This is a genomic window from Streptomyces sp. TP-A0356, assembly GCF_001417775.1.
Classification (GTDB): domain Bacteria; phylum Actinomycetota; class Actinomycetes; order Streptomycetales; family Streptomycetaceae; genus Streptomyces.
In genome coordinates this window covers 224,589-280,509 of sequence record NZ_BBZJ01000017.1, presented here as the reverse complement: position 1 = coordinate 280,509, position 55,921 = coordinate 224,589, and the positions used below count along the sequence as shown (strand labels likewise).

The 55,921-nt window shown below is 71.1% G+C and carries 57 protein-coding genes, 1 tRNA gene and 2 pseudogenes (2 of these 60 only partly in view); 31 read left to right on the top strand and 29 right to left on the bottom strand.

Annotated elements, in window-relative coordinates:
* Positions 1–212, top strand: the end of a protein-coding gene (gene pyk, locus ASC56_RS14405) for a pyruvate kinase (protein WP_055491766.1). It extends 1,225 nt beyond the left edge of the window; the window shows 212 of its 1,437 coding nt (coding positions 1,226–1,437); the start codon falls outside the window, past its left edge; the stop codon is at positions 210–212.
* Positions 213–295: 83 nt separating this feature from the next.
* Here the strand turns inward: pyk and ASC56_RS14400 are convergent.
* Positions 296–378: transfer RNA gene (locus tag ASC56_RS14400), tRNA-Leu, on the bottom strand.
* Between the two features lie 99 nt (positions 379–477).
* On the opposite strand from ASC56_RS14400, the gene ASC56_RS14395 reads away from it, so the two are divergent.
* Positions 478–1,128: an ANTAR domain-containing response regulator gene (locus ASC56_RS14395; protein WP_055491765.1), complete on the top strand. Its 651-nt coding sequence runs from the start codon at positions 478–480 to the stop codon at positions 1,126–1,128.
* A 104-nt stretch (positions 1,129–1,232) separates the two neighbouring features.
* Here the strand turns inward: ASC56_RS14395 and ASC56_RS14390 are convergent, their stop codons facing one another.
* From ASC56_RS14390 to ASC56_RS14350, 9 genes are all read right to left on the bottom strand, one after another.
* Entirely contained in the window at positions 1,233–1,949 is a 717-nt protein-coding gene (locus ASC56_RS14390) for an ABC transporter ATP-binding protein (protein WP_055491764.1), read from the bottom strand.
* Positions 1,946–2,857 carry an ABC transporter ATP-binding protein gene (locus tag ASC56_RS14385; protein ID WP_055491763.1) on the bottom strand — a complete coding sequence of 304 codons (912 nt, stop codon included), beginning with the start codon at positions 2,855–2,857 and terminating at the stop codon, positions 1,946–1,948. The genes ASC56_RS14390 and ASC56_RS14385 overlap by 4 nt, the downstream gene beginning before the upstream one ends.
* 5 nt (positions 2,858–2,862) lie before the next feature.
* Entirely contained in the window at positions 2,863–4,689 is a 1,827-nt protein-coding gene (locus tag ASC56_RS14380; RefSeq protein ID WP_055491762.1) for a branched-chain amino acid ABC transporter permease, read from the bottom strand.
* A 5-nt stretch (positions 4,690–4,694) separates the two neighbouring features.
* The gene (locus ASC56_RS14375) at positions 4,695–5,627 is read right to left on the bottom strand and encodes a branched-chain amino acid ABC transporter permease (protein ID WP_055491761.1); all 933 of its coding nucleotides are present in this window, start codon (positions 5,625–5,627) and stop codon (positions 4,695–4,697) included.
* A 113-nt stretch (positions 5,628–5,740) separates the two neighbouring features.
* A complete protein-coding gene (locus tag ASC56_RS14370; RefSeq protein WP_055491760.1) occupies positions 5,741–6,970 on the bottom strand; it encodes a branched-chain amino acid ABC transporter substrate-binding protein in 1,230 nt (409 codons plus the stop codon).
* 287 nt (positions 6,971–7,257) lie between these two features.
* A complete protein-coding gene (locus tag ASC56_RS14365) occupies positions 7,258–7,875 on the bottom strand; it encodes a hypothetical protein (RefSeq protein ID WP_055491759.1) in 618 nt (205 codons plus the stop codon).
* The gene (locus ASC56_RS14360) at positions 7,872–8,294 is read right to left on the bottom strand and encodes a hypothetical protein (RefSeq protein WP_055491758.1); all 423 of its coding nucleotides are present in this window, start codon (positions 8,292–8,294) and stop codon (positions 7,872–7,874) included. The genes ASC56_RS14365 and ASC56_RS14360 overlap by 4 nt, the downstream gene beginning before the upstream one ends.
* Before the next feature lie 62 nt (positions 8,295–8,356).
* Complete coding sequence (locus ASC56_RS14355; RefSeq protein WP_055491757.1) at positions 8,357–8,845, bottom strand: hotdog fold thioesterase; 489 nt, start codon at positions 8,843–8,845, stop codon at positions 8,357–8,359.
* A 50-nt stretch (positions 8,846–8,895) separates the two neighbouring features.
* Complete coding sequence (locus ASC56_RS14350) at positions 8,896–11,175, bottom strand: FdhF/YdeP family oxidoreductase (RefSeq protein ID WP_055491932.1); 2,280 nt, start codon at positions 11,173–11,175, stop codon at positions 8,896–8,898.
* A 145-nt stretch (positions 11,176–11,320) separates the two neighbouring features.
* Here ASC56_RS14350 and polA point away from each other — a divergent pair, with 145 nt between their 5' ends.
* A complete protein-coding gene (gene polA / locus ASC56_RS14345) occupies positions 11,321–14,047 on the top strand; it encodes a DNA polymerase I (protein ID WP_055491756.1) in 2,727 nt (908 codons plus the stop codon).
* Here the strand turns inward: polA and ASC56_RS41885 are convergent.
* Complete coding sequence (locus ASC56_RS41885; RefSeq protein ID WP_055491755.1) at positions 14,044–14,406, bottom strand: hypothetical protein; 363 nt, start codon at positions 14,404–14,406, stop codon at positions 14,044–14,046. The genes polA and ASC56_RS41885 overlap by 4 nt on opposite strands.
* A gap of 244 nt (positions 14,407–14,650) precedes the next feature.
* Here ASC56_RS41885 and ASC56_RS14335 point away from each other — a divergent pair, with 244 nt between their 5' ends.
* Complete coding sequence (locus ASC56_RS14335) at positions 14,651–15,124, top strand: hypothetical protein (protein WP_055491754.1); 474 nt, start codon at positions 14,651–14,653, stop codon at positions 15,122–15,124.
* Here ASC56_RS14335 and ASC56_RS14330 read toward each other — a convergent pair.
* Complete coding sequence (locus ASC56_RS14330) at positions 15,051–15,905, bottom strand: DUF4184 family protein (protein WP_055491753.1); 855 nt, start codon at positions 15,903–15,905, stop codon at positions 15,051–15,053. The two genes, ASC56_RS14335 and ASC56_RS14330, sit on opposite strands and share 74 nt — an antisense overlap.
* Before the next feature lie 272 nt (positions 15,906–16,177).
* On the opposite strand from ASC56_RS14330, the gene ASC56_RS14325 reads away from it, so the two are divergent.
* From ASC56_RS14325 to ASC56_RS14320, 3 genes are all read left to right on the top strand, one after another.
* Entirely contained in the window at positions 16,178–17,902 is a 1,725-nt protein-coding gene (locus ASC56_RS14325; protein ID WP_055491752.1) for a lytic transglycosylase domain-containing protein, read from the top strand.
* Between the two features lie 145 nt (positions 17,903–18,047).
* Positions 18,048–18,182: an SPW_0924 family protein gene (locus ASC56_RS39665; RefSeq protein ID WP_107309251.1), complete on the top strand. Its 135-nt coding sequence runs from the start codon at positions 18,048–18,050 to the stop codon at positions 18,180–18,182.
* Between the two features lie 34 nt (positions 18,183–18,216).
* Positions 18,217–19,209 (top strand): DUF3068 domain-containing protein, encoded by a 993-nt coding sequence (locus tag ASC56_RS14320; RefSeq protein WP_055491751.1) that lies wholly within the window; start codon positions 18,217–18,219, stop codon positions 19,207–19,209.
* On the opposite strand, the gene hrpB is transcribed toward ASC56_RS14320, so the two are convergent.
* The 3 genes from hrpB to ASC56_RS14305 form a co-directional block, all read right to left on the bottom strand.
* A complete protein-coding gene (hrpB, locus tag ASC56_RS14315) occupies positions 19,199–21,718 on the bottom strand; it encodes an ATP-dependent helicase HrpB (RefSeq protein ID WP_055491750.1) in 2,520 nt (839 codons plus the stop codon). The genes ASC56_RS14320 and hrpB overlap by 11 nt on opposite strands.
* A 25-nt stretch (positions 21,719–21,743) precedes the next feature.
* Positions 21,744–22,070 carry a hypothetical protein gene (locus ASC56_RS14310; RefSeq protein WP_055491749.1) on the bottom strand — a complete coding sequence of 109 codons (327 nt, stop codon included), beginning with the start codon at positions 22,068–22,070 and terminating at the stop codon, positions 21,744–21,746.
* Between the two features lie 517 nt (positions 22,071–22,587).
* Positions 22,588–23,400 carry a class I SAM-dependent methyltransferase gene (locus ASC56_RS14305; RefSeq protein WP_079102494.1) on the bottom strand — a complete coding sequence of 271 codons (813 nt, stop codon included), beginning with the start codon at positions 23,398–23,400 and terminating at the stop codon, positions 22,588–22,590.
* Between the two features lie 401 nt (positions 23,401–23,801).
* Here ASC56_RS14305 and rpsA point away from each other — a divergent pair, with 401 nt between their 5' ends.
* From rpsA to ASC56_RS14285, 4 genes are all read left to right on the top strand, one after another.
* Entirely contained in the window at positions 23,802–25,292 is a 1,491-nt protein-coding gene (rpsA, locus tag ASC56_RS14300; protein WP_055491747.1) for a 30S ribosomal protein S1, read from the top strand.
* 295 nt (positions 25,293–25,587) lie between these two features.
* Positions 25,588–26,526: a PAC2 family protein gene (locus tag ASC56_RS14295; RefSeq protein WP_055491746.1), complete on the top strand. Its 939-nt coding sequence runs from the start codon at positions 25,588–25,590 to the stop codon at positions 26,524–26,526.
* Between the two features lie 51 nt (positions 26,527–26,577).
* Positions 26,578–27,186 (top strand): dephospho-CoA kinase, encoded by a 609-nt coding sequence (coaE, locus tag ASC56_RS14290; RefSeq protein WP_055491745.1) that lies wholly within the window; start codon positions 26,578–26,580, stop codon positions 27,184–27,186.
* Between the two features lie 50 nt (positions 27,187–27,236).
* Complete coding sequence (locus ASC56_RS14285) at positions 27,237–27,617, top strand: tetratricopeptide repeat protein (protein WP_055491744.1); 381 nt, start codon at positions 27,237–27,239, stop codon at positions 27,615–27,617.
* A 102-nt stretch (positions 27,618–27,719) separates the two neighbouring features.
* Here ASC56_RS14285 and ASC56_RS14280 read toward each other — a convergent pair whose 3' ends face one another.
* Entirely contained in the window at positions 27,720–27,986 is a 267-nt protein-coding gene (locus tag ASC56_RS14280; protein WP_055491743.1) for a DUF6343 family protein, read from the bottom strand.
* A 113-nt stretch (positions 27,987–28,099) separates the two neighbouring features.
* Between ASC56_RS14280 and ASC56_RS14275 the strand changes: the two genes are divergently transcribed.
* From ASC56_RS14275 to ASC56_RS14265, 3 genes are all read left to right on the top strand, one after another.
* Entirely contained in the window at positions 28,100–29,089 is a 990-nt protein-coding gene (locus tag ASC56_RS14275) for an acyltransferase domain-containing protein (RefSeq protein WP_055491742.1), read from the top strand.
* Positions 29,090–29,201: 112 nt separating this feature from the next.
* Positions 29,202–29,882: a bifunctional 2-polyprenyl-6-hydroxyphenol methylase/3-demethylubiquinol 3-O-methyltransferase UbiG gene (locus ASC56_RS14270; RefSeq protein WP_055491931.1), complete on the top strand. Its 681-nt coding sequence runs from the start codon at positions 29,202–29,204 to the stop codon at positions 29,880–29,882.
* 154 nt (positions 29,883–30,036) lie between these two features.
* Positions 30,037–30,525 (top strand): DoxX family protein, encoded by a 489-nt coding sequence (locus tag ASC56_RS14265; protein WP_055491741.1) that lies wholly within the window; start codon positions 30,037–30,039, stop codon positions 30,523–30,525.
* 140 nt (positions 30,526–30,665) lie between these two features.
* On the opposite strand, the gene ASC56_RS14260 is transcribed toward ASC56_RS14265, so the two are convergent.
* Entirely contained in the window at positions 30,666–31,394 is a 729-nt protein-coding gene (locus tag ASC56_RS14260) for an RNA-binding S4 domain-containing protein (RefSeq protein ID WP_055491740.1), read from the bottom strand.
* A 79-nt stretch (positions 31,395–31,473) separates the two neighbouring features.
* On the opposite strand from ASC56_RS14260, the gene ASC56_RS14255 reads away from it, so the two are divergent.
* Positions 31,474–32,175: a uracil-DNA glycosylase gene (locus tag ASC56_RS14255; protein WP_055491739.1), complete on the top strand. Its 702-nt coding sequence runs from the start codon at positions 31,474–31,476 to the stop codon at positions 32,173–32,175.
* A gap of 15 nt (positions 32,176–32,190) precedes the next feature.
* Here ASC56_RS14255 and ASC56_RS14250 read toward each other — a convergent pair whose 3' ends face one another.
* Entirely contained in the window at positions 32,191–32,847 is a 657-nt protein-coding gene (locus ASC56_RS14250) for a GntR family transcriptional regulator (RefSeq protein WP_055491738.1), read from the bottom strand.
* Positions 32,848–33,081: 234 nt separating this feature from the next.
* Between ASC56_RS14250 and ASC56_RS14245 the strand changes: the two genes are divergently transcribed.
* The 6 genes from ASC56_RS14245 (at position 33,082) to ASC56_RS14225 (ending at position 37,740) form a co-directional block, all read left to right on the top strand.
* Complete coding sequence (locus ASC56_RS14245; protein ID WP_055491737.1) at positions 33,082–34,557, top strand: NCS1 family nucleobase:cation symporter-1; 1,476 nt, start codon at positions 33,082–33,084, stop codon at positions 34,555–34,557.
* A gap of 2 nt (positions 34,558–34,559) precedes the next feature.
* Positions 34,560–35,324, top strand: coding sequence for an aspartate/glutamate racemase family protein (locus ASC56_RS14240; RefSeq protein ID WP_055491736.1), 765 nt, complete (start codon positions 34,560–34,562; stop codon positions 35,322–35,324).
* Positions 35,321–35,488, top strand: coding sequence for a hypothetical protein (locus ASC56_RS43095; protein WP_199835987.1), 168 nt, complete (start codon positions 35,321–35,323; stop codon positions 35,486–35,488). Before ASC56_RS14240 ends, ASC56_RS43095 begins: the two co-directional genes overlap by 4 nt.
* 226 nt (positions 35,489–35,714) lie before the next feature.
* Positions 35,715–36,143, top strand: a complete 429-nt coding sequence (locus ASC56_RS14235; RefSeq protein WP_234376957.1) for a hypothetical protein — start codon at positions 35,715–35,717, stop codon at positions 36,141–36,143.
* On the top strand, positions 36,140–36,967 hold the full coding sequence (locus tag ASC56_RS14230) for a nucleotidyltransferase domain-containing protein (protein ID WP_055491735.1): 828 nt from the start codon (positions 36,140–36,142) through the stop codon (positions 36,965–36,967). Before ASC56_RS14235 ends, ASC56_RS14230 begins: the two co-directional genes overlap by 4 nt.
* Positions 36,968–37,008: 41 nt before the next feature.
* Positions 37,009–37,740, top strand: a complete 732-nt coding sequence (locus tag ASC56_RS14225) for a hypothetical protein (protein ID WP_055491734.1) — start codon at positions 37,009–37,011, stop codon at positions 37,738–37,740.
* Positions 37,741–38,516: 776 nt separating this feature from the next.
* Here ASC56_RS14225 and ASC56_RS14215 read toward each other — a convergent pair.
* Both ASC56_RS14215 and ASC56_RS14210 read right to left on the bottom strand, forming a co-directional pair.
* Positions 38,517–39,377 carry an ABC transporter permease gene (locus ASC56_RS14215; RefSeq protein WP_055491733.1) on the bottom strand — a complete coding sequence of 287 codons (861 nt, stop codon included), beginning with the start codon at positions 39,375–39,377 and terminating at the stop codon, positions 38,517–38,519.
* Entirely contained in the window at positions 39,374–40,300 is a 927-nt protein-coding gene (locus ASC56_RS14210; RefSeq protein WP_055491732.1) for an ABC transporter ATP-binding protein, read from the bottom strand. The genes ASC56_RS14215 and ASC56_RS14210 overlap by 4 nt, the downstream gene beginning before the upstream one ends.
* Positions 40,301–40,434: 134 nt before the next feature.
* On the opposite strand from ASC56_RS14210, the gene ASC56_RS14205 reads away from it, so the two are divergent.
* The 4 genes and pseudogenes from ASC56_RS14205 (at position 40,435) to ASC56_RS41185 (ending at position 43,512) form a co-directional block, all read left to right on the top strand.
* Positions 40,435–41,604, top strand: coding sequence for a sensor histidine kinase (locus ASC56_RS14205; protein ID WP_055491731.1), 1,170 nt, complete (start codon positions 40,435–40,437; stop codon positions 41,602–41,604).
* Complete coding sequence (locus ASC56_RS14200) at positions 41,604–42,260, top strand: response regulator transcription factor (protein ID WP_055491730.1); 657 nt, start codon at positions 41,604–41,606, stop codon at positions 42,258–42,260. Before ASC56_RS14205 ends, ASC56_RS14200 begins: the two co-directional genes overlap by 1 nt.
* A 255-nt stretch (positions 42,261–42,515) precedes the next feature.
* Positions 42,516–43,007: pseudogene (locus tag ASC56_RS14195) on the top strand (FUSC family protein); the annotation flags it as partial.
* Between the two features lie 331 nt (positions 43,008–43,338).
* Complete coding sequence (locus ASC56_RS41185) at positions 43,339–43,512, top strand: hypothetical protein (RefSeq protein ID WP_199835986.1); 174 nt, start codon at positions 43,339–43,341, stop codon at positions 43,510–43,512.
* Between the two features lie 19 nt (positions 43,513–43,531).
* Here the strand turns inward: ASC56_RS41185 and ASC56_RS14190 are convergent.
* The 3 genes and pseudogenes from ASC56_RS14190 to ASC56_RS14180 all read right to left on the bottom strand — a co-directional run.
* Positions 43,532–44,017 (bottom strand): annotated as a pseudogene (locus ASC56_RS14190) (ATP-binding cassette domain-containing protein); the annotation flags it as partial.
* Positions 44,018–44,070: 53 nt separating this feature from the next.
* Entirely contained in the window at positions 44,071–44,529 is a 459-nt protein-coding gene (locus ASC56_RS14185) for a hypothetical protein (RefSeq protein WP_055491727.1), read from the bottom strand.
* On the bottom strand, positions 44,520–45,248 hold the full coding sequence (locus tag ASC56_RS14180; protein ID WP_055491726.1) for an ATP-binding protein: 729 nt from the start codon (positions 45,246–45,248) through the stop codon (positions 44,520–44,522). Before ASC56_RS14180 ends, ASC56_RS14185 begins: the two co-directional genes overlap by 10 nt.
* Positions 45,249–45,520: 272 nt before the next feature.
* On the opposite strand from ASC56_RS14180, the gene ASC56_RS14175 reads away from it, so the two are divergent.
* From ASC56_RS14175 to ASC56_RS14165, 3 genes are all read left to right on the top strand, one after another.
* A complete protein-coding gene (locus ASC56_RS14175) occupies positions 45,521–46,381 on the top strand; it encodes a helix-turn-helix transcriptional regulator (protein WP_055491725.1) in 861 nt (286 codons plus the stop codon).
* On the top strand, positions 46,382–46,636 hold the full coding sequence (locus ASC56_RS14170) for a DUF397 domain-containing protein (protein ID WP_055491724.1): 255 nt from the start codon (positions 46,382–46,384) through the stop codon (positions 46,634–46,636). It begins immediately after the preceding gene.
* 91 nt (positions 46,637–46,727) lie between these two features.
* On the top strand, positions 46,728–47,543 hold the full coding sequence (locus ASC56_RS14165; protein ID WP_055491723.1) for an SAM-dependent methyltransferase: 816 nt from the start codon (positions 46,728–46,730) through the stop codon (positions 47,541–47,543).
* Positions 47,544–47,698: 155 nt separating this feature from the next.
* Here the strand turns inward: ASC56_RS14165 and ASC56_RS14160 are convergent, their stop codons facing one another.
* The 3 genes from ASC56_RS14160 to ASC56_RS14150 form a co-directional block, all read right to left on the bottom strand.
* Positions 47,699–49,189 carry a glutamate synthase subunit beta gene (locus ASC56_RS14160; RefSeq protein WP_055491722.1) on the bottom strand — a complete coding sequence of 497 codons (1,491 nt, stop codon included), beginning with the start codon at positions 49,187–49,189 and terminating at the stop codon, positions 47,699–47,701.
* Between the two features lie 105 nt (positions 49,190–49,294).
* The gene (locus ASC56_RS14155; protein WP_055491721.1) at positions 49,295–49,774 is read right to left on the bottom strand and encodes a DUF1772 domain-containing protein; all 480 of its coding nucleotides are present in this window, start codon (positions 49,772–49,774) and stop codon (positions 49,295–49,297) included.
* A 191-nt stretch (positions 49,775–49,965) separates the two neighbouring features.
* Entirely contained in the window at positions 49,966–50,655 is a 690-nt protein-coding gene (locus tag ASC56_RS14150; RefSeq protein WP_055491720.1) for a DUF2293 domain-containing protein, read from the bottom strand.
* Between the two features lie 180 nt (positions 50,656–50,835).
* Between ASC56_RS14150 and ASC56_RS14145 the strand changes: the two genes are divergently transcribed.
* Together ASC56_RS14145 and ASC56_RS14140 are read left to right on the top strand one after the other, a co-directional pair.
* Positions 50,836–51,477 (top strand): hypothetical protein, encoded by a 642-nt coding sequence (locus ASC56_RS14145; protein ID WP_055491719.1) that lies wholly within the window; start codon positions 50,836–50,838, stop codon positions 51,475–51,477.
* Positions 51,478–51,768: 291 nt separating this feature from the next.
* The gene (locus ASC56_RS14140) at positions 51,769–52,197 is read left to right on the top strand and encodes a CBS domain-containing protein (RefSeq protein WP_055491718.1); all 429 of its coding nucleotides are present in this window, start codon (positions 51,769–51,771) and stop codon (positions 52,195–52,197) included.
* A gap of 58 nt (positions 52,198–52,255) precedes the next feature.
* Here ASC56_RS14140 and ASC56_RS14135 read toward each other — a convergent pair whose 3' ends face one another.
* Entirely contained in the window at positions 52,256–53,383 is a 1,128-nt protein-coding gene (locus ASC56_RS14135; RefSeq protein ID WP_055491717.1) for a magnesium and cobalt transport protein CorA, read from the bottom strand.
* Positions 53,384–53,629: 246 nt separating this feature from the next.
* Here ASC56_RS14135 and ASC56_RS14130 point away from each other — a divergent pair, with 246 nt between their 5' ends.
* Positions 53,630–54,424: a methyltransferase domain-containing protein gene (locus tag ASC56_RS14130; RefSeq protein ID WP_055491929.1), complete on the top strand. Its 795-nt coding sequence runs from the start codon at positions 53,630–53,632 to the stop codon at positions 54,422–54,424.
* A gap of 60 nt (positions 54,425–54,484) precedes the next feature.
* Here ASC56_RS14130 and ASC56_RS14125 read toward each other — a convergent pair whose 3' ends face one another.
* Together ASC56_RS14125 and ASC56_RS14120 are read right to left on the bottom strand one after the other, a co-directional pair.
* Positions 54,485–55,390: a carbohydrate kinase family protein gene (locus ASC56_RS14125; RefSeq protein ID WP_234376956.1), complete on the bottom strand. Its 906-nt coding sequence runs from the start codon at positions 55,388–55,390 to the stop codon at positions 54,485–54,487.
* Positions 55,387–55,921 carry the 3' portion of a pseudouridine-5'-phosphate glycosidase gene (locus ASC56_RS14120; RefSeq protein WP_055491715.1) on the bottom strand. It continues 371 nt past the right edge of the window, so the window shows 535 of its 906 coding nt (coding positions 372–906); its start codon lies off the right edge, out of view; it ends in the stop codon at positions 55,387–55,389. Before ASC56_RS14120 ends, ASC56_RS14125 begins: the two co-directional genes overlap by 4 nt.

Below are 55,921 nucleotides of genomic sequence, written 5' to 3'. Positions count from 1 at the left end.
TCAACCTCACCTGGGGCGTGGAGACGTTCCTCGGCCCGCACGTCGGCTCGACCGACGCGATGGTCGAACAGGTCGACGAACTGCTGCTGAGGTACGGCCGCTGCGAGAAGGGCGACATCGTGGTGATCACGGCCGGCTCCCCGCCCGGCGTCTCGGGCTCGACGAACCTGGTGCGGGTGCACCGCATCGGGGAGGACGACAGCTCCCGCTAGGTCTACCCTGCGTGATCGATCGTCGCCGTACGCAACGGAAGCGGGGGCTCACGAGACGTGAGCCCCCGCTTCGCGGTGAGCTGTACCGGGTGCGGGATTCGAACCCGCAAGCCCTCACGGGCAGAGGTGTTTGAGACCTCCGTGTATACCGTTCCACCAACCCGGCGCGGCACTTCCGAGAGTGTACCGGGTCATCATCGTCCGGCGCCGCTAGGTAGGCTGCAGAGGCAGCACCACCTGCCCGGCCCGTAATGAGGAGCCCCCCGTGACCGCCCCCGAGTCGCCCCAGCCCGTCGCCGACGACGACAAGTCGCATGTGCCTCCGCTGACGACCCGTGTCGTCATCGCCGAGGACGAGGCGCTCATCCGGCTCGACCTCAAAGAGATGCTCGAGGAAGAGGGCTACAGCGTCGTCGGTGAGGCCGGCGACGGCGAGCAGGCCGTCGAGCTGGCCCGTGAGCACCGGCCGGACCTGGTGATCCTGGATGTGAAGATGCCGAAGCTCGACGGCATCTCCGCGGCCGAGAGGATCGCCGAGGAGCGCATCGCCCCGGTGCTCATGCTCACCGCCTTCTCGCAGCGCGACCTCGTCGAGCGGGCCCGGGACGCGGGCGCCATGGCGTACCTGGTCAAGCCGTTCAGCAAGAGCGACGTCGTACCGGCGATCGAGATGGCCGTCTCGCGGTTCAACGAGCTGAAGACGCTGGAGCAGGAGGTCGCGGACCTCACGCAGCGGCTGGAGACCCGCAAGCTCGTCGACCGGGCGAAGTCCATCCTGCAGACCGAGTACGGGCTCACCGAGCCCGCCGCCTTCCGCTGGATCCAGAAGACCTCCATGGACCGCCGTATGTCCATGCAGCAGGTCGCCGAGGCCGTCATCCAGGACGCCGAGGAGAAGAAGGCCTCGAAGGGCTGACGCCCGCGGCCCCCGTACGAGTGAGGCCCGCGCCCCCGGAAGCAGGGGGTGCGGGCCTCTTCGTATGCCTCAGGAGGAGACGCCGGGCGCCTGGTACGGGGAGCTCAGTCCTCGCCCAGGTACGCCTTCCGCACGGACTCGTCGTGCAGCAGGTCCTGCCCGGTGCCCGAGAGGACGATGTTGCCGACCTCCATCACATGGCCGTGGTCGGCGAGCGACAGAGCCGCCTGGGCGTTCTGCTCGACGAGGAGGATCGTCGTGCCCTGCGACTTCAGCTCGGCGATGGTCGACATGATCTTCTGCATCATGATGGGGGACAGACCCATCGACGGCTCGTCGAGCATGAGCAGCTTCGGCTGGGACATCAGGGCCCGGCCCATCGCCAGCATCTGCTGTTCACCGCCCGAGAGGGTGCCGGCCGCCTGCTTCCTGCGCTCCCCGAGGATGGGGAAGAGGTCGTAGGCCCGCTGGATGTCCTGCTCGATGCCCGGCTTGTCGCTGCGCAGGAACGCTCCGAGCCGCAGGTTGTCCTCGATGGTCATGCGGGGGAAGATGTGCCGCCCCTCGGGGGAGTGGGCGAGTCCCAGCGAGACGATCTGGTGGGCGGGGTACTTCTTGAGCGACTTGCCGTTGAACCTGATCTGGCCGCCGACCGGCTTGAGGAGGCCGGAGAGGGTGCGCAGGGTGGTGGTCTTGCCGGCGCCGTTGGTACCGATGAGGGTGACGACCTCGCCGGCGTCGACCTTGAAGGAGATGCCCTTGACGGCTTCGATCTTGCCGTAGGCGACCCTGAGGTCCTCGACTTCGAGCAGTGCGGTCATCGGTCGTTCTCCTTGCCGGGCGCGGCATCCGTCTGGGTCTCGGCGTGTGCCTCGGCGGCCTCGACCTCGGCGACCTCTTCGTCGCCGGGGGCGTTCTCGAACGGCTCGCCGAGGTACGCGGCGATGACGCGCTCGTCGCCCTGGACGGTCGCGCTGTCCCCCTCGATGAGCTTCTCGCCCTGGACGAGGACGGCGACGCGGTCGCAGAGGTTGAAGATGAACCGCATGTCGTGCTCGATGACGAGGACGGCGATGCCCTTGTCCCGGATGGCGAAGACCAGTTCCTCGGTGGCCCTGGTCTCCTGCGGGTTCATACCGGCGGTGGGCTCGTCGAGGAGCAGCAGGCCCGGTTCGCTCGCCAGGGCGCGCGCGATCTCAAGCTTGCGCTGTTCGCCGTAGGGCAGGTTGCGGGCGAGGTGTTCGGCCTTGTCGGCGAGGCCGACGAACTCCAGCAGCTCCATGGCGCGTGCGCGGGAGGCGGCTTCGGCTCTGTGGAAGCCCGGGCCGCGCAGCACGGCCGACCAGAAGCCTTCCTTGGTGCGGGTGTGCCGCCCGACCAGCACGTTCTCCAGGACCGTCATGTTGGCGAAGAGCCGGATGTTCTGGAAGGTGCGGGCGATGCCTGCGGCGGTCACCTTGAAGGACTTGGGCGGCAGGACTCTGCCCTTGTAGCGGACTTCGCCCTCGGTGGGGACGTACAGGCCCGTCAGGCAGTTGAAGAAGGTCGTCTTGCCGGCGCCGTTGGGGCCGATGAGGCCGACGATCTCGCCGCTGTTGACGGTGAGGTCGACGTTGCGTACGGCGGTCAGGCCGCCGAAGCGCATGGTGACGCCGCGCGCGTCGAGTACGACCTGGCCGGGGGCCGTGGCGCCGGGCGTGGCGCCCTTGGTGGTGGTGTCGGTGGTCATCGTGGTCAGGCCCCTGTCGTGCTGAGGACTGTGGGCGCTTCCGCCTCTTCGTGGAATTCCAGCTGGCGGCGCCGGTTCGGGATGAGGCCCTCCGGACGGAAGCGCATCAGCAGGATGAGCGCGACGCCGAACGCGAAGAGCTGGTAGTTGCCGAGGAACTGGAGCTTGTTCGGGATCAGGAAGAGCAGTGCGGCGCCGATGAGCGGGCCGCTGATGGTACCCATGCCGCCGAGGACGACCGCGGCCAGCAGGAAGGCCGAGTTGGGCGGGATGGGACCGGCGAACAGGTACTGCTCGGGCGTGACCGTGTAGGTGACGTGGGCCTGGACCGTGCCGGCGAGACCGGCGAGGGAGGCGCCGACGGCGAAGGCGATGAGCTTGACCCGGAAGCCGTTGATGCCCATGGCGAGGGCGGCGGTCTCGTCCTCGCGGATGGCCACCCAGGCACGGCCGATGCGCGAGTCGCCGCTGCGCCGGAAGACGAGGACGACGACGGCCGTGATGATCAGCATCAGGAAGAAGTAGTTGGCGAACCGGCCGATGGTGAACCCGCCGATGTCGTGCTGGGCGCCGAAGTCGAAGCCCAGGATGTTCAGGTTCGGGATCGAGGAGATGCCGTTGGAGCCGTTGGTGAGGTCCGGCCCGGAGGTGCCGTCCAGGTTGTTCGCCGTGATACGGAAGATCTCACCGAAGCCGAGGGTGACGATGGCGAGGTAGTCGCCGCGCAGTCGCAGGGTGGGGGCGCCGATGAGGACGCCGAAGGTGAGCGAGGCCGCGGCGCCGATGAGGACGGCGGCCCAGAACGGGAAGTGCACGTGGAAGGGCGAGCTCGGGGAGCCGGAGACCAGGGCCGCGGCGTAGGCGCCGACACCCAGGAAGGCGACGTATCCGAGGTCGAGCAGGCCGGCGAGGCCGACGACGATGTTCAGGCCCAGGGCGACGGTGGCGAAGATCAGGATGTAGACGCCGAGGGTGGCGTACTGGTCGTCGGTCTGGGTGAAGGGGAACAGCGCCGCCGCGACGAACGCGCCGCAGATGGTGATGTTCTTGTGGCGGGCGGTCAGCTGGGACGCCTGGCCGATCAGACCGGACTTGTTGAGGGCGGCGAAACCGAAGCCGGCGGTGATCAGGAAGCCGATGAAGAGTTCGTCGTACGGGGTGCCGATGCCGTAGGTGAAGACGGTCAGACCCAGTCCGAGGACCGCGACGATGATCAGGATCTCGGCGTAGGCGGGCAGCTTGCCCACGGGGCGCGGCGTGCCGGAGGCGAAGGCCGCCCTGGCCGTCGCCCAACGATGGGAGGCCCGGTGCTTGACGTGCTCCCAGGCCGAGTCATCCGGGTCGATGGGGTCCGGCGCGGGCCGTTCGAAGGGCAGGGCGAGGGAGCCGACGAGGGCGGCGAGGCTGCTGATCGCCACGATGAAGCCGCCGGGCTCCAGGTTGACGAGGCCGCCGAGTTCCACGCTGATCGCGAGGACCGTGTACCAGGCGGTGGCGAAGGTGGCGATGGCGGCGAACTTGATGGCCGCGTCGGCGCCGGCGGGTACGAGCCGGCGCAGGCCCCTGACGCCGTAGGAGGCGAGAGCGAACAGCGTGGTGAGGGCGCCGCCCAGAAGGACGAGGACCTGCAGGCCGCCCGGGTAGCCGTTGATGGTGAGGTCACCGGGGAACGCGCTGGTCCATGTCCAGGCAAGGAAGGTCGAGACGATGGTGAGGGCGCCGCCCGCGGTGGCGAGGGCGCGGCCGATGCGCGTCGGGATGCCGATGAGGCCGGACGGAGCACCGGTGGCGGGGGTGCTGGGGGTGTCGGGAGCGGTGGTCTGTGTGGTCATCGGTGTCACGCCCTGTCCGCGACGCGCTCGCCGAGCAGGCCCTGGGGCCGGAACAGCAGCACGAGGATGAGGAGTACGAACGCCCAGACATCAGCCCAGGACTGGCTGCCGAACTTCTCCATGCCGGGAAGGTCGGCGATGTAGGCGGTGGCCAGGGTCTCGGCGATGCCGAGGACGACGCCGCCGATCATGGCTCCGTAGATGTTGCCGATGCCACCGAGGACGGCCGCGGTGAAGGCCTTCAGGCCGAGGATGAAGCCCATGCGGAACTCGATCTGACCGTACTTCAGACCGTAGGCGACGGCCCCGACCGCGGCGAAGGTGGCGCCCAGCGCGAAGGCGATCACGATGATGCGGTCGGTGTTGACACCCATGAGCTTGGCGGTGTCCGGGTCCTGGGCGGTGGCCTGCATACCGCGTCCGGTGCGAGTCTTCATGACGAAGTAGGCCAGGACGGCCATGCTGATGGGGGCCGCGGCGAGAAGGAAGATGTCACCGGTCTGGATGGTGACACTGCCGATGTGGAAGGGGCCTCCGCCGATCTGCGGGAAGGTGCGGGCGGACTTGGCGTCGGGGTACCAGGCCCAGACCGCCTGCTGCAGGGCGAGGGAGAGGCCGATGGCCGTGATGAGGGGGGCCAGGCGCGGCGCGTTGCGCAGAGGTCGGTAGGCGAACCGTTCCGCCCCCACGGCGACGATGACGGCGACCAGGATCGCGCCGATGAGCATCAGCGGCAGCGCGACCCACATGGAGGTGCCGTTGGGCAGGACGTACACATAGACCGTGAGGGCACCGAAGGCCCCGGTCATGAAGATCTCGCCGTGGGCGAAGTTGATGAGCTGGACGATGCCGTAGACCATTGTGTAGCCGATGGCGACCAGGCCGTACATGGATCCTAGTAGCAGGCCGTTGACCAGCTGCTGCGGCAGTTCGTTCACCGCATGTCCTCCGAGACTTTCGGATGTTCGACGAATGTGGCCGGATGCGAGTGCGCGCGGGGCGCCAGTGGAACAGCGCCCCGCGCGGCTCGTGGGTGGTGCGGGCTCGGGGGTCAGCCCGTGTAGGTACCGGACTGCACGGACTTCCAGGCACCGTTCTGCACGGCGTACACGGTGAGCTGCTTGTTGGTGGCGTCACCGTATTCGTCGAAGGAGACCTTGCCGGTCACACCGTCGAAGGAGACGTTCTGCATCGCGGCGGTGACCTTGGCGCGGGCGTCGGAGGGCAGCTTGCCGCCGTTGTCGTCGACGACCTTCTTCACGGCCTCGATGATCGCCCACGCGGAGTCGTAGGAGTAACCGCCGTAGGCGGCGTAGTCCTCCTTGTAGCCGGCGGCCTTGTAGTTGGCCACGAACTGCTTGGCCGAGTCGAGCTTCTCGACCGGGGCGCCGACCGAGGTGGCGAGGTCGCCGGTGCTGTCGCTGCCGGCCAGCTTGATGAATGTCGGGTCGAACATACCGTCGCCGCCGACGACCGGGATCTTGGCACCGGCGGCCTTGATCTGCTTGCTGAGCGGACCGGCCTGCGGGTACTCGCCGCCGTAGTAGACGACCTCGGCGCCGGAGTTCTTCACCTTGGTGGCGACCGCGGAGAAGTCCTTGGTGTCGGGGTTGATGTGCTCGGTGCCGGCGACCTGGCCGCCGAGCTTCTTGAACTCTTCGGTGAAGGTGGCGGCGAGGCCCGCGCCGTAGGTCTTCTTGTCGTCGATGACGAAGACCTTCTTCTTCTTGGCGGTGTTGTAGACGTACTGAGCGGCGAACGGGCCCTGGATGGCGTCCGTGGTCGCCGTGCGGTAGTACGACTTGTACGGACGGGCCTTCGTCTTCTGCCAGTTCGTGCCCTGGGTGAGGGCCGGGTTGGTGTTGGCGGGGGAGACCTCGACCAGCTTGGCGTCGTCGAAGACCTTCTGCATGGACTCGGCGACGGAGGAGTTCAGCGGGCCGACGGCGCCGAGGACGCTGTTGTCGGCCACGAGCTTGGTGGCGTTCTGCTGGCCCGAGGAGGGCTGCGCCTGGTCGTCGAGGGCCTCGATCTTGAAGGTGACGCCCTTGACGTAGTTCTGCTTGTTGGCGGTGTTGACGGCGAGGTCGACCGAGTTCTTGATGCCGAGGCCCAGCGCGGACAGGTCGCCGGTCAGCGGGGCGTCGACGCCGATGGTCACAGTGGTGCCACCGCTGCTGCCGGACGAGCCCTTGTCGCCGCTTCGCGAGCCGCAGGCGGTGAGGGTCAGTGCTCCCGCCGCCAGCGCGGCGGTGATGGCGATGAGCGAACGTTGACGCACGATCAGTCCTTTCCCTGGCACGGCCCTCCCCCCTGGAAGTGGCCGAGTCGAACGCTGGGCCGAAGTGACTTTCCGACCGCGCGGTGACTGGCCGTGACTCTAAGCGTGTGTGGGGAACGTGGAGGAGAGTCTGACCAAGGCTGTGACGCTCTTGTTATGACACGAGGTAATGCAGAGCGGTACTGGCTGGGTGGAACAGCGGAATTCAGGTCGATTCGCCCGGTCCACATAGTGAGAACCTGCAGGACGTACGCCGCCGTGTTCAGGCGTCTCGACTGTTTTGGTGATTACCTGGAACCGTTGCTGCAGGCTACTTGCAGGGCTTGAGAGAGATCCTGCGCATAGCGTGATCCGAGGATGAAACTCTGCTCCTGTATTGCGCGCGCATTACGCAGAGTTACGTCCAGGAAAGGGAGTCCGGCGCTTTCGGGCACCTTTCCGCATTCAGTCACATGCATGGTGATGGCAATCGTGCGGACGGAGCCCGCGCTCGTGCGGAAGGGAGGACGGGGGGTCGAGGTCACGGAGAGCCCGGTGTAGGGCTGGGTTATCCGGGTCACGGTGACCGGCGGGCCGGACTGCACGCGCAGCGCCACCGCGAAGCTGAAGCTCCTGGCCGGAGCGTCCTCGGGCATGGCCCCGGAGTTCAGATAGGTGATGTCGACGACCTGCGAGGGGTACGGCGGGGCCGGGGGCGGCGGCTCCTGCGGCCGGGTGGCGTAGAGGTAGCCGCCGCCCGCGAGGAGGGCGGCGACGGCCGCGGCCACGAGGACGGCACGGCGGTGCAGGTCGTACAGCCCCGCGAGGCGTCCGCGCGGAGGGGTGAGGAGGAGCGAGACGTCCCGGTCCTGGACGTCCCCCGCGTGCGTGCCCTCGCCCGGCTCGACGGGACCGACGCCGCTCACTGCCACGGGCCCTTGCTCGGACCGCCCAGGCGGTACCAGTCGGCGCAGCCCCGGCGCGCCCTGCGGTCGATCAACTCGTCGGCAGCCCGGGCGCCTTGACGCTTCGTCTCGGCCCGTGCCGCGTCCACGACCGTCCGCAGGATCTCGTACTGCCCGTTGGACAGCCCCATCGACTGGTAGTCCCCGTAGGTGCCGCTGTCCAGCACCTTGCGCGACCAGTACGCGACCGCCCGAGCGCACAGCTCCTCGGGAGGCGTGGCCCGTGGCGGCGCCGGGGCGGAGACCGTTCGCCCCGTGCTCGACGCGTCCGTGGAGCCGGAGTTGACGCAGCCGGTCGCCAACCCACCCGTCAGCAGCACCAGTCCCGACCACAACCCGAGCACCGCCGACCCCGGCCGGGGGACTCCTCCCGTTCCCATGCCATGAAGCTAGGGCGCCGGGTGCCCGGGATCAACGGCGGTGCGGAAGTCGGCTTCGGGCCTCAGCCGGCCACGGGCACATGTGCCTCGTCGCCGGGGTTCACATCGCGCAGCAGACAGGTGAGGCGGGCGGTGCACACGCGCTTGCCCTCCTCGTCGCTGATCACGATCTCGTACGTCGCGGTGGAGCGCCCCCGGTGGACGGGGGTGGCGACTCCGGTGACCAGGCCCGAGCGCACCCCACGGTGGTGGGTGCAGTTCAGGTCCACGCCGACGGCGATCTTGGAGCTGCCGCCGTGCAGCATGGAGCCCACGGACCCGAGGGTCTCGGCGAGGACGGCGGAGGCGCCGCCGTGAAGCAGTCCGTACGGCTGGGTGTTGCCCTCCACCGGCATCGTGCCGACGACGCGCTCCGCGGAGGCCTCGACGATCTGGACGCCCATGCGGGTGCCCAGGTGCCCGGCGGAGAAGAGGGCGGGCAGGTCGACGCCGAGCGCGGCGTACTCCTCGACGACTTGCTGCGGGAACTTCACGGTGTGCTGCTCGCCCATGGGATACTGCTCCGTTCGTGGGTGTCACTCGGCCGTGGCTGAGCAAACGCTCAGTCGGTCGCCGATTGTTCCAGGCGGACCACGACGGACTTGCTCGCGGGGGTGTTGCTCGTGTCGGCGGTGGCGTCCAGCGGGACCAGGACGTTGGTCTCCGGGTAGTAGGCGGCCGCGCAGCCACGGGCGGTGGGGTAGTGCACGACGCGGAAACCGGGGGCCCGCCGCTCGACGCCGTCCTTCCACTCGCTGACCAGGTCGACGTAGGAGCCGTCCGCCACGTTCAGCGCGCGGGCGTCCTCGGGGTGGACGAGGACGACACGGCGGCCGTTCCTGATGCCGCGGTAACGGTCGTCGAGGCCGTAGATCGTGGTGTTGTACTGGTCGTGCGAGCGCAGGGTCTGCAGCAGGAGCCGGCCCTCCGGCAGCTCCGGGTACTCCACCGGGGCCGCCGTGAAGTTGGCCTTGCCGGTGGCGGTGGGGAAGCGGCGTTCGTCGCGGGGGGCATGGGGGAGGGCGAAGCCTCCGGGGCGGGCCACGCGCGCGTTGAAGTCCTCGAAGCCGGGGATCACGCGGGCGATACGGTCGCGGACGGCCGCGTAGTCCTTCTCGAACTCCTCCCACGGGACCTTGCTGTCGGCGCCGAGCACCCGGCGGGCGAGGCGGCACACGATGGCGGGCTCGGACAGCAGATGCCGGCTCGCGGGCTCCAGACGGCCGCGGGAGGCGTGCACCATGCCCATGGAGTCCTCGACGGTCACGAACTGCTCGCCGCTGCCCTGCAGGTCGCGCTCGGTGCGGCCGAGGGTGGGCAGGATCAGGGCACGCGCGCCGGTGACGGTGTGCGAGCGGTTCAGCTTCGTCGACACGTGCACGGTGAGGCGGGCGCGGCGCATGGCCGCCTCGGTGACCTCGGTGTCGGGCGACGCGGAGACGAAGTTGCCGCCCATCGCGAAGAACACCTTCGCCTCGCCGTCGCGCAGGGCGCGGATGGCCCGTACGACGTCGTAGCCGTGCTCGCGCGGCGGCGCGAACCCGAACTCCTTCTCCAGGGCGTCCAGGAAGGCGGGCGCGGGGCGCTCGAAGATGCCCATCGTGCGGTCGCCCTGCACGTTCGAGTGACCGCGTACCGGGCACACGCCCGCGCCGGGACGGCCGATGTTGCCGCGCAGCAGCAGGAAGTTGACGACTTCGCGGATGGTCGGGACGGCGTGCTTGTGCTGGGTGAGGCCCATCGCCCAGCACACGATGGTGCGCTCGGAGGCAAGGACCATGCGGAGGGCCTGTTCGATCTGTTCGCGCGTGAGGCCGGTCGCCGCGAGGGTCTCGTCCCAGTCGGCGGCGCGGGCGGCCTCGGCGAACTCCTCGAAGCCATGGGTGTGTTCGCGGACGAACTCCTCGTCGACCGCGCCGTCCGTCTCCAGGACCAGCTTGTTCAGGAGGCGGAAGAGAGCCTGGTCGCCTCCGATGCGGATCTGCAGGAACAGATCGGTCAGGGCGGCACCCTTGAGCATGCCCTGGGGGGTCTGCGGGTTCTTGAAGCGCTCCAGGCCCGCTTCGGGAAGCGGGTTGACGCTGATGATCCGCGCGCCGTTCGCCTTGGCCCTCTCCAGGGCCGAGAGCATCCGCGGGTGGTTGGTGCCGGGGTTCTGCCCGGCCACGATGACCAGGTCCGCCTTGTGGAAGTCGTCCAGCAGGACACTGCCCTTGCCGATGCCGATCGTCTCGGAGAGCGCGGAGCCGGACGACTCGTGGCACATGTTGGAACAGTCGGGCAGGTTGTTGGTGCCCAGCTCACGGGCGAAGAGCTGGTAGAGGAAGGCGGCCTCGTTGCTGGTGCGGCCCGAGGTGTAGAAGACGGCCTCGTCGGGGGAGCCGAGCGCGCTGATCTCCTCGGCGATGATGTCGAAGGCGCGCTCCCAGGCGACCGGCTCGTAGTGATCTCCCCCTTCGGGGAGGTACATGGGATGCGTCAGCCGTCCCTGCTGGCCCAGCCAGTAGCCGCTGCGGGTCGCGAGGTCGGCCACCGGATGCGCGGCGAAGAACTCCGGGGTGACCCGGCGCAGGGTGGCCTCCTCGGCGACCGCCTTCGCGCCGTTCTCACAGAACTCCGCCGTGTGCCGGTGGTCGGGCTCCGGCCAGGCGCAGCCCGGGCAGTCGAAGCCGTTCTTCTGGTTGACGCGCAGCAGCGTCAGCGCCGTGCGCCGGACCCCCATCTGCTGCTGGGCGATGCGCAGGGTGTGGCCGATGGCGGGCAGCCCCGCCGCCGCGTGCTTCGGTTCGCCGACCTGTGGCGCGTCCTGGACCGGGTCGCCCGTGGGCGGCTTGCTGGCCATCTCGGCCCTCCCCTTCGCGTACACCTGTGAGGTACGTCTCCGATCCTCGCACGCGCCGCCGACAACGCCGCCGCCCGGGCCGGGACTGCTCCTGCCCGGGCCCGGAGGGCTTCCGCTGTCAGTGGGGCGTGGCAGGATCGGGGACGTGGCAGAGACAGCATCGAAGAAGACCGAGAAGACCTCCGGCGGCGGCCGTCCGCGGCTGATGCTCATGGACGGGCACTCACTGGCCTACCGCGCGTTCTTCGCGTTGCCCGCGGAGAACTTCACGACCGCGACGGGCCAGCCGACGAACGCGATCTACGGCTTCGCGTCGATGCTGGCGAACACGCTGCGCGACGAGGCGCCCACGCACTTCGCGGTGGCGTTCGACGTCTCCCGCAAGACCTGGCGCTCCGAGGAGTTCACGGAGTACAAGGCGAACCGGTCTAAGACCCCGGACGAGTTCAAGGGCCAGGTGGAGCTGATCGGCGAGCTGCTGGACGCAATGCACGCCCACCGCTTCGCGATCGAGGGGTACGAGGCGGACGACGTGATCGCCACGCTCGCCACCCAGGCCGAGGCCGAGGGCTTCGAGGTGCTGATCGTCACGGGCGACCGCGACTCCTTCCAGCTGGTCAGCGAGCACACCACGGTGCTGTACCCGACCAAGGGCGTCTCGGAGCTGACCCGGTTCACTCCGGAGAAGGTGTTCGACAAGTACGGGCTGACGCCGGCGCAGTACCCGGACTTCGCTGCGCTGCGCGGCGACCCGTCGGACAACCTGCCGGGCATCCCGGGCGTCGGGGAGAAGACGGCCGCGAAGTGGATCAACCAGTTCGGTTCGTTCGCGGAGCTGGTCGAGCGCGTCGACGAGGTCAAGGGCAAGGCCGGGCAGAACCTGCGCGACCACCTGGAGTCGGTGAAGCTGAACCGCCGGCTCACGGAGCTGGAGCGGCGCGTGGAGCTGCCCAAGGCGGTCACCGACCTGGGGCGGGCGCCCTACGACCGCAAGGCCGTCGCCCTGGTCCTGGACACCCTGGAGATCAGGAACCCCTCGCTGCGCGAGCGGCTCTTCGCCGTCGACCCCGGGGCCGAGGAGACCGAGGCGACACCGGTCGCGGCGGCCGGCGTCGAGCTGGACGGCGCGGTGCTGGGAGCGGGCGAGCTGAAGCCGTGGCTCGCCGAGCACGGTGAGCAGCTCCTGGGTGTGACCACGGTCGACTCGTGGGGACTGGGCGCGGGCGCGGTGGCCGAGGTCGCGCTCGCCGCGGCCGACGGGGCTGCGGCGTGGTTCGACCCGACGCAGCTGGACGAGGCGGACGAGCAGGCGTTCGCGCAGTGGCTCGCCGACCCCGGCAGGCCCAAGGTGCTGCACAACGCCAAGGGCGCCATGCGGGTTCTGCCCGAGCACGGCTGGTCCCTGGACGGCGTGGTCATGGACACGGCGCTCGCGGCGTATCTGGTCAAGCCGGGCCGCCGCTCCTTCGCGCTGGACGCTCTGTCGCTGGAGTACCTGGGCCGGGAGCTGGCACCCGCGGCCACGGCCGACGGGCAGCTCGCGTTCGGTGCGGACGACGGCGCCGAGGCCGAGGCGCTGATGATCCAGGCCCGCGCCATCCTCGACCTCGGCCAGGCGTTCGAGGAGAAGCTGCAGGAGGTCGGTGCTGCGGATCTGCTGCGCGGCATGGAGCTGCCCACCTCCGCGCTGCTGGCCCGCATGGAGCGGCACGGCATCGCCGCGGACCGCACGCACCTGGAAGCCATGGAGCAGATGTTCGCGGGCGCCGTCCAGCAGGCGGTGAAGGAGGCGTACGCGGCGGCGGGGCACGAGTTCAACCTGGGCTCGCCCAAGCAGCTTCAGGAGGTCCTCTTCGGTGAGCTGGGCCTGCCGAGGACGAAGAAGACGAAGACGGGCTACACGACCGACGCGGACGCGCTGGCCTGGCTGGCGACCCAGACGGACAACGAACTGCCGGTGATCATGCTGCGTCACCGTGAGCAGGCGAAGCTGCGGGTGACTGTCGAGGGCCTGATCAAGACGATCGCCGCCGACGGCCGGATCCACACCACCTTCAACCAGACGGTCGCGGCGACGGGCCGCCTGTCGTCGACGGACCCGAACCTGCAGAACATCCCGGTGCGGACGGACGAGGGCAGGGCGATCCGCCGGGGCTTCGTGGTGGGCGAGGGCTTCGAGTCGCTCATGACCGCGGACTACAGCCAGATCGAGCTGCGCGTGATGGCGCACCTGTCGGAGGACGAGGGCCTGATCGAGGCCTTCACGTCCGGAGAGGACCTGCACACCACGGTGGCCTCCCAGGTGTTCGGGGTCGGTCGCGACGCGGTGGACGCGGAGATGCGGCGCAAGATCAAGGCGATGTCGTACGGCCTGGCGTACGGTCTGTCGGCGTTCGGCCTCTCCCAGCAGCTGAACATCGAGGCGGCGGAGGCCCGTGCCCTGATGGACACGTACTTCGAGCGCTTCGGCGGAGTACGGGACTATCTGCGCCGTGTGGTGGACGAGGCGCGGGCCACCGGCTACACGGAGACGCTCTTCGGCCGCCGTCGCTATCTCCCCGACCTGAACAGCGACAACCGTCAGCGCCGGGAGATGGCGGAGCGGATGGCGCTGAACGCCCCGATCCAGGGCACCGCCGCGGACATCGTCAAGATCGCCATGCTGAACGTGGACCGTGCCCTGCGCGAGGCCGACCTCAGCTCCCGCATCCTCCTCCAGGTCCACGACGAAATCGTCCTGGAGATCGCCCCGGGCGAGCGGCAGAAGACCGAGGAACTGGTCCGCCGTGAGATGGCGGGCGCGGTGCAGCTGAGGGCGCCCCTGGACGTATCGGTGGGAGCCGGCGGCGACTGGGAGTCGGCGGCGCACTAGCCTTCGGCGGTGGGCTGGCCTTCGGGGGTGGGCTGGCCTTCGGGGGTGGGCTGGCCTTCGGGGGTGGGCTGGCCTTCGGGGGTGGGCTGGCCTTCGGGGGTGCGCTGGTCTTCGGGGGTGCGCTGGTCTTCGGGGGTGCGCTGGTCTTCGGCGGTGCGCTGGTCTTCGGCGGTGCGCTGGCCTTCCGGGGTGGGCTGGCCTTCGGGGGTGGGCTGCCCTTCCGGGGTGGGCTGGCCTTCGGGGGTGGGCTGGCCTTCGGCGGCGCACTGGCCTTCGGCGGTGGGCTGGCCTTCCGGGGTGGGCTGGCCTTCCGGGGTGCGCTGGCCTTCGGGGGTGGGCTGGTCTTCGGCGGTCGGCACGCCTGCTGGGGGACGCCACCCCGACGGCCTCGCCGCGCGGTCCAGCGGTGCCAACCCCGGCCCATGCGTGGGCCACGGTTCCCTGGCCCGGCCGGCCTGCCGAGCAGTGCGGCCCCGGTCGCCCGCAGAGCAGGCAGGCGGCGGCCGGGGCGTACCCCGGTTCGGCTCAGCCCCGGTGGGGGCCATCACTCGGGCGGCCCCCATGGAAACGCCTCTCCGGCGAGGCCGGCGTCAGGATTCCGCCATGGGTATAGGTCCGCTCACGCGCCGCACGGCAACCCGCGCGGCCGTCGTGCTCGCCGGGCTGCTTCCCCCGCTGCCGGCCCACGCGCTCGGCGCGAGCACCGCCCGTCTGGCCGCCGCGTCCCTCCCCGTGCGCACCTCCGCGCTCGCCGTCCGCGTGGCCCGGGACATCCGGAGCGTCACCACCGCGGTGGCCTCCCGCCTCCGCTCCCTCCCCCTCCCCCTGCTCCTGCCGCGCCGCTCCGGCCCGTCCTGCGCCCTCGCCGGACACCGCCAGGAGGACCCCACGGGCGCCGAGGCGACCGCACGGCTCCACGCCGCGCTCACCCTGGCCCGGGAACTGCTCAGCGGACTCGCCGCCCGCCACCGCCCCCGTTTCCTGACCCGCCCCGCGGAGCCCGTCAGCGGGACGCGGACCGGCTCGGTTCCATACAAGCGCATGCCGGATCGGCCACCGCCGGACGCCACGCCCTGACACCGGCCGCGTACAGCGTCAGCCCGAGCACGAGACCGGCACCGGCGCCGAAGCAGACCGGCGGGATCACATCCCACGGCTTCGCGATCGTCCCCCAGTAGGCCCACCAGCGCGACGCCCGCTGCACCGCCCCCGCCGCCGCGCAGCCGCCGATCATCGCCCCCGCCAGCCAACGGTCGGCCCACGACAGCACCGGCACCCGCGCCACCGCGGCGGAACCGGCCGGCATCCGCCGCAGCAGAACCGCCACGAACAGCGCGATCACCACGGCCGCCACCGCCGAACTCCCGTACTGCAGATACGTGTACAGCGGGGCACCCGGCAGCTGCCGCTTGAGCACCGGGAACACCCGCACCCCCCACCGGTCCAGATGTGTGAACGCGTCCCACACGACATGCGTCAGCGCGCCCAGCACCGCCGACACGTACCACCGGGAGACCAGCGGAAGCGAGACTTCCCGCCGTGGCGTGCCACAACGCACCAGGGCCGCCACCCGACCCTGTCCCGCCCGCGGCAGCAGCGCCACCAGCGGCTCCCGCAGCACCAGCCACACGCCGACCAGGGCCCATGCGATGAGTACGTCGACCGTGAAGACCCCGGCGAGCGAGTGGGTGACGGCACCGAAGGCCATCGCCCGGGACGCCGCGCTCGCCGCGAAATAGGTCATGTCGGGCGCGAACGACCCCGCGACGAGGACCGCGGGCACCAGCCGCCCGCGCCCCGACCCGTCCCCGCGCACGGCGGGCAGTACGGCCGCGGCATGGCTGAGGGTGAACGGCACATCGGCTCCCGCGGCAGTCGCTGTCCGGGCACAACCACCCGGCGATCGCAGACGTCCAGTATGAGGGACGCATGAAACAGGTGAGGCGAACCGCGCGGCTTCTGCGTCCAGCCGAAGCGTGTATGACCAACTGGTGAAAATCGGGCACCAACGGGTGCCGGGGCGATGGAAGTTGTCGTAGGGTCACCTGGTCGCCACGCCGGGGCGCGTGGTCCAACACAAGTGGCACCACAACAGCACATACAGGGTCGTCCACGGGAGGGACTCACTCAATGGCGGCGCATTTCGGCAGGAGGTTGCGCAAGGGAGCGGCAACCACCGCTGTGGCCGCGGCCGCGGTCGCTGCTCTGACCGCGTCCCAGCCTCCGGGGACGACCGGCGACGACCAGGGCGGACAGACCACCGGTGCCCAGGCCACGCCCGACGCCACCGCCAACGGCAACGGTGGCGACACCGCCACCGGCAACAGCGGCTACTACACCGACCTCCCGCCGCTCAACAGCCCCACCGAGTCGTCCGGCCCGAGTGCCGGCCCCACCACCGGCGCCCCCGGCACGGGGCAGGCGGGCATTCCCGCCACCGTCCTCGACGCCTACACGAAGGCCGCGGCCGAACTCCGGCAGTCCAAGCCGGGCTGCAACCTGCCCTGGCAACTCCTCGCCGCCATCGGCCAGGTCGAGTCGGGCCAGGCCGGCGGCGGCCAGGTCGACGCGCACGGCACGACGTACTCGAAGATCCTCGGCCCGGTCCTCAACGGCAACGGCTTCGCGGCGATCAAGGACACCGACCACGGTCTCTACGACGGCGACACCACCTACGACCGAGCGGTCGGCCCCATGCAGTTCATCCCGTCCACCTGGGCGTGGGCGGGCCGAGACGGCAACGGCGACGGCGTCAAGGACCCCAACAACGTCTATGACGCCGCCCTCGCCGCCGGCTACTACCTCTGCCGTTCCGACCGGGACCTGTCGGTCCAGGCCGACATGAACGCGGCGATCCTCGGCTACAACAACTCGCAGGACTATCTGAACACCGTTCTGTCCTGGTACGAGTACTACCGCAAGGGCACCCACTCGATCCCGAACGGCACGGGCACGCCGCCCTCGCACCGCAGCGACGACAACTCCGGCGCGAACCCGACTCCCACCCCGACACCGCCGACGACCCAGAAGCCCGGCACCCACAAGCCGGAGGGCGGCGGTACCACCAGCCCCGGCCCGACCCCGCCGACGCCCGGCACGACGACCCCTCCGCCCACGCCCACGCCCACGGACACGGTGGACCACCTGGCGGACGGCGGCACCGCCAACCTGTCGGCCCGGACGGGCGACACATTCGCCCAGAAGATCGTGGTGACGGCCGTGACCAAGGACGGCAAGGCCGTGCCGAAGGTCCGCGTGCGGTTCATGATCACCGGCGGTACGGACGCCACCTTCACGGGCGGCGAAACCGTGGCGACCGTCGTCACCGATGCTGCGGGCAAGGCCACGGCGCCCGCGCTGGTCGCCGGCCAGAAGACCGGGGACTTCAAGATCCGGGCCCTCGTCGTGGGCCGTACGGTCACCGGCCTGGACTACCCGGCCACTGTCACCGAACGCCAGGCCGACACCCTTGCCCGCACCAGCGACACCCCCCTGACCTGCACTCCGGGCGGCGAGTTCGCCGACCAGGTCGAGGTGAAGGCCGTGTACAAGGGCGCCGTCGCGGACGGTGTCGCGGCCACCGCGACCCTCGTCAAGTCGGCCGACGACCCGGCCGTGAACGACAAGGGCCCCTACTTCAAGGACGCGGACGGCAAGCCCGTACGCACACTCACGGGTCTCACGACCGACGCCAAGGGCCTGCTGAAGCTCCCGAAGCTGTACGCCGACGACACGACCGGCACGTTCCTGCTGCGCATCAGCACCGCGGGCGGCGCCACCCTGACGATCGAACTGAAGGTCGCGGCGGCCACCTCACCGGCGAGCCCCAGCCCCAGCCCCAGTCCCAGCGCGTAGGGCCGCGGCAGGCCCGCGTACGACCACGGCGCCCCTCCACCGCGGAGGGGCGCCGCCGTCGTACGCGCGACTGTTCTCATCTCGCGCGCCCGTTGCTACGGTGCCGGACCTGACGACACATCAGCTCCGGCTCCGGGAGGCCCGCATGCGTGCCCTCGTCGCCGCCGTGATCGGTCTCGTCGCGGCGCTCGCCCTGGTGTTCACCATGACGGCCATGGGCTCGCCGTCCGGTGGCACCTCACCGAAACCGCTGCTGACGACGGTGCCCACGCACCCGTGACCCTACGAGCCGTCCGTCCGGGAGGGAGGCCGAGATGCGCCGCAGGGCCGGCCTGATCCTGCTCGCCTTCGCCGTGTTCTTCACGGCGCTGTCCCCGCTGACGCGCTGGTACGCCTTCCCCCGCCTGGCCAAGGTCCCCGCGAACCAGTATCAGGACATGGTCCTGCAGGCGCGGAACGCCAACCTCCTCGACTACGGCACCATGAAGTCCCGCACGGTCCCCCAGGTCACCATCGTGCAGACCCTGAAGGGCAACGTGGAGGCCGCGAAGAGGATCGAGAAGACGGCCGGCCGTGATGTGGTGGTCTGGGACGGCCTCTCCTATGTGCAGGGCCCCGACGGCAAGATGGTGTCCCGCATCCCCGAGCGCTACATCTTCGACGCGCACAGCCAGGAACCCGTCCATGCCACCGGCGAGATGGTCGACGGCGACCCCGTCCGGCGCGACGGCATCGAGTTCAAGTGGCCGTTCCTGACGGAGAAGCGGGACTACGAGTACTTCGACGCGCAGGCGCGCGTCACGGCCCCCATCCACTACAGGGGCACCCAGGACTTCCGGGGGGTGAAGGTCTACTACTTCGAACAGAACATCCCCTGGACCAAGGTCCCCTTCCCCCGGACCATGCCCGTGCAGGGCATCACCCCCGAGTCGGTCGCGAAGACCGGCACCACCCGCTGGTACACCACGGTCCGCAAGTTCTGGGTGGAGCCCCTGACCGGAGCGCCCGTCTACGGCGAGGAGATCCACCAGGAGGAGCTGCGCGGCGGCACGCTCCTGGGGGGCCGCGACAAGGTCACGGCGTTCGCGGGGCACGTGAAGATGCGGGAGGACTACATCAGGTCCACGGTCGCCCTCGTCAAGCACAACCGCCTGCTGATCCAGCTGCTGACGTCCACTCTGCCGTGGGGCTTCCTCTTCCTCGGCGTCTGTCTGCTGTCGCTCTCCCTCTGTCTGGAGGTGCGGGGGCGCCGCCCGGACGATCCGGCGGCCGGCGAGGAGGTGGAGCCGGAGGCGGTCACCGCCTGAGCCGCGCGTTCGTGTGCCGGGTCGGCTCGGCACCGGCCGGGTCCTCGGGCCAGGGGTGCTTGGGGTAGCGGCCCCGCAGCTCGGCCCGCACGGCCCGGTAGCCGTCCCGCCAGAAGGAGCCGAGATCGGCGGTGACGGCGGCGGGCCGCCCGGCCGGGGAGAGCAGATGCACGAGCACGGGTACACCGGCGATCTCGGGCGACTCCTGGAGCCCGAACATCTCCTGCAGCTTGACGGCGAGGACGGGCCGCTCGGGGTCGGCATAGTCGATCCGGACCCTGGACCCACTCGGCACGGCGATCCGCTCGGGAGCCAGGTCGTCGAGGCGAGCGGCGTCCCCGGTGGACCACGGCAGCAGCCGGGCGAGGGCCTGCCCGGCGTCGATCCGCGCCAGGTCGGCGCGCCGCCGGGCACGGCCCAGCTCGGGCTCCAGCCACTCGTCCACGCGCGCGTGGAGCGCGTCGTCGGAGACGTCCGGCCAGGGCTCACCCAGGTGCAGCCGCAGAAAGGCCAGCCGCCGGCGCAGGACGCGGGCCTCCGGGGACCACCGCAGCAGACCGAACCCCTCCTCCCTCAGCCCTTCCAGCAGGGCTTCCCGTACGAGACCGGGGGCGGGGTCCCGCAGCGGCCGGACCGCCAGCTCGACGGCCCCGAGCCGCTCGACGCCCCGGGCGACGACCTCCCCTCCGGCCCAGTGGACCTCGTCCCCCTCGGCACGCAGCGCGGCGGCCGACCGCCGCGCCACGTCCTCGTCCACCACGGCGGCGAGCCTCACGCGCGCGTGCCCGGCTCCGACGGGCCGGTCGGCGACGGCGACCGCGAGCCACGGGGCACCGCGCAGCCTCGATCCGTCCCCCGGCTCGGCCCGCGTGCCGTTCACCATGAGGTACGAACCGCCGTCGGCCCGCGCGAGCCGCTCGGGGAAGGCCAGGGCGGCGACGAGACCGGCCACTTGATCGTCCTGCGCATGCGCCGGCCTCGCCGTGCTGCCGGAGGGGTCTCCGACCGCGGACCGCAGCCGACGCGCCTCGTCCCGCCAGCGGGCCGCGTACGCGTCGCCCCCGCGCCGGGCCGCCCGCCACGCCGCCGCCAGGTCGTCCCCGTACTCCCGCGGCGGCTCCTCGCTCAGCAGGGCGACCACCTCGGCGGCCCGGTCCGCGCCGACCTCCCCGCCCGCGTCCAGCAGGGCCCGGGCCAGCCGCGGATGCAGACCCAGCCGGGACATCCGTACGCCCCGTTCCGTGGCCCTGCCCGCCGGGTCCACCGCGCCGACAGCCGCCAGGACCGACCGCGCGGCCGCCATCGCACCGGCCGGAGGCGCGTCCAGGAGCGCCAGCCCGGACGCGTCCGGGTCGCCCCAGCACGCCGCCTGCAGCGCGAACGCCGTCAGATCGGCCAGCCTGATCTCCGGCGCAGGGAAGCGGGGCAGCCGCGCGTCCTCCGTCTCCGTCCAGCAGCGGTACACCCGGCCCGGTGCCTCACGCCCGGCCCGGCCCGCGCGCTGCCGTCCCGCCGCCTGCGAGGCCCGTACCGTCGTCAGCGCGCTCAGCCCGCGCGCATGGTCCACCCGAGGCTCCCGCGCCAGCCCGGAGTCGACGACCACCCGCACCCCGGGCACGGTCAGTGACGACTCGGCGACGGCCGTCGCCAGCACCACCCGTCGACCGGTCCCGGGGGCCAGCACCGCGTCCTGCACGGCCGCCGGAGCCCGCCCGTGCACCTGGAGCACCTCGACGTCCCCCAGGTCCCCCAGCTGTCCCGCCACGCGCGCGATCTCTGAGACGCCGGGCAGGAAGCACAGCACGTCCCCCTCGCACTCGGCGAGCGCCCGCCGCACCACCGACGCCACATGCGCCAGCAGCGCCGGATCGACGCGCAGCCCGTGCGGCGGCCGTACGGGACGAGCGGGCGGCGCCCACACCACCTCCACGGCATGCGACACGCCCTCCGCCTCGACCACGGGAGCCCCGCCCAGCAACCCGGCCCAGCCCTCCGCGTCCGTCGTCGCGGACGCCGCCACCAGGCGCAGCTCGGGCCGCAGCGCCTGACGTACGTCGAGCAGGAACGCGGCGACCGTGTCGGCGTCCAGGTGCCGCTCGTGGCACTCGTCGAGCACGACCACGTCGACGCCCGCCAACTCCTGGTCCCGTTGCAGCCGCTGCAGCAGCACCCCGGTGGTGACGACCTCCACGCGCGCGTGCCGCCTCATCACCCGCTCCCCGCGCACGGTGTACCCGACGCTCTCGCCGGGCCTCTCGCCCAGTAGCCAGGCCATCCGCCGCGCCGCGGCCCGCGCGGCGATCCGCCGCGGCTCGGCGACGACCACGTGGCGCGCCGGCCCACCCCCGACGAGCCCGACGAGCCCGGCGAGCACCAGCGGCACGAGCGTCGTCTTGCCGGTGCCGGGCGGCGCGCACAGCACCGCGGCACCGTGCTCCTCCAGCGCGCCGCGCAGCGCGGGGACGGCGGAGCGGACGGGAAGGCGGTCGAGGACGTCGTGGCGGATCACCGCACCAGTGTTCCAGGCGGTCCCGTCAGGGGAGGAAGGCGTGGTGGCACCGTCGGCAGAGCCGCTTCCTGTGCCAGTCGGCCCGCCGACTGGCAGCCTGGGCCACCTTGTCGCGCAGCGACACCAGCCAGAAGCCGCCCCCGGCCAGCCCGACGAACCCCAGCCACGCATCGGAGACGACCAGCGCGCAGCCCAGGGTCAGCAGCCCGAGCGGCGCCGCCCACCGCTCGTCCTCCAGCGCCGGAGGGGCGAGGTGCGGTGCCTCGGCCCGCGCCTGGGGCGACAGCGTCCTCCAGTGCGCGCCGAGCCTCGTGGTCCTGTCGCCGCGGTGGCAGACCGGGCAGACGCGCATGCGCGTACCCCCCAACGCCTGGCACTGAGGACTGCAGCCTTGAGGGCGACGTGTCGACTCATCGGTTCCTGCCCTGCCCGCGCGCCGGACATACGCGGCCGGCCACCGACGCCGAGGATTGGCCGGAACGCCCCCTCGGCGCCACGCGCCCACGAGACCGGACCGGTACGACCCCTCAGCCTCACGCGCCTACGAGACCGGACCGGTACGACCCCCTCAGCCTCACGCGCCTACGAGACCGGACCGGTACGACCCCCTCAGCCTCACGCGCGCCTACGAGACCGGCAGCGAACCGCTCGGTCCGGCGTGCGTTCGGGGCCGGTGAGACCCGCTCGGCGCCGCGGGGGTACGGGGCCGGTACGACCCCCTCGGTCCTAGGCGCGCCTACGACGTGCCCATGAGGCGCCCACGACGCGCCCACGTGGCGCGAACGGCCCGTCAGCCGGTCCCTCGTGCCCGCGAGACCCGAGCGGCCCGCTCGGCCGGGCCACCCCGTACACGAAGCCCGAACGGCCCCTCAGTCCCGCTCGCACACGAAGATCGCCGTCCCCGGGATCAGACCGCCGCGCAGCGGCGACCATCCGCCCCACTCGGACGTGTTCCAGGCGGGCCACTCCGGCTCGACCAGATCGACGAGCCGGAAGCCGGAGGCGACGATGTCCCGCACCCGGTCGCCGAGCGTCCGGTGGTGCTCCACGTACACAGCCCTGCCCCGCTCGTCCTGCTCGACATAGGGCGTGCGGTCGAAGTACGAGGCCGACACCGACAGCCCCTCGGGCCCGGGCTCGTCCGGGAACGCCCAGCGGATCGGATGGGTCACCGAGAAGACGAAACGGCCGCCGGGACGCAGCACCCGCCGCACCTCGCGCAGAACCAGGACCGGGTCCGCCACGAACGGCAGCGCCCCGTACGCGGAGCACGCCAGGTCGAATGAGGCGTCCTTGAAAGGCAGGGCACCGGCGTCGGCCTGGACGAGGGGAAAGGCCCCGCCGATGCGCAGCGCGTGCTGGAGCTGGCGGTGGGAGAGGTCCAGTGCCACCGGGCGCGCGCCCTGTCCGGCCAGCCAGCGCGAGCACTGCGCCGCGCCGGAGCCGATCTCCAGGACGTCCTGGCCCTTGAGGTCCTCCGTGGGGCCGAGCAGCTCCGCCTCGACCTCGTCCAGCCCCTCGGGACCCCACACGAAACGGTTGTCACCGAGGAATGTGCCGTGCTCGATCTGGTACTCGTCCGCGTTCCGGTCCCACCAGCCCCGGTTGGCCCGGGAACTCTCCCGGACGTCCGCCGTGCGCCGGGTGGCTTCTGGCTCGAACTGTTCGGACTCTTGGATGATCGGCTCCCTCGTCGTACTCTTCCGTCCAAACCCGGCCCACCGGTGTCACGGAGAGGTGCCCCGGGCCCGCGCGGCCCTGTTGCGTTGTCCGGTGAGCAGCCGGGGTGCTGTGGATCCTCGTGCCGGGTATGCGGCGAACCGCCCCGGGTGTGCGGCTTCGCGCATTGACCCTGTCCGGCTGCCCCCGTATGCTACAAGTTGCGCTGCGGGCCTGCGCACCTCAGACGTAGCAGGCTGCGCTCGCATCTGTTGTATGTCCCCTCGGTTCTCGAGGCGCCACCGGGCACCCGGTGTCCAAATTGGTGGCGCTTCCTTGGCTGTCCGGCTTCTGCAGAGCGAAACGGGCTCCCGGCGTAAGCAGTACCTACGACTTCAATGTCCGTACCGGAGCCCTTTCCCACATGACGAGCAGCACCGAGACCACCGCCACCACTCCGCAGGTAGCGGTCAACGACATCGGTAACGAGGAAGCCTTCCTCGCGGCGATCGACGAGACGATCAAGTACTTCAACGACGGCGACATCGTCGACGGCGTCATCGTGAAGGTCGACCGGGACGAGGTCCTGCTCGACATCGGTTACAAGACCGAAGGTGTCATCCCGAGCCGCGAGCTCTCGATCAAGCACGACGTCGACCCGAACGAGGTCGTGGCCGTCGGCGACGAGATCGAGGCCCTCGTCCTCCAGAAGGAGGACAAGGAAGGCCGCCTGATCCTCTCGAAGAAGCGCGCCCAGTACGAGCGTGCCTGGGGCACCATCGAGAAGATCAAGGAAGAGGACGGCATCGTCACCGGTACCGTCATCGAGGTCGTCAAGGGTGGTCTCATCCTCGACATCGGCCTCCGTGGCTTCCTCCCGGCCTCCCTGGTCGAGATGCGCCGCGTTCGCGACCTCCAGCCGTACGTCGGCAAGGAGCTCGAGGCGAAGATCATCGAGCTGGACAAGAACCGCAACAACGTGGTCCTGTCCCGCCGTGCCTGGCTGGAGCAGACCCAGTCCGAGGTCCGCCAGACGTTCCTCACGACCCTGCAGAAGGGTCAGGTCCGCTCCGGTGTGGTCTCCTCGATCGTCAACTTCGGTGCCTTCGTGGACCTGGGTGGCGTCGACGGTCTCGTCCACGTCTCCGAGCTGTCCTGGAAGCACATCGACCACCCGTCCGAGGTCGTCGAGGTCGGCCAGGAGGTCACCGTCGAGGTTCTCGACGTCGACATGGACCGCGAGCGCGTCTCCCTGTCGCTGAAGGCGACCCAGGAAGACCCGTGGCAGCAGTTCGCCCGCACCCACCAGATCGGCCAGGTCGTGCCCGGCAAGGTCACGAAGCTGGTGCCGTTCGGTGCGTTCGTCCGCGTGGACGAGGGCATCGAGGGTCTGGTCCACATCTCCGAGCTGGCCGAGCGCCACGTGGAGATCCCGGAGCAGGTCGTCCAGGTCAACGACGAGATCTTCGTCAAGGTCATCGACATCGACCTGGAGCGTCGCCGGATCTCGCTGTCCCTCAAGCAGGCCAACGAGTCCTTCGGTGCCGACCCGGCGTCGGTCGAGTTCGACCCGACCCTGTACGGCATGGCCGCGTCCTACGACGACCAGGGCAACTACATCTACCCCGAGGGCTTCGACCCCGAGACCAACGACTGGCTCGAGGGCTACGAGAAGCAGCGCGAGGAGTGGGAGCGCCAGTACGCCGAGGCGCAGCAGCGCTTCGAGCAGCACCAGCAGCAGGTCATCAAGTCCCGCGAGGCGGACGCCGCTGCCGCCGCCGAGGGTGGCGAGGCCGCCGCTCCGGCCGCGACCGGCGGTTCGTACTCCTCCGAGGGTGGCGACAACTCCGGCGCGCTCGCCTCGGACGAGGCGCTGGCTGCCCTGCGCGAGAAGCTGGCCGGCGGCCAGAGCTGAACGCTCACGGCTGAGGCTTAGCCGATGACCGAGGGCCCGTACCCGATGGGGTGCGGGCCCTCGGCGCGTTCGCCGGTCCCGCGGGCCTCCTCGTGCCGCCCGCTCGGCGAGCCCGCCGAATGCGTCCCGTAGGGCCGTGACCACACCAGCGGTGCCGTGCCCGCGCTCCACGCGCGTGTGCCGAGAGACCACGCGCGTGGCCGAGAGATGACGAAGTGTCGGGTGACGGGCACGGCCGGGAATGCCCGCGCCCGGCACCACGTTGTGCAGTACGGACACGAGGAGGAGCGGTCTAGTGCTTGATCCGCAGGGTTTGTACGCATGGGAGCCGAAGGGTCTGGCTGTCGTCGACATGGCGCTCGCCCAGGAGTCGGCCGGTCTGGTCATGCTCTACCACTTCGACGGATACATCGACGCGGGCGAGACCGGCGACCAGATCGTCGAGCGGCTCCTCGACTCGCTGCCCCAGCAGGTCGTGGCCCGCTTCGACCACGACCGGCTCGTGGACTATCGGGCCCGCCGCCCGCTGCTCACGTTCAAACGTGACCGCTGGACCGACTACGAGGTGCCCGGCATCGACGTGCGCCTGGTGCAGGACACCACCGGGGCGCCCTTCCTGCTGCTCTCCGGACCGGAGCCGGACGTGGAGTGGGAGCGCTTCGCCGCGGCCGTCCGCCAGATCGTGGAGCGGCTCGGCGTCCGTCTGTCCGTGAACTTCCACGGCATCCCCATGGGCGTGCCGCACACCCGACCGGTGGGCCTCACCCCGCACGGCAACCGCATCGACCTGGTCCCGGGCCATCGCAGCCCCTTCGAGGAGGCGCAGGTCCCCGGCAGCGCCGAGTCCCTGGTGGAGTACCGGCTGACGGAGGCCGGACACGACGTCCTGGGCGTCGCCGCGCACGTCCCGCACTACATCGCCCGCTCCGCGTACCCGGACGCCGCACTGACCGTCCTGGAGGCCATCACCGCCGCCACGGGACTGGTCCTGCCGGGGGTGGCGCACTCCCTGCGCACGGACGCGTACCGCACACAGACGGAGATCGACCGGCAGATCCAGGAGGGCGACGAGGAGCTCGTCGCGCTCGTCCAGGGCCTTGAGCACCAGTACGACGCCGCCGCGGGTGCCGAGACGCGTGGCAACATGCTCGCGGAGCCCGTGGAGATCCCGTCCGCGGACGAGATCGGACAGGAATTCGAGCGCTTCCTGGCGGAGCGCGAGGGCGACGGCTGAGCGCACGGGGCTCCCTCCACGCCGTCAGTGGCAGGCCGTAGGCTTCCCGTCATGCTGAAGGTGGGCCTGACCGGCGGTATCGGCGCCGGCAAGAGCGAGGTGTCGAGGCTGCTCGTCGAGTGCGGGGCCGTGCTGATCGACGCGGACCGCATCGCGCGCGAGGTCGTCGCGCCCGGGACACCAGGCCTCGACGCGGTCGTCGAGGCCTTCGGGGAGGGCGTCCTTTCGCCGGACGGCAGCCTGGACCGCCCCAAGCTGGGGTCCATCGTCTTCGCCGACCCGGACAGGCTCGCCGTCCTGAACTCGATCGTGCACCCCTTGGTGGGCGCCCGCTCCCGGGAGCTGGAGACCGCCGCCCCCGCGGACGCGGTGGTCGTCCACGACGTCCCCCTGCTCGCCGAGAACGGACTCGCCCCGCTCTATGACGTGGTGGTCGTCGTCGACGCCGACCCCGCGACCCAGCTGGACCGGCTCGTCCGCCTGCGCGGGATGACCGAGGAGGACGCACGCGCGCGCATGGCCGCCCAGGCGACGCGCGAGAAGCGCCTGGAGATCGCGGACGTCGTCATCAGCAACGACGGACCCCTGGAACAGCTGGAGCGGAACGTAAGGGATGTATGGGCTGATCTCGCCCATAGGGCACAGCGCTCCCAGGAATAGCGGTCGCCGCCGGGGGCGTTGAATCGGTCCAGCAAGGGAAGGGATCTGGCGTGCCCGAGACCAGCGATTCGGCCGGACGTACTCCGGAGACGCATGTCATCGACTTCCGCGCCGCGGAGCAACTGCTCGCCGCGCGGGACCCTCGGGGCGCGGTGAAACTGCTCGACGGCGTGATAGCCGCGCACCCCGAGAACACGGCGGCCCGCCTGCTGCGCGCGCGTGCCTTCTTCGCCGCCGCGCAACTGCGGCCCGCGGAGCTGGAGTTCAGCATCGTGCTGGAGCGCGAGCCGGACAACGCGTTCGCGCACTTCGCGCTCGCCCGTACCTACGAGCGCCAGGCACGGCCGGAACAGGCGTTGCGGCACTTCCGGCTGGCGGCCGCCCTGGACCCGAACCCGCAGTACCTGAGGGCGGCGCGCTTCGACTCGTAGCGCGCCCCTTGGGGCCGCGTCCCGTGGCGCCCGCTCGTGCTCCGAGGTCACCCGCCCCGCTCTGGAGCCGTCCGTGAGAGGGGCCTCGCGGGGCTCCGGGCGCTACCGGTCACGGTTCTCCGGCGGGAGGTAGGGCGGGACGTCCCGGCCCGGCTGCCAGTGGGAGCCCTGGCGGATATGGCGGACGATGAGGGCCATGTCCACGGTGACGACCAGCCACAGCACGCCGCACGCGGCCGCCCACCCGGGCCGCCCGACCAGCGCGAACGCGACGGTACCCACCGTCGCCCAGACCAGGCCCCACAGGCTCAGCCAGAAGCGGGCCCGCAGCGGACTGCGCGCCGTCGTCGGTTCACTGCCCGTACGCATCGCAATCACGGCTCCTACGACGAAACGTACCCTTCGTGGTGCATGTTCACCATGGGACGGCGACCGGATCCGGAAGGCCGCGGGCGGCGCGGCCGGATCCATGGGGAGAGGCGATGGAGCTGCTGGAGACGCTTCGGGCGGACGCCAGGCTCGCCGAGTGGCTGAGGGGCCTCGCGAGCGAGGGCGACCTGCGCGTGGAGGCCGTCCTGCCCGACGCGGACGAGCTGCCCGACGTCCTGCTCGATCTGTCGGTACCCCATGAGGACATCAACGAACTCGTCGCGCTGCGCGACCGGCTCGGCGCGGACGAGGGGGCGATGACGCTGCTGGCGCGGTGCGTCGCCCGTTTCGTCCGGGACATGGGGGAGATCGGGAAGGGCTGGGAGCCGCCGCCGTTCCCCGCGTCGGCGGGCGCACTCGGGCGCCTCTTCCATGTCTACGTCTTCCTCGCCGCGCTTCCGTACGTTCGCGCCCACCACCGGGAGCGCGGTGTCCCGGACGAGGTGTCCCGGCGCACGCTCGCCGACCTCGGGCGGCACATGGCGGTGCACCGCCGACGGCGCGGCACCGGCGGGCTGCTGTTCCCCTGGTGGATCGCGCTGCACTTCCACGGGGAGCTGTTCCAGCTGGGGCGGCTGCAGTTCCAGCGCGCACGACTGGGGCAGCGCACGGGAGGGGCGATAGCCGCCACGGGGGCGGGTCCGGGGCCCGGCGACCCCTGTCTGAGCCTGCACATACCCGACTTCCGGGGTCCGCTGTCGCCGGCCGCCTGCGAACGCTCGCTGGCGCTGGCGCGGGAGTTCTTCGCCGAGCACTACCCCGAGGAGCGCTACGAGATCGCCGTGTGCCACTCCTGGCTGCTGGATCCGCAGTTGAAGCGGTATCTGCCGGCCGACTCCAACATCATCCGCTTCCAGGACCGTTTCGAGTCGGCGTACGAGGAGACGACACCCGACGACGGTGTGCCCATCGGCTTCGTCTTCGGTGACCCCGAGCTGCCGGTGGAGGAACTGCCCCGGCGCAACAGTGTCGAACGGGCGGTCGTGGACCATCTGAGGGCAGGCGGGCACTGGTACGGGGGCCACGGCTGGCTCGCACTGTGATCGCCCCTTCCCCGAGCGCCCGTTCTGCCGTCAAACGCTTCACCCCATCGGGTGATGGGGAAGCGGGAACGGGGCGCTGCGGGCGGTCCGTTGGACGGGCATGAGGCTGAGGATGCGGGAAGGGTACGGGGGGACGGGCCCCGGCGTGATCACGCCCGACGGCTGCGCGGTCGAGCTCTACTCACGGCTGCCGGTCGGAGACGAGCCGGACGTCATCGCCGCGGCGGTGCCCGCGGGCGCGCACATTCTGGAACTGGGCAGCGGGGTCGGGCGAGTGACCCGTCCACTGCTGGAACGGGGCTTCGCGGTCACGGCGGTGGACGAGTCGCCGCAGATGCTGGAGCGGGTGAGCGGGGCGCGCACGATATGCAGCCCGATCGAGGCCCTCGACCTGGGCGAGACGTTCGACGTGGTGCTGCTCGCCTCGTTCCTCGTGCACGCCGGGGACACCGAGGTGCGCAGAAGACTGCTACGGACGTGTGCTCGGCACATGGTGGACGGCGGGTGCGTACTGATCCAGCGCGAGGGGGAGGACTTCCACGCCCGCGTGCCACGCGAACGGGTCGACCCGAGCGGCTGCACCATACGGATCGTGTCCTCGGAGCCGGTGGGGGACGGGGCCCACTCGGTGTGCGCGGAGTACGAGTTCCCCGACGCGACCTGGACGCAGACGTTCCTGTCCCGGCCCTTGAGCAAGGAGCAGTTCGAGGAGGCACTGGAGGAGGCGGGGCTGCGGGTGGACCGGTATCTGACGGAGGATCGGATGTGGGTCAGGGCCGTGCGCGGGTCTTGAACGGAGCCGTGAGAAGGGGCCGGTGGGACCGTCACGGTGATGCGGCCGGCAGGCGCCGTGGACGAGGAGCGGGGCCGGGCGGCGATGAGTTCTGGGACGAGCGCGGGTCTACCTCCCTGACAGCACTGCGGATCCGATTCCCCAGGAGAACGCCATGTCCGAGTCCATCGCCCCCGTCACCCGAGTCGCCTCCGCCTCGGCCTCCGCCGCGGCCTCGGCCTCCGACTCCGCCGCGTCGGTGAGCCGCGTGCACGGCCGGAGCCGTCGGGCCGAGATCTCCCTGCGAGCGCTGCAGATCGCGCTCGCGCTCTTCTACGGGATCGCGAGCGCGCTGCCCAAGCTGATCGCGCACCCGTCGGCCGTCGAGTCCTTCGACAGGATCGGCTGGGGAAGCACGGGGATGTACACCATCGGCTCCCTCGAACTGGCGGGTGCCGTCGCGCTGCTGGTGCCGCTGCTGTCCTCGGTCGCCGCGGTGGCGCTCTCGGCACTGATGGTGGGCGCGTTCATCGTCCAGCTCGCCGTCTTCGACGGTCAGTACGCGGCGACCCCGCTGATCATGATGGTCCCGCTGATCCTGATCGCCTGGGCCCGACGTCACGGCACGGGGGACCTGGTCCGGCTGGTACGCCGCCGGGTGTGATCCACACCCGCGCCCGACGTCGAGGGCTCCGGGCAGCCGAGGTCTCGCAGCCGAGGTGGTGCCCTCCCCCAGGCCTAGGCCCAGGCCCAGGCCCGCGTGCTCGCCCCGACCGGCCGGGCGCGGGGCCGGCCGGCCCGAGCTCAGAGCCCCCCGGAGCCGCTCCGGCCGTTCGGGCGGTTCCGGCGGCCCGAGGGGGCCTGACTCCCGGAGCGGCCCTGGGTGCCGTAGCCGCCGAACCCGACGCCCGGGCTACCGCCGGGTGTCGCTCCGAGGCCACGGAGGCGTTCCATCTCGCGGCGGTCGCGCTTGGTGGGGCGGCCCGCGCCGCGGTCGCGGATGCCCGCCGGGGCCACGGCCTCACGGGGCGGCGGGGGCGGGCTGTTGTCGATGTAGCACTGGACCGCCACGGGAGCTCCGACCCGCTTGCGGATCAGGCGCTTCACGACGACGATCCGCTCCCGGCCCTCCTGCCGCAGGCGCACCTCGTCGCCGACGCGTACGGAGTGCGCGGGCTTCACGCGCTCGCCGTTCACCCGTACATGTCCACCCCGGCACGCGGCGGCGCCCATCGAGCGGGTCCTGACCAGCCGTACGGACCAGATCCAGCTGTCGACGCGCACGCTCTCGCCGTTCGACGGGCCGGCCGCCTCGGCGGCGGCCACGGCGGCCGCGGTCTTCGCGTCGGCGGTCTTCGCGTCGCTGGCTTCGGGACCGACGGAGCCCGGTGGGTCGACCGCTCGGCCCTCTCCGGCGGTGCCGGACCGCCGGTCCGCCTCGTGGCCCGAGCGCTCCCCGGCCTCGCCCGTCGCAGCCGCGTGGGTCCCGTCCGCCCCGCCCGTCCTGTCGTCGTCCGCACCTTCAGAAGCCATGCCCCGACCTTAGCTCCCCGGGCCGGGCGGACCGGAGCGCATTTCCGGGGCCGCCCCCACCCGAGCCTACGGTGGAGGCATGGACAGCAGCAGCCTCGCCGGACTGGACGAGCGGATCACGGGATGCCGTGCCTGCCCGCGTCTGGTGGCGTGGCGGGAGGAGGTGGCCCGTACCAAGCGGGCCGCGTTCGCCGACTGGACGTACTGGGGGCGGCCGGTGCCGGGCTTCGGCCCGCCGGACGCCAGGATGCTCGTCATCGGTCTGGCACCCGCGGCCCATGGGGGGAACCGGACCGGGCGGATGTTCACCGGGGACCGGTCCGGGGATGTGCTGTACGCGGCCCTGCACTCCCTGGGCCTGGCGTCGGGGCCCACGTCGGTGTCCGCCGACGACGGCCTGGAGCTGTACGGCGTACGCGTCACCTCGCCGGTGCACTGCGCCCCGCCGGGCAACAAGCCGACGCCGGAGGAACGGGACACCTGTCGGCCGTGGCTCGTGCAGGAGTTGCGGCTGCTGCGGCCGTCGCTGCGGTCCGTGGTCGCGCTCGGTGCCTTCGGCTGGCAGTCCGCACTGACCGCACTGGCGGAGGCGGGCCGGCCGGTGCCCCGGCCTCGGCCCGCCTTCGGCCACGGGAGACGGGTGTCACTGGACGGACTGGAGCTCTTCGGCTGCTTCCACGTCAGCCAGCGCAACACCTTCACCGGACGGCTCACCCCGGAGATGCTGCGGGACGTGCTGCGCACGGCGGCGGAGGCGGCCGGGCTGCCGACCAGGCCCTAGGGAACCGGCCGGGCCCTAGGGCAACTGGGCGGCCCCGAACAGGTGCCGCACCGTCGAGCGGTAGTTGGCCTGGACATGGGCGAGGGCATGGACACGGGCGCGGTCCGGGTCGCCGGAGGCGATCGCCTCGTACAACTCTCGGTGCTCGGTGAGGAGTTGGGGCCACTCCTCGTTCTGGCGGGTGAGCCAGCGCAGCCGGCCGTCGACCGGTTCCATGACGGAGATCAGCAGGCTGTTGCCCGCCATGGCCAGGATCCGGTCGTGGAAGCGGGTGTTGACGTCGGTGATCGTCTCGGCGTCCTCGGCGGCGGTCGCGGCCGCCGCCTGGTCCAGCAGTTCCACCAGCTCCGCCAGGTCCTTGGAGGTCGCACGGGCCGCGGCGAGGCCGGCCGCGTAGACCTCCAGTGCCTCGCGCAGCTCGAAGAGTTCCTTGACGTCGGTCGGGGTCAGCCGGCGCACGACCGTTCTGCGCGGAGTCTCGAACAGGACGAACCCCTCGGCCACCAGTGCGCGGATCGCCTCGCGGACCGGTACGCGGGAGACCCCGAAGCGCTCGGCGAGCTCGCGCTCGACCAGGCGGTCGCCGGGGCGCAACCGGCCCGCGATGATCTCCTGCCGCAGCGCCGCCAGGACACGCTCGCGCACCGCGCCCAGGGGTTCGATCTTCGCCATGGGGCCATCTTCGCCGACTCGGCGGCTGTTTTACGGAGCCGTAACGGTGCGGACATCGGTCGGAACGGTTGACGGAGAGACCATGACGGAGTTTGGTATACCAAATGCGCGAGGAGGCGGCCCCCACCCGGCTCCCCGAAGATCCGGACCCGTACCCGCCCGTGCCCGCACCCACTCCGGCCCGCACCGGACCCGTACCGAAAGGCCCCCCGTCCCCTCGTCCATGGAGGCCCCGTGTCCCTCGCCGACCGCGCCGAAGCCACCGGCGCCCCAGGGTTCGTCCCCGACCCCCGCCTCACCAACGAAGACCTGGCGCCCGCCGCCGAGCGCAAGTGGAAGGTCTTCGACCTGTTCGCCATGTGGATGTCCGACGTCCACAACCTCGGCAACTACACGTTCGCCGCGGGCCTGCTGGTCCTCGGCATGAACGTCTGGCAGATCTTCACGTCCCTGCTCGTCGGCTTCGTCCTGATCTACCTCGGGATGAACATGATGGGCAGGATCGGCCAGCGGCACGGTGTGCCCTTCCCGGTCGTCAGCAGGATCAGCTTCGGGGTGTGGGGCGCCAACATCCCCGCGCTGATCAGGGCCGTGATCGCCATCATGTGGTACGGCATCCAGACCTACCTCGCGTCCGTCGCCGTCAACGTCATGCTGCTCGCGGCCTGGCCGGGGCTGAAGTCGTGGACCCACCACGCGTTCCTCGGCCTGGACGCGCTGGGCTGGACGTCGTTCGTGGCGCTGTGGCTGATCCAGGCGCTGATCATCAGTCAGGGGATGGAATCCGTACGGAAGTTCCAGGACTTCTGCGGTCCCGCCATCTGGCTCGTGATGATCACGCTCGCCGTCTGGATCCTCGCCAAGGCCCACTGGACCATCTCGCTCACCTCGACCCCGCACCCTGTCTCCACCGGTGAGCAGTGGCGGCAGTGGTTCGGAGCCATCGGGCTCGTCCTCGCCACGTACGGCACCCTGATGCTCAACTTCTGCGACTTCTCCCGCTTCGCGCCGGGCTACCGGACCGTCAGGCGGGGCAACTTCTGGGGCCTGCCGATCAACTCGACGGCCTTCGTGATCGTGTCGGTGATCGTCACAGCCGGTTCGATCCAGGTGTTCGGCGAGGCCATCACGGACCCCGCGCTGCTCGTGGCCAAGGTCGGCAACACCTGGGTCCTGGTGCTGGCCGCGTTCACCTTCGCCGTGGCCACCATGGGAGTCAACATCGTCGCGAACTTCGTCTCGCCCGCGTACGACCTGGCCAACGTCTGGCCGCAGAAGATCAACTTCAAGGTCGGCGGCATGATCAGCACGGTCGCCGCGCTGGTCGTCACCCCTTGGAACCTCTTCTCCAACCCCACCGTCGTCAACTACTTCCTCGGCGGCCTCGGCGCCTTCCTCGGCCCGCTGTTCGGGGTGATCATGCTCGACTACTACTGGGTCAAGCGCGGCCGCATCGACACGGACCAGCTCTTCAGCGCCGAGCCCGGGTCCCGCTACTACTACCGAAAGGGCGTCAACCCCAAGGCTCTGTGGGCGTTCCTGCCCTCGGCCGCGGTCGCGGCGGTGCTCGCGCTCGTCAAGGCATTCAGCGCGGTGGCACCGTACTCCTGGTTCATCGGGACCGCGCTGGCGGCCGCGCTGTACGCGGTGCTCTGCCGCTCCGAGCGTGCCGCCCAGCCCGCTCCGGCAGCGGCTGTCGCGGAGGGCTGAGCGTGCGGATCGTCGTCACCAACTGCAACACCACGCAGGAGATGACCGAGCAGATCGTACGAGGTGCCCGGGCCGCCGCCGGTCCGGGCACCACCGTGACCGGACTGACCCCGGCATGGGGGCCGGAGTCCGCGGAGGGCTGGCTCGACAGCTACCTCTCGGCCGCGGCCGTCCTCGACGCGCTGCGCACCTACGAGGGGCCGTACGACGCCGTGGTCATGGCCGGGTTCGGGGAGCACGGCCGCGAGGGCGCGCGGGAGCTGCTGGACGTGCCGGTCGTCGACATCACCGAGGCGGCGGCCCATCTGGCGTGTCTGCTGGGGCGGCGGTACGGCGTGGTGACCACGCTGGAGCGCTCGCGCGGCCAGATCGAGGACAGCCTGTACACGGCGGGGGTCCTGCAGAACTGCGCGGCCGTCGTCGGCACCGGCCTCGGGGTCCTCGACCTCGGGGACACGGCCCGCACCGAAGAGGCCTTCGTGGCCGCGGCCGAGCGGGCGCGCGAGGCCGGCGCCGAGGTCCTGGTGCTGGGGTGTGCCGGGATGACCGGGCTGCAGCGGGCGGTGGGGGAGAAGCTGGGGCTGCCGGTGGTCGACGGAGTGGCCGCGGCGGTGAAGCTCGCGGAGTCACTGGTGGCCCTGGGGCTGACGACGAGCCGCGCGGACAGCTGGGCCAAGCCGCTGCCCAAGCGGAGGGAGTGGGGCGCGGGGGTGACGCGCGAGAGCGCTGGACGTCCTCCCGGGCCGGGACGACGGCCGTCGCCGTGATCTCCACCAGCTCGGTGCGGCCGAGGCGGGCGACGCCGATCGGTGCGGCCGAGGCGGGCCACGCGCCGATCAGTGTGGAGGAGCGCGGTCCGGTGCCGAGCCCCGAGGGCTCGACGACGTCCCACACCGCGGAGAGCACGGCCGGCTCACCGCTCACCACGTAGATGTCCGTCGACACGACACGCACCATGTCGCTGCCGACCGCACGCGACTGCTCGTCGAGACTCCTGGAGAACGATGCGCGATCCGGGCTCCCAAGCATCGGGCACAAGGGCGACCTCCCCCACGTGCGGGGAGCGCGACGGCCGCCGTGTCCGAATGTGTGGTGGGCGGACGTACGGTCGGCGGCGGGCTACGGTAGGGGTCCGTACCAGAGACCAAGGGGGCCCGGTGGACGAGTTGACGGCGCTGGCGGCGGCGGGGGCGACCGCATTGGTGACACAGATGGTGACCGACGGGTGGGCGCAGGTGCGGGACCGGGTCGCGGCCTTCTTCGCGGGCCGACGGGGCGGTGACGGCGAGGTCGTCCAGGGGGAGTTGGAGCGGTCCCGCGCCGAACTGGTCGCCGCGCGGGACGCGGGCGACGAGGAGACGGCGTCCGACATCCAGGACGAGTGGCGCAGCCGACTGCGCCGCACGCTGCGCAACGACCCGCAGGCCGTCTCGGAACTCCGCTCCCTGCTCGATGAGTTGGCGCCGAACGCGAACACCGGTTCCGGAGGCACCGTCAACAACACCATCAGCGGCGGTGTGCAGCACGGCACGGTCGTCCAGGCGCGCACGGTCGGCGACCTGAGCATCGGGGACAGCCGCAGGTGAGCACGGACGGCGAGGCGTTCCTCGACGCCGTCGCGGAACGCCTCGCCGCCCTTCCCGCGGTCCGCGCCGTCGCCCTCGGCGGCTCCCGCGCACAGGGCACCCACGGCCCCGACAGCGACTGGGACCTGGCCGTCTACTACCGCGGCCCCGACTTCGACCCCGCCGCCCTGCGGGCGATCGGCTGGCCCGGTGAGGTCTCCGAGATCGGCGGCTGGGGCGGAGGGGTGTTCAACGGAGGCGCCTGGCTGACCATCGACGGCCGCCGTGTCGACGTCCACTACCGCGATCTCGACGTGGTGGAGGACGAGGTGGCAAAGGCCCGCGAGGGCCGCTTCCATGTGGAGCCGCTGCTGTTCCATCTCGCCGGCATCCCCACCTACCTGATCGTCGCCGAGTTGGCGATCAACCGCGTGCTGCGCGGGACCCTTCCGCGTTCGGAGCCGTACCCGGACAAGCTGCGCGCCTCCGCCGCCGAGCGCTGGCACGGCACGGCCCGTGCCACGCTCGCGTACGCCAAGGCCCATCATGCCCCCAAGGCCCGCCTCACGGAGGTCGCCGGAGCCCTTGCGGTGGCCGCCGTCCAGGCCGCGCACGCCGTGCTGGCCGCGCGCGGGGAGTGGGTGACCAACGAGAAGAGGCTGCTGGAGCGGGCGGGGCTGCGGGGCGTGGACGACATCGTGGCGAGGCTGGGAGCCGACCCGGACGGGCTCACGGAGGCTCTCGTGACGGCCGAGGAGCTCTTCGAGAAGACACTGCGCCTGCGCTCAGCGAGGGATCCACACCCCGGCAGCGCCGCGCGCCCTCCCGGATCCGCAGCCCGATAATCCTTCGAGTCCGTGTGCTTCCCGCTGCTACGGTCTCCGGCGTGGCGAAACTCAATCAGATCATCGCAGTCGAGAAGGGCGTCAAGTCCAAGTCGCATCAGGACCTGACGGCCGCTCACCACGGGCTGCAGAAGCCCGCGCTGCTGGCCGGAATCTCCCGTACGTACCAGCCCAAGGACGAAGAGGGCGAGCAGTTGCCGCCGGAGTCCACTCGGGTCCAGGTGCGGGCCGAGGACGTGCTGCGGGACACCGCGGCCATTCTCACCCGGTTGTTCGACGTGACCGCCACCAAGGACTGGGCCAACTGCACCGCGTGCGCGGACGTGAAGGTCGACGGGCGCGTGTTGCTCGCCGACGTTCCCGTCGCCTATCTGCTGTTCCTGGAGAAGCAGCTCGTCGACCTCAACGGCTTCATACGCAAGCTGCCCGTCCTCGACGCCTCCGAGTCATGGGTGCAGGACCCCTCCACCGACGCCTGGAGGACCGAGGCCGTGCGCACCCTCCGTACGAAGAAGGTGCCCCGCAACCATGTGAAGGCCGAGGCCACCGACAAGCACCCGGCCCAGGTCGAGGTGTACTACGAGGACGTGCCCGTCGGGTACTGGACGACCGTGAAGTTCTCCGGCGCCCTGCCCGCGCGACGGGTCAACGAGCTCCTGGACCGCGTCGAGAAGTTGCAGCAGGCCGTCAAGTTCGCCCGCGAGGAGGCGAACGGCGTCGACGTCGTCGACCAGCGCGTCGGGGACGCCGTGTTCGGCTACCTGTTCGGGTAGCCTCAAGAACTCCCCGGCCGCCGGGAACGACGGCCGGGGTGCGCGAGGAGCGCAAGCTGACGCTGAAGCTTGTCGTGATGGTGCGGTCCCTCCCCGCCGAAGAGCGCAGGGACGGATCGCGGTCAATCTCAGACTCTCGCTCCAGACTCAGCATTCGCCGCCGATCGCCGGATCGACCGGGCCCAGGCCTCGGGACGTCGAAGTGCCGGTTCAAGTCCGGCCCGCGCAGCTCGATGCGCGGTGGTCCAAAGGCAGGACGCGACGACATGACGACTGACCTGGGTCCTCAACCGGACCGGCGTGCCCACATGGGCGGCATCACAGGGCCCGGGGGCCGGCTACGCCCTCGGGCCCGCTCCCGTTTCCGATTGCGTTCATAAAGAACGCGGCCGGAGCCGGTCCTTTCACACCGCGCGAAACGTCTACGTCCCGTCCGCTCCAGCGCCGACCGGCGGGCCCTGTCCCCGCCTTTCTGGACGCACGTGAACCCCTACGGCAGATTCGAGCTCGACATGAACAACCGGCTCGACCTCACCCAGGTGCTCACGGTGCCCGGTCCCCGTACTGCGTCCGACTCGCAGGCCCCTCAACCGGTACCGCGTGGCACGACCAGGTCGGAATCCTGAGCGTGGGCCAGAGCCGTCACGCTGCCGCGGCACCCGGCGAGGTGCGGTGCCAGACCACGCGACCGGGCGGGCATAGTGCAAGGATCCCTAAGGGCCAAGAGCCTGTTGCAACGGTCCGGTGTACCTCTTTGGCAGTCAGGCCCTGCGGGCTCACAGATCATGCCGGCGGACGGCGACCACAGCGACGACTGCTGCGGCGAGGGGCCAGGCCGCGTACACGATCCACGACCCGCTGATGGTAGCCGGGTAGGGTGCCGATCCGAAGGGGTCGCCCATCTGCACCAGTCGTTCCCAAGCACTGCGGGGCAGCGCGTGAAGGATGGCGGACGACCAGCGGTGGCGGTCGTTGAGAAGGAAAGGCAGCAGCAGAAGAATGCCGGTGAACGTCACGAGGGTGGTTGCGGTGTGCCGGATGACGGCGCCGAGGCCCATGCCGACGAGCGCGCACACCGGAGCGAGCAGGGCGGATGCCGCGACGGCGCGGAGCGCGCCGGGGTAGCCGAGGGACAGGCCGATACCCCGACCGGACAGGATGGCCTGTGTCACGCCGAACGAGGTTCCCGCGACGGCCGTGCCGTAGACGAGCATGACTGCCGTCACGACGGCCGTCTTGGCCGCTACGACCGAGCGGCGCGCAGGGACGGCCGCAAAGGTCGTACGGATCTGTCCGGTGCTGTACTCGCCGACGATCGTGAGGGCGCCGATGCTGCCGGTGGTGAGTATCAGGACCATGCAGGCGCCGATGGTGAAGGCGTCCCGCATGGCCCAGATCGGAACGAAGAGGGCCCGGATCCCTTCGTTGTAGGTCGGCCAGTTGTTGTAGTCCGCGACGGCCGCGCTGATGTTGATGGCCATGATGACCAGCGCGCTGACCCCGAACGCCCAGGAGGAGGAGCGCAGCGACCAGAGCTTGATCCACTCGGCGGCGAGGAGGTTTTGGAAGCGGGCGCCGGGCTCGGCGGCACGCACGGCGGTCAAGGCGGCCGTCGGCTGGGTGGTGGTCGAGGTCATCGAGGTTCTCCTGCGAGGTATTCGACGCTGTCGGCGGTGAGTTCCATGAATGCCTCCTCCAACGAGGAGGTGCGGGTGGCCAGCTCAAGGAGCACGATGCGGTGTTGGGAGGCGAGTTCCCCGATGCGGGCCGCGCTCAGACCGGTCACGGTGAGCCACTCCTCTGCGCCGGCGCCCGAGTCGTGCGGCTGCACCGAAGCGCCCTCGGCTTCGAGTACGGCTGCCAGCGCGGTGGTGTCGGGTGTCCGCACGGTCACGCTCTGGCGGGTGCCGCGGGCCGCGAACTCCGTCACGCTCTCGTCGGCGATCAGCTCGCCCCGGCCGATGACGATCAGGTGCTCGGCAGTGTTCTGCATCTCGCTCATCAGGTGGCTGGAGACGAACACGGTGCGCCCCTCGGCGGCCAGCCGCCTGAACAGGCTGCGTACCCACCGCACGCCCTCCGGGTCCAGGCCGTTGACCGGCTCGTCGAACAGCAGCACCGGAGGGTCGCCGAGCAGAGCCGTGGCGATGCCGAGCCGCTGCTTCATGCCCAGGGAGAACCCGCCGATGCGGCGCCGGGCCGCGGGAGCCAGTCCTACCTCCTCAAGGACCTCGTCCACCCGGCGCCGCGGGATGCCGTTGCTGCGGGCCAGGGCGGCCAGGTAGGCGGCTGCGCTGCGACCGCCATGGACGTCATGGGCGTCGAGCAGGGCACCGGCGTGACGCAGACCGCGCGGGTGGTCCCGGAACAGGTGACCGTCGATGGTGGCGGTGCCGCTGGTGGGTTCGGTCAAGCCGAGGAGCATCCGCAGCGTGGTGCTCTTGCCGGCACCGTTGGGACCGAGGAACCCGGTGACGTGCCCGGGGCGCACAGTGAAGGTCAGGCCGTTGACGGCAGTGGCCTTGCCGTATCGCTTGGTCAGTTCGTTGACTTCGATCACCCGGCCAACGGTGCCGGGGAGAGTGTCCGTCCGGCATCGGCCCGTCGGCTGCACTCGTGGGAGGCGCTTGTATCCCATGGGCGTACGCCCACGGGCCAATGTTCCGCCGCTGGCCAGGCGATTACGATCGCCCCATGTCCGCCAAGCCGCGACCCCTGCTGTCCCGGCACCTGCGGCTGGCCGCGCGGGCGGCCCTGGCCTGGTGCGGGGCGATCGCCTACCCATTCGCACTGTTCTTCGCGACACGCGGCACGCCTTTCGACTCCCCCGGCGTGCCGTTCGTCTCGGCGGCCGCGGTCACGGTCCTGCCTCTCGGACTGCTGCGCCGCCGCCCACTGCCAGCCCTGGCGCTGATACTCCTGGGTACATACGCCACGGCGACGACACCCCCGATCTGGCAGGTCGTGTATCTGCTGGTTCTGACGAACGACCTCGCCGTCGGATACATCGTGGCCACACGGCCTCGCCGCATCGCGGTCACCTCTGCCGTCATGACGCTCGGCATACAGGTCGCCTTCGCCGCACGCCTCGGGACCGGAACGGACGGCTTCGCCCGCACGGTCGTGGTCCTAGTCCTCGCGCTCGCCGCCGCCTGGATGATCGGCTACTCGGTTCGCGAACGCCGCGCGCACGCCGCAGCACTGCGCTCACAGACCGCCGCCCAGGCCGTCGCCGCCGAACGGCTCCGGATCGCCCGCGAGTTGCACGACATGATCGCGCACAGCATCGGCGTCATCGCCATCCAGGCAGGCGTGGGCCGCCGGGTCATCGACACACAGCCGGACGAAGCCCGCAACGCGCTGGCCACCATCGAAGACACCAGCAGGGAAACCCTCGCTGGGCTGCGGCGCACCCTGGGCGCACTGCGCCGCGCCGAACCGGGCCCCGGGGCGGCGGCCGCGCCGCGCGAGCCGGCCCCGGGGCTGGCCGATCTCGACCGGCTGACCGCGTCAACGCAGGACGCGGGCGTCCATGTCGACGTGCGATGGCTCGGAGAACGACGGCCCCTACCGCCCGATATCGACTTGGCCGCCTTCCGGATCGTCCAGGAAGCCCTCACCAACGTCGTACGCCACGCGGACACCCCCGACTGCCGCGTCACCATCGGCTACCAAGACGGCGAACTGACCATCGAGGTCGCCGACCTTGGCCGCGGCGGCCCCACCTCCAACACCGGATACGGCATCACCGGAATGCGGGAACGCGTCACCCTGCTACGTGGCCAGTTCACCGCCGGGCCGCGACCTGAGGGCGGCTTTCGCGTGGCAGCCCGGCTCCCCCTCTCCGAAGGAGTGCACATTTGATGACGGTCCGCGTCGTGCTCGCCGACGACCAGCCGCTGGTCCGCAACGGCCTGCGCGTCCTGATGGCCGACGCCCCCGACATCGACGTCGTGGGAGAGGCCGGAACCGGCGCAGAAGCGGTCCGGCTGGTCCGGGACACCGAGCCCGACGTGGCAGTGATGGACATCCGCATGCCAGGCATGGACGGCATCGAGGCCACCGGGCTGATCACGGCAGCCGCTGGAGCGACGCGCGTCCTCATCCTCACCACGTTCGACGACGACGAGTACATCTACGGCGCGCTCCGAGCGGGTGCCAGCGGATTCCTCGTCAAGGACATGGCACTGGACGACATCCTCGGGGCGATCCGCGTGGTCGCCGCCGGAGACGCCCTGATCGCCCCGAGCGTTACGCGCCGCCTGATCGCCGAGTTCGCCGCCCGCCCCGAACCAGCACCGCATCCACGACCAGTCGGGAACATCACCGATCGGGAACGCGAGGTGCTGACCCTCGTCGGACGCGGCATGTCCAACAGCGAGATCGCCGCCCACCTCTACATCAGCGTGGCCACCGCAAAGGCACACATAGCGCGGCTACTCACCAAACTCGAGGCCCGCGACCGCGTCCAACTTGTCATCACCGCCTACGAGACAGGCCTGGTAACCCCACCTCGGTGAACATCAAGCACCTCAGTCGCCGAAGCTCGCCAGCAGGAGCGACGAGACACGAACCCCCTCCGTCGCCAGCATCTACCGGGCACTCGCCGAGCACGCCAAGCGCGAGGCATACCCCGAAGCCGTCGAGCAGGCCCACGCGGACTTCGCCACGCTCCGGGCCGGCGAAGTCCCCGGTCCCCGTCTCGCCCTCTCTGACCGAGCGTCACTCTGATTACAGAGGGCTACTTGTCACTTCGCCGTAGCTTCGGGAGCACAGGGCCGTATCCGGGGGCCTCCTGGAGCCGGATCGGGGAGACGCTGCTGGCCCGCGGCATCGTGCTGCTCGTCCGGCATCTGCCGGCGCCGGGGCAGCGCGGTGGCACGGTGCGGGCGCGGCTGGTGCGCGCGGTGGACGCGGCACACGCCTACCACGCGCACGTACGGACCCGCGAGGACGACCGGGCCGGGCGCTGGGCGCTGCGCCGCGAGGCCTACCGCGCGCTCGCCGAGGCACGCGCCGCGATCGACCTCGCCGCCGCCGAACACCCCGCCCTCGCACGGCACGCGGAGGGTACGGACAAGGTGGCCGCCACGCTCGAACGGCTCGTCCACACCACCACCGCGTGCGCCGTGCACCTCGACGACACCGGGCGGCTCACGCCCCGCCACCGCGCACGGCTCGCCGAACTCCTCGACGAACTCGTCGAGCGAGGGGCGCACGCGGGACTCGGCACCGAGGCGACGACCCGGCTGCCCCTGGCGGTCTGACCATCCAGCGCCTGCCCGCGCAGGGAAGTTGCCGCCCTGTTGGAGCGCCTCCCACGGCTGGCACTCGCCGAGGACGAGGTGCGGTGGCGGCCTTCCCCGCGCCCGCGGCCTGTCGCCCTCCCGGTGACGTACTGAACCTCTGTGCGTCAACGGCAGAGGTACGGGACGAAACGGGTCACCCTGCGAACTTCTACACAACTCGGCGTTGACCGAGTGTCGAGTACGTCTCAGTGACGTCACTTCACGAGCCGTTCACCCGGGGCAAGGCGTTTAACTCTACGAGCCGACCGGGATCGGCTCGTCGAGACACGGCGCGACAAGGAGGTGCAGGGTGAACGGGAGAACGGTGCTGGAGCGCTTTCCCGCCGGCGGGCCGCGCGGCTCGTGGCCCGCGGAGGAGTTCGCGCAGGCGCGCCGCCTGGAGGGGCAGCCCGCGGAGGTCGTCATGGATCTCGCGACGGACGCGTTCCTGGTGATCGTGCCCGGAGCGGACGCCGCCGAGTGACACCGCCCTTGCCCTCGGCTCAGCCGGCGTCCGGGGCGGGCACCTTCGCCGCGAACTGCTCAACCTGCAGCGAGTACAGCTCCGCGTAGAGGCCGCCGACGGCGAGGAGTTCGTCCGGAGTGCCGGACTCCACGAGCCGCCCCTGGTCCAGCACGTGCACGAGATCGGCGGGGCGCACCGACGCCAGCCGGTGCGTGATGAGGATGACCGTCTGTCCGGAGCCCGCCAGAGCACGGATCTTCTCGAAGACCTCCAGCTCGGCCCGGGCGTCGAGCGCGGCCGTCGGCTCGTCCACGATCAGGATCTGTCCGCGCCGGTAGGCGGCCCGCGCGATGCCGAGCCGCTGCCGCTGTCCGCCCGACAGCTCGTGCCCGCCACTGAAGCCGCGCGCGAGGAGCGCATCGAGACCGCGCGGCAGGTCCGCCACCACGTCCTGCGCACCGGCCTGGGCGACCGAGGAGGCGAGGCGTTCCTCGGTGAGGGGAGCGGTCGTGCGCCCTACCGACCCTGGTGAGCGGGGGCACGGACGGCGCATGCGCCACGCGGACGGCCGTACGTTCACGCACTGATCGGGCGCGACCATGCCGGAGGCGTGCCCATGACCCGGCACAGTGCCAGATAGAGCGGGATCGGCGGGGTGTAGGGCAGGGTGCCGTCCGGCAGGTGAATCAGTCCGGGGGGAGCCGGTGCGTCCGTGACGAGTGCTCCCGCGGCGTAGCGCGCGGGCGCCGGCCAGTCCAGTGCGACATCGGATTCGAACGGCACGATCCACCACCACTCGGCCCGGTCGGCGTACACACAGCCCACCCGCGGCAGCCTGGCCAGCAGCAGCGGACCATAGCGGGCGGGCACGGCCACCGCGTCGCAACCGAGCGGAACCGTCATGCCCTCGGGCAGGGGAAGCGGCCTGGACACCGCCCCGGACGTCCGCCGGGCCCGCCCGAGGCGGACCAGCGAGTCCAGGGCCAGGACCTGTGCGGCCCCGGGTCCTGTGGCGTGCGTACCCCTCACACCCATGCGGTTCCCGTTCCCCGGGACGTCTCCGCCCCGGAGCCACGGCCACCGGCCGGGGGCCGCTTGGCACCCCAGCCCAGGTCGGAGCGCGCCTCGCCGTCGGTGGGCGGCTTCCTGGCGCTACGGCCCGGGTCGGACCGGGCCGTCGTGTCCTCGGCCGCCCGGGACCTGCTGCCGGAACACGACAGGTCCCGGGACGGCCGCGGCGGGCGGGGCTGTGCGCCGGACGCCGGCTGGTCGGTCTCCCGTGCCAGCTCGGCCCAGACCAGCAGCCCGGGTCCCGCCTCCAGGGCCCCCCAGCCCCGGCACAGTGCCGCGACGAGGAGCAGTCCCCTCCCGTGCTCCTCCTCGGGGCCCCGTGGTGCGGGATGCGGCTCGCCCGGAGCGCATCCCTCGTCACGTACGGCTATGCGCACCAGGTCGCCCTGGTCGTGCAGTTCGCACACCACGTGCTCGCCGGCGGTATGCACGATCGCGTTGGTGACCAGTTCGGAGACGACCAGAGCGGCCGTGTCGCAGGTGTCCTCGCCCACCGCCCAGCCGGACAGCCGGGCACGCGTCAGCCGCCGGGCCCGGGCGACGGAGCTCGGGTGTGCGGCCAACTCGAAGCGGAACCGGCGCTCAACGGCCGTGCCGGGGCGGGGCCCTGTGGCGCTGCCCGGTCCGAACCGGCGTGCGGCGGCGTCTGTTCCTAACGGCGCGGACGGAATCACGCATGCCACTATCGCCTTGGCGTGAACACTTGGCAAGAGTCACTCTGAAAATTGCAGAGTGCAGTGTGACGCCGAGAAGGGCCGTGGCACACTGCTCGCAACAGGGCGCCGGACAGCGCCAGTTGGGACCGGGAACACGGACTCGCGAGTCCGGTGCCTGCGCCAGGAGTTCGTCCGTCACGCGCTGAGCGTGCGAACGCGGGGCGTGGGAACGGTGCGGAAACGATTCGAGCGGCGCCGTTCGGGCGGTCAGGACCCAGAAGGACAGGAGGAGGTGCGGGGTGAGCGAGCCGCGGTCGGCACCGACGGTCGGTCAGGTCGTCCTCGGCCGACGCCTGCTGGATCTGCGTGAACGCGCGGGTCTCAAGCGGGAGGAGGCCGCGCGCGTGCTGCGCGTCGCGCCGGCGACCGTCCGCCGCATGGAGACGGCCGAGGTCGCCCTCAAGATCCCGTACCTCCAGCTGCTGCTGAAGTCGTACGGGGTGAGCGACGAGGAGGCCGAGGCCTTCGTCCAACTGGCCGAGGAGGCCAACAGGCCGGGGTGGTGGCAGCGGTTCCACGACATCCTGCCGGGCTGGTTCTCGATGTACGTCAGCCTGGAGGGCGCGGCCGCGCTCATCCGCCAGTACGAGCCCCATTTCGTACCCGGAATCATGCAGATCGAGGAGTATGCGCGTGGCGTCCTGACATCGGGAGCCATCGGGCAGACCAGCCCCGAGGACATCGAGCGCCATGTGGCACTGCGCATGCAGCGTCAGGAACTGCTCGTGCGCGAGCAGGCGCCCCGCATCTGGGCCGTGATGGACGAGACCGCGCTGCGCCGCCCGGTCGTCGGCCGGCAGGTCATGCGCGCCCAGGTCGAGCGGCTGCTGGAGGTCACGAAGCTGCCCCATGTGACGCTGCAGGTGCTGGAGTTCTCCTCGGGTCCGCACCCGGGCACGTACGGGCCCTTCGTGCTGTTCCGATTCGCCATGCCGGAACTGCCGGACATGGTCTACAGCGAGTACCTGACCGGTGCCGTCTACCTGGACGCACGTGCCGAGGTGGCGACCCACCTCGAGGTCATGGACCGCATGGCGGCTCAGGCCGCTACAGCACAACGCACGAAGGAGATCCTCGAGGATCTCCGCAAGGAGCTCTGAATGGAACGCATGACGCCGCGCAAACGCGTCTACAACGGCATGCCCGCCCGTGAACTTGGCAGCGAGGGCTGGCACAAGCCGTGGAGCGGAGGCAACGGCGGCAACTGCCTGGAGGCGATGAAGCTCCCCGACGGCCGGATCGCCGTCCGTCAGTCCACCGACCCGGACGGGCCCGCGCTGATCTACACCTCCGACGAGATGACCGCGTTCATCGAGGGTGCCAAGGCAGGGGAGGCGGACTTCCTGCTCTCCTGACCCCCTTGCCTTCTCAGTCCCGTTGCTATCCGCACCACTGACTTGGCGTTCAGTTGACCACTGACTTCCCCAGAGACTTACGGAGTTCCTCATGACCGGGCAGGACCCCGCCCCGGACGCCGTGCTCATCGACACGAGCAAGCCGCACCCTGCACGCATGTACGACTGGTACCTCGGCGGGAAGGACAACTACCCCGTCGACGAGGAGATGGGCCGGCAGATGCTCGCCCTGGAGCCGAGGGTGCCGGTGATGGCGCGGGTCAACCGCGCGTTCATGCACCGCGCCACCCGCTGGCTGACCCAGAACGGCGTACGGCAGTTCCTGGACATCGGCACGGGTATCCCGACCGAGCCGAACCTTCACCAGATCGCCCAGGAGATCGCGCCCGACGCGCGCGTCGTCTACTGCGACAACGATCCCATCGTGCTGGCCCACGCGGCGGCCCTGCTGCGCAGCACGCCCGAAGGGGTCACCGAGTACCTGCAGGCCGATGTGCGTGACCCGGCCGCCATCGTCGAGGGGGCCAAGCGGGTCCTGGACTTCGGTCGGCCGGTGGCTCTCTCGCTCGTCGCGCTGCTGCACTTCGTATCCGACGAGGACGGCGCGCACGAACTGGTCGAGCGGCTGCTGTCCGAACTTCCCTCCGGCAGCTTTCTGATGATGTCCCACGCCACCGCGGACTTCACCCCGGAGGAGTCGGCGGCGGCGACCGAGAAGCTCAGGGCGGCGGGAGTCACGCTGGCGCTGCGCTTCCGGGACGAGTTCGCCCGCTTCTTCCACGGACTCGACCTCGTCGAACCCGGTGTCGAGGTGGTCCACAAGTGGCGCCCGGAGCTGGGCGAGCCGGTTCCCGGACAGGACGACGGGGTCATTCCCGGCTACGGGGCGGTGGGCCGCAAGCCCTAACTGCCGGGGCGCCGGGCTGTCGGGGCTGCTGGGGCGGCCGGGTGCCCGCGGTCCGGACCACAGGGGTCGTGAGCCGTCGACCGGCCACGGATGTTCCCATCCACGGCCGTGCGTGCCAGACGCCGCGAGCCGGGCGCCCGTATTGTTCGGAGCTCTTACGCCGTCATCGGCCGGTCGTACGGCCCTATCGGCGTCGGGAGGCGTGTCGCACCGCCGGCCAGCCGTCGGTCCACCGCCGCCGCCACGGCCCGTCCCTCCGCGATCGCCCACACGATCAGCGACTGGCCGCGCGCGGCGTCCCCGGCGGCGTACACGCCGGGGACGTTCGTCGCGAAGTCCTCGTCCCGTGCGATCGTCCCGCGTGCGTCGAGGGCCAGCCCCAGCTGGTCGATCACCCCGTCCCGGCGGTCGGGCCCGGAGAACCCCAGCGCGAGCAGCACGAGGTCGGCGGGGATCGTCCGCCCGGTGCCCGGCATGGGCTGCCTGCGTTCGTCCACCTCGACCAGGTGCAGCGCCCGTACGTGCCCGTCCGCGTCCCCCGTGAAGCGGAGCGTGGAGGCCGCGAACAGCCGGGCGTCGGCGTCCGCCGCGGGTGCCGTCCGCAGGTCGCGCGCCTCCTCGTGCGCGGCGGACAGCCGGTAGATCTTCGGATACGTCGGCCAGGGCTCGGCCTCCTCGTTCCGGGCCGCCTCCGGCTGGGGATAGATGTCGAGCTGGGTCACGGACGCGGGCCCCTCGCGCACGGCGGTGCCGAGGCAGTCCGCCCCGGTGTCCCCGCCCCCCACGATCACGACGTGCTTCCCGGCCGCCGATAGCGGCGAGACCTCCAGGTCCCCCTCGCACACCCGGTCGGCCAGCGGCAGATACTCCATCGCCTGATGGATGCCGGCCAACTCCCGTCCGGGCACATCCAGTTCACGCCAGGCCGTGGCACCGGTCGCGATCACCACGGCGTCGTAACGCGCACGCAGCTCGTCGGCCCTGATGTCCCTTCCTATGGCCGTCGACGTACGGAACTTCGTCCCCTCGGCGCGCATCTGCTCCAGCCGCCGATCGAGATGGCGCTTCTCCATCTTGAACGCCGGTATCCCGTACCGCAGCAGCCCCCCGATCCGGTCCGCACGCTCGTACACCGCCACCGTGTGCCCGGCGCGCGTGAGCTGCTGGGCCGCCGCGAGCCCCGCAGGCCCGGATCCGACGACCGCGACGGTCCGACCCGACAGCCGCTCCGGTGGACGCGGGGGCGCGAACCCCTCTTCCCAGGCACGGTCCGCTATGGCCACTTCCACGTTCTTGATGGTGACCGCGGGCTGGTTGATGGCGAGCACACACCCCGCCTCGCACGGCGCCGGACACAACCGCCCCGTGAACTCGGGGAAGTTGTTCGTGGCGTGCAGCCGGTCGCTCGCCGCACGCCAGTCCTCGCGCGAGACGAGGTCGTTCCACTCGGGGATCAGATTCCCGAGCGGGCAGGCGTCGTGACAGAAGGGGATCCCGCAGTCCATGCAGCGGTCCGCCTGCCGGCTGATGATCGGCAGCAGCGCGCCGGGGACGTACACCTCGTTCCAGTCCCGCACCCGTTCCTCGACGGGTCTGCGGGGCCACTCCTCGCGGGGTGTGGTCATGAAACCCTTGGGATCGGCCATGGCCGTCCCCCTTGCGCACGCGTACCGGGTCGTTTCGTGCCACGATACGACGCCGTCGCCCCGTGCGCCCCTCGGTGTCGGGGCCCCGGTGACCGGCCCCGGGGCTCATGTGAGGGCGAGGACGTAGGACAGGGCGGCGCCGGCCGCGGCGACCGTGCGGACGTGGTTCCACATCGTCCACTCGCCCACATACGCGCGCCAGTACACGGCGGTCTCCGGAGAGCCGGGGTCCATCCGCAGGAGGGTGTCGTTTCGGGGGACGTTCGCCGCCGCGGTCACTCCGAACGTTCCGATCAGATAGAGCCCGCTGCCCACGAGCAGCGGGACCGTGCCGTTGTCCGGCCACAGCACGAACGTCACCACGGCGAGCACGGTGCACACCACCGCCGCTCCCACGAACAGGGTCATGAACGCCGGAGTCGTCGCGGACCTGTTGATCGCGTTCATCGCGGCGACCCCCTGGGCGGGCGGCAGCGCGCCGAGTCCCTTCATCACGAAGGTGGAGAAGGCGCAGAACACCCCCGCCACCAGCCCGGTCCCGAGTGCCCCGAGCACGGTCAGCGCGAAGTACGGCCCATCGATCATGTCAACTCCCGCATCGGTCCCCCCAACCATGGGGATCCTTCCCACCCGCCCCCCTCACTACAAGTGAATCCACCTACAAGATCGGTGACCGTCCGCGCATCGCGCATTCGGTCCTCCCGCGGACCCTCGGCCGGCCCGCACCCGGCGTGCCTCGCCGCCCGGCTGCCCTGCCTACCCGGCCCGGCCAGAGATCACGCCGCCTTCCGGTGCCTCCACTCCCGTAGCACCGTCTCCACGCCCTCGGCGATGCGCCGACGCGCCTCGGGCCGTGGCACCCCGCTCATCAGCAGTTGATCGTACGGAGTCTCCGTGTGCCGCACCGACGCCCGCACCGCGGCCGTCACCGCATCCGGCGACAGCGCCCGCCCGGCCGCACTGCGGCCCACCCGCCCGCTCCCGCGCACCGACGCATGTGCCGCGATGGCCCCCGCTCGCCCGTCCGGGCACCCGGGGAACAGCCGCCGGATCTCCCGTGCGAACGCCTCCGTGAACCGCACGTCCTCCGCCGCCCGCCGCCGCGCGTCCCGTGCCCGGCGTCGGCGCCGCGCCTCAGCGTCCGCCAAACACCTCTGCTCGGCCAGCGCGAGCGCCGTCTCCTCGACGAGCACACCCTGCCGCTCGTAGCGGCCGCGCCGCCGGTTGAACCGCACGACCACCGCCGACAGCGCACTCGCCTCTCGCGACCGTCGCGTCAGCGCCGTGTCGCCCCGCGGCAGGAAGACCAGATGTCCCAGGTCCGCGCAGTCCAGGCACCGCGGCGCGGCCTCCTCCAGCACCAGCAGCGACAAGGGCCCGCTCCGGCACTCGGCGCAGTGCCGCCGCTTGACCGGCTGGAACACCAGAAGTCCGCTCCGGGGCGCGGGATTTGCCGTAGGTGCCATAACCGCTTCATTCCCCGAACGCCCCAGCGACGACCTCCCGAACCCCCGAGCGGCGACCTCGACGACTGCGGCCTGCCCGCTGACTGCGGCGTACCCGTTTCGCCCCGTGGCTTCGGCGTGGGACGGCACGACCTTGCCCCCCCGTCGCCGGCCGTGCCGTCGGTTTGCCGGCGCGGCATCATGGGCCCTGTGCGACTCGAAGCGATCACCTGGGAACGGCTCGGCGACCTCCTCGCCGACCGGCTGCTCGACCTCGAGCCGGACGACGGCAGCCCCTGGCCGCGCATCGCCTTCGACGGAGCCCCGGCCGCACGCGCCGGCGACCTCGCCCAGCGCGTGTCCGACGCGCTGCGGATACGCGGCCGACCTTCGCTCGTCGTCGGCACGGAAGGCTTCCTCCGCCCCGCCTCCGTCCGCCTGGAGCACGGCCACCGGGACCCGGATTCCTACTACGAGGGCTGGCTCGACACCGGCGCCCTGTGGCGTGAGGTCTTCGGCCCCCTCGAACCCGGTGGCGACGGGCGGGTCCTGCCCGACCTGTGGGACCAGGACACCGACCGCGCCACCCGCAGCCCCTATGTCCGACTCCCGCCCGGCGGGATGCTGTTGCTCCACGGTCCACTCCTCCTGCGGCACTGGTTCCCCTTCGACCTGACCGTCCATGTCCTCCTCTCGCCCGGTGCGCTCCGCCGCCGCACCCCCGAGTCCGAGCACTGGACCCTCCCTGCCTTCGAGCGCTACGAAGCGGAGACGGCCCCGGCCACCGTCGCCGACGTACTGATTCGCGCGGACGACCCGCGCCACCCCGCCTGGAACGGCTGATCACGCCGCCGATCCACGGAAACGACCTTTACATGCATGCGCATATCGACCCTCCCGCGGAGAAGGACGACCAGGTCCGCGTGATCATCCGAGTCGTCCCCCGCAAGATCGTGGGCTTCTCCGTCCGAGCGCGGAGGCCGTATGCGCAGTCCCGGGCCCAGGCGCCAATGCATGGTTGTCCTCCGGGCGTGCTCGCCGTGCGGCTCTCCCGGCGCGCGGCGAGAATGAAGTGCGCCGGGACATGCGGTGCGTCCCGTGCCGCGCCGGCCGTCCGGCACCGGGAGGTACTCCATGACCACCGCCGGAGACATCATGCACCGTGGTGTCCAGTGGATTCCCGCACGCGAGACCTTGGACCGCGCCGCCCAGTTGATGCGGGAGCTCAACGTCGGTGCGCTGCCCATCAGTGACGAGAACGAGCGGCTCTGCGGCATCCTCACCGACCGCGACATCGTCGTCGGCTGTGTCGCGATGGGCGGCGACCCCTCGCGTGTGACCGCGGGCGACATGGCCAAGGGCACGCCGCGCTGGATCGACGCGGACGCCGATGTCGACGACGTGCTCCATGAGATGGAGGAGCACCAGATCCGCCGGCTTCCCGTCATCGAGAACAAGCGCCTCGTCGGCATGATCAGCGAGTCCGACCTGGCCGAGCACCTGGCGGGCGATCAACTCGCCGTATGGGTCGAGAGCGTCTACGCGAGGCGTGCGACACGCTGAAGCGGTCCGCTTCCCGGTCGGCGGCCCCGGACCCACCCGGTGGCCGACCGCCCCGGGATCACAGCCAGCCGTTGCGCTTGAACCCCCGGTACAGGACGCGACAGCCGACGGCTATCGCTACCAGGACCAGCGGGTAGCCGAACCTCCAGTGAAGCTCCGGCATGAACGTGAAGTTCATGCCGTACACGCCGGTGACCATGGTCGGTACCGCGATCAGCGCCGCCCAAGCCGTGATCTTCCGCATGTCCTCGTTCTGCGCGACGCTCACCTGGGCGAGGTGCGCCTGCAGGATGGAGTTGAGCAGCTCGTCGAAGGCGGCTATCTGCTCGGTGGCGCGCAGCAGATGGTCGGAGACGTCCCGGAAGTACGCCTGTATCTCCGGGTCGATCACCCGGATCGGCCGGGTGGCGAGCTCCTGGATGGGACGGCCCAGGGGGGCCACCGCCCGCTTGAGCTCCAGGAGTTCACGCTTGAGCTGGTAGATGCGCCCCGGATCGGTCCGCGCGCCGTTCTCCGCGAACACGTCCGTCTCGACCTGGTCGATGTCCTCCTGTACCGCGTCCGTGACGCTGAGATAGTCGTCGACCACATGGTCCGCGATCGCGTGCAGTACCGCGGCGGGTCCCTTCGCGAGCTGCTGCGGGTTGGCCTCCAGCTCCTCGCGCAGGGGGCCGAGCGAACCGTGCCGGCCGTGCCGCACCGTGATGACGAAGTCGGGGCCGATGAAGATCATGATCTCGCCGGTGTTCACCACCTCGCTCGTCGCGGTCAACTCCTTGTGCTCCACGTAGCAGACGGTCTTGAAGACCGCGAACAGCGTGTCCCCGTACCGCTCCAGCTTCGGCCGCTGATGTGCCTCCACCGCGTCCTCGACCGCCAGCGGGTGCAGGTCGAAGAGCTCGGCGACACCCGCGAACTCCCGGTCCGTCGGCTCGTGCAGTCCGAGCCAGACGAAGCCGTCGCGGCTCTTGCGGACCCGCTCCACGGCCTCGACCAGATCACGGCCCCCGGGAACGCGCACACCGTCCTGATAGGTCACACAGTTGACCACCGCGGAGCCCAGCGGGGACCGGGCCGGGTGGCTCAGATCGACACGCGTGTGCCGCCGCGTCAACCGTGCCACCTTGCGGAGGCCGCCTACCTTGCCGAGGCTCGTGACCTTCCGCAGATTCCCTGCCATGGACATCTGGATCTCCTCGCGTGGATCTCCTCGCGCCGCACTCCGCGCCTTCGCGGGCCAGTCTGCCAGTCCCCATCCATCGACGAAGAAGCCTGTGGGAACGGAACATTCCACTTCAGTGGGGGCGTTGTGACGTGGAGCGAGGAAGCTGTGTGTGGGATGTGACGGATGACGGCCGTGCGAGGGGCCGTGTCCGTGCGGCGCGGAGTCCCCTCCCGCACAGGCGGACGGATCGGCTGGGATGATGTCGGCATGACGCGAAGCGACGGGTATCTCCTCGACAACCGGCAGAGCGAGGCGGGCCGGCGCTTCGATGCGCTGTCCACCCTCTTCGACCCCACGACCTTCCGCCACATCGAGGCATTGGGTATCGGGGCCGGCTGGCGCTGCTGGGAGGTCGGTGCCGGCGGCGCCTCCGTCGTCTCCTGGCTCGCCGAGAAGGTGGGGCCGACCGGTCAGGTCGTCGCGACGGACATCGACACCTCGTGGGCCGTGTCGGCGGCAGGCCCCCCGGTCGAGGTCCGCACCCATGACGTGGGCGCCGAGGAACCGCCGGGTGAGGACTTCGACCTGGTGCACGCCCGGCTCGTCCTCGTGCATGTGCCCGACCGGGAGCGGGCGTTGCGATCGATGATCAAGGCACTGCGCCCCGGCGGACGGCTGCTGGTCGAGGATGCCGACCCGGCGCTCCAGCCCCTCAGCTGCCCGGACGAGTACGGCCCCGAGCAGCGGCTCGCCAACCGCCTGCGCACGGCCTTCCGCACACTCCTCGCCGAACGGGGCGCCGACCTCTCCTACGGCCGCAGACTCCCGCGCCTGCTCCGCGAGGCGGGCCTGCGCGGCGTGGAGGCCGACGCGTACTTCCCCATCGCTTCCCCGGACTGTGCGGCCCTCGAAGCCGCGACGGTCCGTCAGATCCGCGATCGGCTCGTCGATGCCGGCCTCGCCACGAACGAGGAGATCGACCGGCACCTGTCCCATGTCGCCTCGGGCGCGACGGACCTGGCGACCGCCCCGATGATCTCGGCGTGGGGACGCAAGGAGTAGCGGCGGCGCGAGAAGCGAAGGAGTAGCGGCGGCGCGAGAAGCGGGGGAGGGGGAAGCGCCCTAGCGGACAGCCCTCGTCGGCCGTGCTCCCACGTTCTCCACCGCCAGGGCCCCCGCCCGGCATCCCTCCTCCGCCGCCTCCTCCGCTTCCGCGCCCGCGAGCAGCGCCGCCAGGAACGCCCCGGTGAACGCGTCGCCCGCGCCCGTCGTGTCCAGAGGAACGGCGGGGGCCGCCCGGATCCGGGCCCGGACCGCTCCCGACACGGCCACCAGTGCGCCCTCCGCGCCCTGCTTTGCGACCACCAGGGGCACGTACCGGCTCAGCTTGGCCGCCGCGTCCGCCGGGCCGGGCAGTCCGGTCAGCAGACATGCCTCGTCCCGGTTGGGCAGCAGAACGTCGACGCCTTCGGCGAGCGCCAGGAACCGGTCCACACCCAGCCCGGCGAGGAACCCCGCCGACGCCGGATCCAGACTCACCGGCACGCCACGCACGCGTGCCGCCTGCAGCGCCACCGCCGCCAGAGCCCGGCTCGGCTCGGAGAAGAACAGATACCCGGACAGGTGCAGTCGTGCGACACCGTCGAGCAGTGCGTCCGACCAGTCGCCGGGGGCCAGCCGCAGCGACGCCCCGCTGTCCGTGAGGAACGTACGCTCCGCCGAGGCGCCGGTGTCCACCAGGCAGATCACCGTCCCCGTGCGCGCCTCGGGGTCGACGACCAGGTGAGGCCGTACGCCCGACGCCGTCAGCTCCCGCTCGTGCCAGGCGGCCGCCTCGGCCCCGACACGTCCCAGCAACCTCACGTCCGGGTTGCCCCAGTGGGCCGCCCAGCACGCCACGTTCGCGCCCGCGCCACCGGGCAGTGTCCGGATGACGGCGGCCGTGTCCGTGCCCGGGGCGAGCGGGCCGCGGTGTCGGGCGACCACATCCGTGATGATGTCCCCGACGACGAGCAGCCCCCCGCTCACGCCTCGGCCCAGGCCGCCGCGATCCGCGCGGCGAGCCGGACGTTGCCGCGCACCGCGGCAAGGTTGGCGCTCAGCGAGGCCCCGTCGGTGTGCCGGACCAGGTGGTCGAGCAGGAACGGCGTGACCGCCTGGCCCGTCACGCCCTCCTCCGCGCAGGCGCGCAGCGCGTCGGCGAGCACGCGCGCGTGGAGGTCGGGATCGAGCTGTTCCTCCGCGGGGACCGGGTTGGCCACGATGAGCGCCGACTCCGGACCGCGGAGCGCGTCCTGCGCACGCATCACCTCCGCCACCTGCCCCGGCGACTCAAGAGTCCAGTCCACCGGGTGTCCCGAGTCGGAGAGGTAGAAGCCCGGGAAGCGGTCCGTGCGGTAACCGGCCACCGCCACGCCCAGTGTCTCCAGGCGCTGCAGCGTCGCGGGCACGTCGAGGATCGACTTCACGCCCGCGCACACCACGGTGATCCTGGTCCGGGCCAGCAGGCCCAGGTCGGCGGACTCGTCCTGGGTCACCGTCCACTCCCGGTGGACCCCG

Coding starts and splice junctions, on each gene's coding strand:
- rpsA (WP_055491747.1), top strand. CDS start 23,802: ATGACGAGCAGCACCGAGACCACCGCCACCACTCCGCAGGTAGCGGTC.
- ASC56_RS14350 (WP_055491932.1), bottom strand. CDS start 11,175: ATGGCCAGCAAGCCGCCCACGGGCGACCCGGTCCAGGACGCGCCACAG.
- ASC56_RS14280 (WP_055491743.1), bottom strand. CDS start 27,986: ATGCGTACGGGCAGTGAACCGACGACGGCGCGCAGTCCGCTGCGGGCC.
- ASC56_RS14335 (WP_055491754.1), top strand. CDS start 14,651: ATGGGTATAGGTCCGCTCACGCGCCGCACGGCAACCCGCGCGGCCGTC.
- ASC56_RS14135 (WP_055491717.1), bottom strand. CDS start 53,383: ATGTCCATGGCAGGGAATCTGCGGAAGGTCACGAGCCTCGGCAAGGTA.
- ASC56_RS14140 (WP_055491718.1), top strand. CDS start 51,769: ATGACCACCGCCGGAGACATCATGCACCGTGGTGTCCAGTGGATTCCC.
- ASC56_RS14310 (WP_055491749.1), bottom strand. CDS start 22,070: ATGCGCGTCTGCCCGGTCTGCCACCGCGGCGACAGGACCACGAGGCTC.
- ASC56_RS14260 (WP_055491740.1), bottom strand. CDS start 31,394: ATGGCTTCTGAAGGTGCGGACGACGACAGGACGGGCGGGGCGGACGGG.
- ASC56_RS14200 (WP_055491730.1), top strand. CDS start 41,604: ATGACGGTCCGCGTCGTGCTCGCCGACGACCAGCCGCTGGTCCGCAAC.
- ASC56_RS14155 (WP_055491721.1), bottom strand. CDS start 49,774: ATGATCGATGGGCCGTACTTCGCGCTGACCGTGCTCGGGGCACTCGGG.
- ASC56_RS39665 (WP_107309251.1), top strand. CDS start 18,048: ATGCGTGCCCTCGTCGCCGCCGTGATCGGTCTCGTCGCGGCGCTCGCC.
- ASC56_RS14165 (WP_055491723.1), top strand. CDS start 46,728: ATGACCGGGCAGGACCCCGCCCCGGACGCCGTGCTCATCGACACGAGC.
- ASC56_RS14265 (WP_055491741.1), top strand. CDS start 30,037: ATGTCCGAGTCCATCGCCCCCGTCACCCGAGTCGCCTCCGCCTCGGCC.
- ASC56_RS14270 (WP_055491931.1), top strand. CDS start 29,202: ATGCGGGAAGGGTACGGGGGGACGGGCCCCGGCGTGATCACGCCCGAC.
- ASC56_RS14160 (WP_055491722.1), bottom strand. CDS start 49,189: ATGGCCGATCCCAAGGGTTTCATGACCACACCCCGCGAGGAGTGGCCC.
- ASC56_RS14320 (WP_055491751.1), top strand. CDS start 18,217: ATGCGCCGCAGGGCCGGCCTGATCCTGCTCGCCTTCGCCGTGTTCTTC.
- ASC56_RS14380 (WP_055491762.1), bottom strand. CDS start 4,689: ATGACCACACAGACCACCGCTCCCGACACCCCCAGCACCCCCGCCACC.
- ASC56_RS14325 (WP_055491752.1), top strand. CDS start 16,178: ATGGCGGCGCATTTCGGCAGGAGGTTGCGCAAGGGAGCGGCAACCACC.
- ASC56_RS14170 (WP_055491724.1), top strand. CDS start 46,382: ATGGAACGCATGACGCCGCGCAAACGCGTCTACAACGGCATGCCCGCC.
- ASC56_RS14385 (WP_055491763.1), bottom strand. CDS start 2,857: ATGACCACCGACACCACCACCAAGGGCGCCACGCCCGGCGCCACGGCC.
- ASC56_RS14130 (WP_055491929.1), top strand. CDS start 53,630: ATGACGCGAAGCGACGGGTATCTCCTCGACAACCGGCAGAGCGAGGCG.
- ASC56_RS14185 (WP_055491727.1), bottom strand. CDS start 44,529: ATGGGTGTGAGGGGTACGCACGCCACAGGACCCGGGGCCGCACAGGTC.
- ASC56_RS14150 (WP_055491720.1), bottom strand. CDS start 50,655: ATGGCACCTACGGCAAATCCCGCGCCCCGGAGCGGACTTCTGGTGTTC.
- ASC56_RS14390 (WP_055491764.1), bottom strand. CDS start 1,949: ATGACCGCACTGCTCGAAGTCGAGGACCTCAGGGTCGCCTACGGCAAG.
- ASC56_RS14255 (WP_055491739.1), top strand. CDS start 31,474: ATGGACAGCAGCAGCCTCGCCGGACTGGACGAGCGGATCACGGGATGC.
- ASC56_RS14275 (WP_055491742.1), top strand. CDS start 28,100: ATGGAGCTGCTGGAGACGCTTCGGGCGGACGCCAGGCTCGCCGAGTGG.
- ASC56_RS14250 (WP_055491738.1), bottom strand. CDS start 32,847: ATGGCGAAGATCGAACCCCTGGGCGCGGTGCGCGAGCGTGTCCTGGCG.
- ASC56_RS14215 (WP_055491733.1), bottom strand. CDS start 39,377: ATGACCTCGACCACCACCCAGCCGACGGCCGCCTTGACCGCCGTGCGT.
- ASC56_RS14205 (WP_055491731.1), top strand. CDS start 40,435: ATGTCCGCCAAGCCGCGACCCCTGCTGTCCCGGCACCTGCGGCTGGCC.
- ASC56_RS14355 (WP_055491757.1), bottom strand. CDS start 8,845: ATGGGCGAGCAGCACACCGTGAAGTTCCCGCAGCAAGTCGTCGAGGAG.
- ASC56_RS14360 (WP_055491758.1), bottom strand. CDS start 8,294: ATGGGAACGGGAGGAGTCCCCCGGCCGGGGTCGGCGGTGCTCGGGTTG.
- ASC56_RS14145 (WP_055491719.1), top strand. CDS start 50,836: ATGGGCCCTGTGCGACTCGAAGCGATCACCTGGGAACGGCTCGGCGAC.
- coaE (WP_055491745.1), top strand. CDS start 26,578: ATGCTGAAGGTGGGCCTGACCGGCGGTATCGGCGCCGGCAAGAGCGAG.